At 71.9% G+C, this 55,233-nt stretch carries 54 protein-coding genes and 1 pseudogene (1 of these 55 only partly in view); 18 read left to right on the forward strand and 37 right to left on the reverse strand.

Annotated elements, in window-relative coordinates; genetic code table 11:
* The first annotated feature begins 344 nt into the window (after positions 1-344).
* The 3 genes from MNY62_RS03100 to MNY62_RS03110 all read left to right on the forward strand — a co-directional run bounded on the left by MNY62_RS03100 (position 345) and on the right by MNY62_RS03110 (position 3,429).
* Positions 345-905, forward strand: a complete 561-nt coding sequence (locus MNY62_RS03100; RefSeq protein WP_242342634.1) for an SAM-dependent methyltransferase — start codon at positions 345-347, stop codon at positions 903-905.
* Between the two features lie 61 nt (positions 906-966).
* Positions 967-1,788 carry an alpha/beta fold hydrolase gene (locus MNY62_RS03105; RefSeq protein ID WP_242342635.1) on the forward strand — a complete coding sequence of 274 codons (822 nt, stop codon included), beginning with the start codon at positions 967-969 and terminating at the stop codon, positions 1,786-1,788.
* Between the two features lie 45 nt (positions 1,789-1,833).
* Positions 1,834-3,429, forward strand: coding sequence for a Na+/H+ antiporter (locus MNY62_RS03110; RefSeq protein ID WP_242342636.1), 1,596 nt, complete (start codon positions 1,834-1,836; stop codon positions 3,427-3,429).
* A 9-nt stretch (positions 3,430-3,438) separates the two neighbouring features.
* Here MNY62_RS03110 and MNY62_RS03115 read toward each other — a convergent pair whose 3' ends face one another.
* Positions 3,439-3,948: a response regulator gene (locus tag MNY62_RS03115; RefSeq protein WP_242342637.1), complete on the reverse strand. Its 510-nt coding sequence runs from the start codon at positions 3,946-3,948 to the stop codon at positions 3,439-3,441.
* 200 nt (positions 3,949-4,148) lie between these two features.
* Here MNY62_RS03115 and MNY62_RS03120 point away from each other — a divergent pair, with 200 nt between their 5' ends.
* Positions 4,149-5,213 (forward strand): winged helix DNA-binding domain-containing protein, encoded by a 1,065-nt coding sequence (locus MNY62_RS03120; protein WP_242342638.1) that lies wholly within the window; start codon positions 4,149-4,151, stop codon positions 5,211-5,213.
* A gap of 61 nt (positions 5,214-5,274) precedes the next feature.
* Here the strand turns inward: MNY62_RS03120 and MNY62_RS03125 are convergent, their stop codons facing one another.
* On the reverse strand, positions 5,275-6,033 hold the full coding sequence (locus tag MNY62_RS03125; protein WP_242342639.1) for a DUF554 domain-containing protein: 759 nt from the start codon (positions 6,031-6,033) through the stop codon (positions 5,275-5,277).
* A 243-nt stretch (positions 6,034-6,276) separates the two neighbouring features.
* Between MNY62_RS03125 and MNY62_RS03130 the strand changes: the two genes are divergently transcribed.
* From MNY62_RS03130 to MNY62_RS03150, 5 genes are all read left to right on the forward strand, one after another.
* Positions 6,277-7,386, forward strand: coding sequence for a branched-chain amino acid ABC transporter substrate-binding protein (locus MNY62_RS03130; RefSeq protein WP_242342640.1), 1,110 nt, complete (start codon positions 6,277-6,279; stop codon positions 7,384-7,386).
* A gap of 67 nt (positions 7,387-7,453) precedes the next feature.
* The gene (locus MNY62_RS03135; protein ID WP_242342641.1) at positions 7,454-8,356 is read left to right on the forward strand and encodes a branched-chain amino acid ABC transporter permease; all 903 of its coding nucleotides are present in this window, start codon (positions 7,454-7,456) and stop codon (positions 8,354-8,356) included.
* The gene (locus MNY62_RS03140; protein ID WP_242342642.1) at positions 8,356-9,327 is read left to right on the forward strand and encodes a branched-chain amino acid ABC transporter permease; all 972 of its coding nucleotides are present in this window, start codon (positions 8,356-8,358) and stop codon (positions 9,325-9,327) included. The genes MNY62_RS03135 and MNY62_RS03140 overlap by 1 nt, the downstream gene beginning before the upstream one ends.
* The gene (locus tag MNY62_RS03145; RefSeq protein ID WP_242342643.1) at positions 9,324-10,091 is read left to right on the forward strand and encodes an ABC transporter ATP-binding protein; all 768 of its coding nucleotides are present in this window, start codon (positions 9,324-9,326) and stop codon (positions 10,089-10,091) included. The genes MNY62_RS03140 and MNY62_RS03145 overlap by 4 nt, the downstream gene beginning before the upstream one ends.
* Positions 10,091-10,822: an ABC transporter ATP-binding protein gene (locus MNY62_RS03150; protein ID WP_242342644.1), complete on the forward strand. Its 732-nt coding sequence runs from the start codon at positions 10,091-10,093 to the stop codon at positions 10,820-10,822. Before MNY62_RS03145 ends, MNY62_RS03150 begins: the two co-directional genes overlap by 1 nt.
* Before the next feature lie 91 nt (positions 10,823-10,913).
* Here the strand turns inward: MNY62_RS03150 and rarD are convergent, their stop codons facing one another.
* The 15 genes from rarD to MNY62_RS03225 form a co-directional block, all read right to left on the reverse strand.
* Positions 10,914-11,813, reverse strand: a complete 900-nt coding sequence (gene rarD, locus MNY62_RS03155; RefSeq protein ID WP_242342645.1) for an EamA family transporter RarD — start codon at positions 11,811-11,813, stop codon at positions 10,914-10,916.
* Positions 11,810-12,778 (reverse strand): DMT family transporter, encoded by a 969-nt coding sequence (locus MNY62_RS03160; protein ID WP_242342646.1) that lies wholly within the window; start codon positions 12,776-12,778, stop codon positions 11,810-11,812. Before MNY62_RS03160 ends, rarD begins: the two co-directional genes overlap by 4 nt.
* Positions 12,779-12,829: 51 nt before the next feature.
* Positions 12,830-13,462, reverse strand: coding sequence for a LysE family translocator (locus MNY62_RS03165; RefSeq protein ID WP_242342647.1), 633 nt, complete (start codon positions 13,460-13,462; stop codon positions 12,830-12,832).
* A 12-nt stretch (positions 13,463-13,474) separates the two neighbouring features.
* Complete coding sequence (locus MNY62_RS03170) at positions 13,475-13,795, reverse strand: AzlD domain-containing protein (protein WP_242342648.1); 321 nt, start codon at positions 13,793-13,795, stop codon at positions 13,475-13,477.
* Positions 13,792-14,508, reverse strand: coding sequence for an AzlC family ABC transporter permease (locus MNY62_RS03175; RefSeq protein ID WP_242342649.1), 717 nt, complete (start codon positions 14,506-14,508; stop codon positions 13,792-13,794). The genes MNY62_RS03170 and MNY62_RS03175 overlap by 4 nt, the downstream gene beginning before the upstream one ends.
* A 56-nt stretch (positions 14,509-14,564) precedes the next feature.
* On the reverse strand, positions 14,565-15,287 hold the full coding sequence (locus MNY62_RS03180) for an ABC transporter ATP-binding protein (RefSeq protein WP_242342650.1): 723 nt from the start codon (positions 15,285-15,287) through the stop codon (positions 14,565-14,567).
* Positions 15,284-16,093 carry an ABC transporter ATP-binding protein gene (locus MNY62_RS03185; RefSeq protein WP_242342651.1) on the reverse strand — a complete coding sequence of 270 codons (810 nt, stop codon included), beginning with the start codon at positions 16,091-16,093 and terminating at the stop codon, positions 15,284-15,286. Before MNY62_RS03185 ends, MNY62_RS03180 begins: the two co-directional genes overlap by 4 nt.
* Entirely contained in the window at positions 16,090-17,136 is a 1,047-nt protein-coding gene (locus MNY62_RS03190; RefSeq protein ID WP_242342652.1) for a branched-chain amino acid ABC transporter permease, read from the reverse strand. Before MNY62_RS03190 ends, MNY62_RS03185 begins: the two co-directional genes overlap by 4 nt.
* Positions 17,136-18,071, reverse strand: coding sequence for a branched-chain amino acid ABC transporter permease (locus MNY62_RS03195; protein ID WP_242342653.1), 936 nt, complete (start codon positions 18,069-18,071; stop codon positions 17,136-17,138). Before MNY62_RS03195 ends, MNY62_RS03190 begins: the two co-directional genes overlap by 1 nt.
* An 88-nt stretch (positions 18,072-18,159) precedes the next feature.
* Positions 18,160-19,341: an ABC transporter substrate-binding protein gene (locus MNY62_RS03200; protein ID WP_242342654.1), complete on the reverse strand. Its 1,182-nt coding sequence runs from the start codon at positions 19,339-19,341 to the stop codon at positions 18,160-18,162.
* A 224-nt stretch (positions 19,342-19,565) separates the two neighbouring features.
* Entirely contained in the window at positions 19,566-20,816 is a 1,251-nt protein-coding gene (locus tag MNY62_RS03205; RefSeq protein WP_242342655.1) for a DcaP family trimeric outer membrane transporter, read from the reverse strand.
* A 208-nt stretch (positions 20,817-21,024) separates the two neighbouring features.
* Complete coding sequence (locus tag MNY62_RS03210) at positions 21,025-21,948, reverse strand: DMT family transporter (RefSeq protein WP_242342656.1); 924 nt, start codon at positions 21,946-21,948, stop codon at positions 21,025-21,027.
* A gap of 129 nt (positions 21,949-22,077) precedes the next feature.
* Positions 22,078-22,815, reverse strand: coding sequence for an amino acid ABC transporter ATP-binding protein (locus tag MNY62_RS03215; RefSeq protein WP_242342657.1), 738 nt, complete (start codon positions 22,813-22,815; stop codon positions 22,078-22,080).
* The gene (locus tag MNY62_RS03220) at positions 22,812-23,528 is read right to left on the reverse strand and encodes an amino acid ABC transporter permease (RefSeq protein WP_242342658.1); all 717 of its coding nucleotides are present in this window, start codon (positions 23,526-23,528) and stop codon (positions 22,812-22,814) included. The genes MNY62_RS03215 and MNY62_RS03220 overlap by 4 nt, the downstream gene beginning before the upstream one ends.
* A 33-nt stretch (positions 23,529-23,561) precedes the next feature.
* Positions 23,562-24,341 (reverse strand): transporter substrate-binding domain-containing protein, encoded by a 780-nt coding sequence (locus MNY62_RS03225; protein ID WP_242342659.1) that lies wholly within the window; start codon positions 24,339-24,341, stop codon positions 23,562-23,564.
* Positions 24,342-24,504: 163 nt separating this feature from the next.
* Here MNY62_RS03225 and MNY62_RS03230 point away from each other — a divergent pair, with 163 nt between their 5' ends.
* Positions 24,505-25,560 (forward strand): methionine ABC transporter ATP-binding protein, encoded by a 1,056-nt coding sequence (locus tag MNY62_RS03230; RefSeq protein WP_242342660.1) that lies wholly within the window; start codon positions 24,505-24,507, stop codon positions 25,558-25,560.
* Complete coding sequence (locus MNY62_RS03235) at positions 25,529-26,206, forward strand: methionine ABC transporter permease (RefSeq protein WP_242342661.1); 678 nt, start codon at positions 25,529-25,531, stop codon at positions 26,204-26,206. Before MNY62_RS03230 ends, MNY62_RS03235 begins: the two co-directional genes overlap by 32 nt.
* 423 nt (positions 26,207-26,629) lie before the next feature.
* Here MNY62_RS03235 and MNY62_RS03240 read toward each other — a convergent pair whose 3' ends face one another.
* From MNY62_RS03240 to MNY62_RS03300, 13 genes are all read right to left on the reverse strand, one after another.
* Complete coding sequence (locus tag MNY62_RS03240; protein ID WP_242342662.1) at positions 26,630-27,424, reverse strand: MetQ/NlpA family ABC transporter substrate-binding protein; 795 nt, start codon at positions 27,422-27,424, stop codon at positions 26,630-26,632.
* 135 nt (positions 27,425-27,559) lie between these two features.
* Entirely contained in the window at positions 27,560-28,723 is a 1,164-nt protein-coding gene (locus tag MNY62_RS03245; RefSeq protein ID WP_242342663.1) for a benzoate/H(+) symporter BenE family transporter, read from the reverse strand.
* Between the two features lie 36 nt (positions 28,724-28,759).
* Positions 28,760-29,473: an ABC transporter ATP-binding protein gene (locus MNY62_RS03250; RefSeq protein ID WP_242342664.1), complete on the reverse strand. Its 714-nt coding sequence runs from the start codon at positions 29,471-29,473 to the stop codon at positions 28,760-28,762.
* Positions 29,473-30,234 (reverse strand): ABC transporter ATP-binding protein, encoded by a 762-nt coding sequence (locus MNY62_RS03255; protein WP_242342665.1) that lies wholly within the window; start codon positions 30,232-30,234, stop codon positions 29,473-29,475. The genes MNY62_RS03250 and MNY62_RS03255 overlap by 1 nt, the downstream gene beginning before the upstream one ends.
* Positions 30,221-31,300 (reverse strand): branched-chain amino acid ABC transporter permease, encoded by a 1,080-nt coding sequence (locus tag MNY62_RS03260; RefSeq protein ID WP_242342666.1) that lies wholly within the window; start codon positions 31,298-31,300, stop codon positions 30,221-30,223. Before MNY62_RS03260 ends, MNY62_RS03255 begins: the two co-directional genes overlap by 14 nt.
* 4 nt (positions 31,301-31,304) lie before the next feature.
* Complete coding sequence (locus MNY62_RS03265) at positions 31,305-32,198, reverse strand: branched-chain amino acid ABC transporter permease (RefSeq protein ID WP_242342667.1); 894 nt, start codon at positions 32,196-32,198, stop codon at positions 31,305-31,307.
* A 70-nt stretch (positions 32,199-32,268) separates the two neighbouring features.
* The gene (locus MNY62_RS03270) at positions 32,269-33,417 is read right to left on the reverse strand and encodes an ABC transporter substrate-binding protein (protein WP_242342668.1); all 1,149 of its coding nucleotides are present in this window, start codon (positions 33,415-33,417) and stop codon (positions 32,269-32,271) included.
* Between the two features lie 121 nt (positions 33,418-33,538).
* Positions 33,539-35,044 carry a DcaP family trimeric outer membrane transporter gene (locus MNY62_RS03275; protein WP_242342669.1) on the reverse strand — a complete coding sequence of 502 codons (1,506 nt, stop codon included), beginning with the start codon at positions 35,042-35,044 and terminating at the stop codon, positions 33,539-33,541.
* A gap of 70 nt (positions 35,045-35,114) precedes the next feature.
* Complete coding sequence (locus MNY62_RS03280; protein ID WP_332842100.1) at positions 35,115-35,909, reverse strand: amino acid ABC transporter ATP-binding protein; 795 nt, start codon at positions 35,907-35,909, stop codon at positions 35,115-35,117.
* Positions 35,906-36,691, reverse strand: coding sequence for an amino acid ABC transporter permease (locus tag MNY62_RS03285; RefSeq protein WP_242342670.1), 786 nt, complete (start codon positions 36,689-36,691; stop codon positions 35,906-35,908). The genes MNY62_RS03280 and MNY62_RS03285 overlap by 4 nt, the downstream gene beginning before the upstream one ends.
* Positions 36,692-36,728: 37 nt before the next feature.
* Complete coding sequence (locus tag MNY62_RS03290) at positions 36,729-37,490, reverse strand: ABC transporter substrate-binding protein (RefSeq protein ID WP_242342671.1); 762 nt, start codon at positions 37,488-37,490, stop codon at positions 36,729-36,731.
* 308 nt (positions 37,491-37,798) lie between these two features.
* Positions 37,799-38,446 (reverse strand): glutathione S-transferase family protein, encoded by a 648-nt coding sequence (locus tag MNY62_RS03295; RefSeq protein WP_279426199.1) that lies wholly within the window; start codon positions 38,444-38,446, stop codon positions 37,799-37,801.
* 5 nt (positions 38,447-38,451) lie between these two features.
* Positions 38,452-38,769 (reverse strand): DUF2917 domain-containing protein, encoded by a 318-nt coding sequence (locus MNY62_RS03300; RefSeq protein ID WP_242342672.1) that lies wholly within the window; start codon positions 38,767-38,769, stop codon positions 38,452-38,454.
* Positions 38,770-38,905: 136 nt separating this feature from the next.
* Between MNY62_RS03300 and MNY62_RS03305 the strand changes: the two genes are divergently transcribed.
* Positions 38,906-39,850 (forward strand): LysR family transcriptional regulator, encoded by a 945-nt coding sequence (locus MNY62_RS03305; protein WP_242342673.1) that lies wholly within the window; start codon positions 38,906-38,908, stop codon positions 39,848-39,850.
* Here MNY62_RS03305 and MNY62_RS03310 read toward each other — a convergent pair.
* Positions 39,810-40,433 carry a LysE family translocator gene (locus tag MNY62_RS03310; RefSeq protein WP_242342674.1) on the reverse strand — a complete coding sequence of 208 codons (624 nt, stop codon included), beginning with the start codon at positions 40,431-40,433 and terminating at the stop codon, positions 39,810-39,812. The two genes, MNY62_RS03305 and MNY62_RS03310, sit on opposite strands and share 41 nt — an antisense overlap.
* A 104-nt stretch (positions 40,434-40,537) precedes the next feature.
* On the opposite strand from MNY62_RS03310, the gene MNY62_RS03315 reads away from it, so the two are divergent.
* Positions 40,538-40,972 carry an OsmC family protein gene (locus tag MNY62_RS03315; RefSeq protein ID WP_242342675.1) on the forward strand — a complete coding sequence of 145 codons (435 nt, stop codon included), beginning with the start codon at positions 40,538-40,540 and terminating at the stop codon, positions 40,970-40,972.
* A 101-nt stretch (positions 40,973-41,073) separates the two neighbouring features.
* Here the strand turns inward: MNY62_RS03315 and MNY62_RS03320 are convergent, their stop codons facing one another.
* Both MNY62_RS03320 and MNY62_RS03325 read right to left on the reverse strand, forming a co-directional pair.
* Entirely contained in the window at positions 41,074-43,035 is a 1,962-nt protein-coding gene (locus MNY62_RS03320; protein ID WP_242342676.1) for a PKD domain-containing protein, read from the reverse strand.
* 140 nt (positions 43,036-43,175) lie between these two features.
* On the reverse strand, positions 43,176-44,390 hold the full coding sequence (locus tag MNY62_RS03325) for an acetate/propionate family kinase (RefSeq protein ID WP_242342677.1): 1,215 nt from the start codon (positions 44,388-44,390) through the stop codon (positions 43,176-43,178).
* A 240-nt stretch (positions 44,391-44,630) separates the two neighbouring features.
* Between MNY62_RS03325 and MNY62_RS03330 the strand changes: the two genes are divergently transcribed.
* Positions 44,631-45,122: an RsbRD N-terminal domain-containing protein gene (locus MNY62_RS03330; RefSeq protein ID WP_242342678.1), complete on the forward strand. Its 492-nt coding sequence runs from the start codon at positions 44,631-44,633 to the stop codon at positions 45,120-45,122.
* Between the two features lie 69 nt (positions 45,123-45,191).
* On the opposite strand, the gene MNY62_RS03335 is transcribed toward MNY62_RS03330, so the two are convergent.
* Complete coding sequence (locus MNY62_RS03335; RefSeq protein WP_242342679.1) at positions 45,192-46,202, reverse strand: NAD-dependent epimerase/dehydratase family protein; 1,011 nt, start codon at positions 46,200-46,202, stop codon at positions 45,192-45,194.
* Positions 46,203-46,294: 92 nt separating this feature from the next.
* Here MNY62_RS03335 and MNY62_RS03340 point away from each other — a divergent pair, with 92 nt between their 5' ends.
* Both MNY62_RS03340 and MNY62_RS03345 read left to right on the forward strand, forming a co-directional pair.
* Positions 46,295-47,221, forward strand: coding sequence for a LysR family transcriptional regulator (locus MNY62_RS03340; protein WP_242342680.1), 927 nt, complete (start codon positions 46,295-46,297; stop codon positions 47,219-47,221).
* Positions 47,222-47,300: 79 nt separating this feature from the next.
* Positions 47,301-48,218, forward strand: a complete 918-nt coding sequence (locus MNY62_RS03345; protein ID WP_242342681.1) for an NAD(P)-dependent oxidoreductase — start codon at positions 47,301-47,303, stop codon at positions 48,216-48,218.
* Positions 48,219-48,341: 123 nt separating this feature from the next.
* On the opposite strand, the gene mdh is transcribed toward MNY62_RS03345, so the two are convergent.
* From mdh to MNY62_RS03360, 3 genes are all read right to left on the reverse strand, one after another.
* Positions 48,342-49,292: a malate dehydrogenase gene (mdh, locus tag MNY62_RS03350; protein WP_242342682.1), complete on the reverse strand. Its 951-nt coding sequence runs from the start codon at positions 49,290-49,292 to the stop codon at positions 48,342-48,344.
* A gap of 39 nt (positions 49,293-49,331) precedes the next feature.
* Positions 49,332-51,563 carry an NADP-dependent isocitrate dehydrogenase gene (locus MNY62_RS03355; RefSeq protein WP_242342683.1) on the reverse strand — a complete coding sequence of 744 codons (2,232 nt, stop codon included), beginning with the start codon at positions 51,561-51,563 and terminating at the stop codon, positions 49,332-49,334.
* Between the two features lie 502 nt (positions 51,564-52,065).
* Positions 52,066-52,959, reverse strand: a complete 894-nt coding sequence (locus MNY62_RS03360; RefSeq protein ID WP_242342684.1) for a 5'-3' exonuclease — start codon at positions 52,957-52,959, stop codon at positions 52,066-52,068.
* Positions 52,960-53,178: 219 nt separating this feature from the next.
* Here MNY62_RS03360 and MNY62_RS03365 point away from each other — a divergent pair, with 219 nt between their 5' ends.
* Together MNY62_RS03365 and MNY62_RS25675 are read left to right on the forward strand one after the other, a co-directional pair.
* Positions 53,179-54,417 (forward strand): RNA polymerase sigma factor, encoded by a 1,239-nt coding sequence (locus tag MNY62_RS03365; RefSeq protein ID WP_242342780.1) that lies wholly within the window; start codon positions 53,179-53,181, stop codon positions 54,415-54,417.
* Between the two features lie 300 nt (positions 54,418-54,717).
* Positions 54,718-55,233 (forward strand): annotated as a pseudogene (locus MNY62_RS25675) (HNH endonuclease) (its annotated part continues 227 nt past the right edge of the window); the annotation flags it as partial.

The raw sequence follows: 55,233 nt of genomic DNA on the forward strand, positions 1-55,233 counted from the left end.
GATCAGCTCGAGAGCTACATCCGCGGCGGCCGCGCCGGTCAGCTCTCCCAGCCGATCATGACGCTGTTCAGCCACGGCCGAGCTGCCTGACGCGGAGCCCGGTTGATCTGGGCGCGGCACGAGGCGCGCGATGGCGTCGGCGAGCCGGGCACACGACGACCGAGCAGCGCAGGCGGGCCTGGAAGGCCCGTCGAGCAGCGCAGGGAGGAGTCTGCCCGGCGCAGCCAGCCAGCGTGCGCCGCAGTAGCGATCCAGATCAACCGGTCTCCGCCATAGGCGGCCTCGCACGACGGGCGACCCCGGCGGGCCCGCGATCGCGGGCCCGCCGTCGTTAGAAGCACCGCGTGACGCTCGTCGCGCTCGTCGCCGCGCTGGCGGCCGCCCAGCTCGCGGAGACGCCGCCCAGCGGCGGCCCCGAGGTGCCCTTCGTCACGACGCCGCTCGAGGTCGTGGACGAGATGCTGCGGCTCGCCGGAGTCGGCCCCGGCGACGTCGTCTACGACCTCGGCTGTGGCGACGGGCGGATCGTCATCCGCGCGGCCCGGGATCGCGGCGCGCACGGGGTCGGCGTCGACGTCGACGGCCGGCTCGTCGCGGAGGCACGCGAGGCAGCGGCGCGGGCGGGCGTCGCGGACCGCGTGGAGTTTCGCGAGCAGGACCTCTTCGGCGTCGACCTGCGCCACGCGACGGTGGTGACGCTGTACCTGTTCCGGCGGCTCAACCTGCAGCTGCGCCCGAAGCTCCTCGCCGAGCTCCGGCCTGGCGCGCGCGTCGTCTCGCACCAGTTCGACATGGGGGACTGGAAGCCGGACCGGATCATCGACGTGGGCGGACACCGCCTGTACCTCTGGACCGTGCCCGCCGATCCCGCGCGGCGCCGGGCGCTCGAGGCGGCGGGGCGGTGATCCCTCCCGCAGGCCGCGGCGCCGGCGTGCTTCCACGACCGGGCGGCGCTACCGTGGCGGCATGGGGATCGACGTGAACGGGGTCCGCCTGTTCCACACCACGCGCGGAGCGGGCGAGCCCGTCGTCCTCGTCCACGGCTCCTGGGGCGACCACCACGGCTGGGACGCCGTCGCTCCGCAGCTCGCCGAGCGGCGCGCGGTCGTCGCCTACGACCGGCGCGGCCACGGCCTCTCCGCCGCTGCGCGTCCCGCGACGGTCCACGATCACGTGGCCGACCTCGCCGCGCTCGTCGAGGCGCTCGGGCTCGGCCCCGTGCACCTGCTGGCGAGCTCGTACGGAGCGTCGATCGCGCTCCGCACCGCGGCGCTCCACCCCGAGCGGATCCGCTCGCTGTGCGCGCACGAGCCTCCGCTCATGCGGCTGCTCGACGACCACGCGCCCTCCGCCCCTGCCCTGCGCGCCTTCCGCGAGGCCTACCGGCGCATCGAGGCGCTCCTGCGAGCCGGGCGCCTCTCCGACGCGGCGCGCACGTTCGTGGACGAGATCGCGCTCGGGCCGGGGACCTGGGACCGGCTCGCCCCGGCGGGCCGCGAGACGTTCATCCGGAACGCGCCCACCTTCCTCGCCGAGATCGAGGATCCCGACGCGCTCGCCATCGACCTGCGCGCGCTCCGGGCGTTTCGCGGGCCGGTGCTGCTCACGCAGGGCGACCGGAGCCCACCGCTGTTCGGACCCATCCTGGACCGGCTCGCCACGGCGCTGCCGCAGGCGACGCGCCACACGATCGCGGGCGCCGGCCACGTCCCGCACGCGAGCCACCCGCGAGCCTACGTCGAGCGCGTCGAGGCGTTCCTGGCCGGCTCCGGCGCCGCCGGGACGTAAGTCGTTCGACTGGCCTCGGCGGTCCGCCGACGGCATCGCAGGGTGATGGAGATCCGCCACGTCGTCGAGGTGGTGGTCCTGATGGTGGCGGCCGTGGTGGCGCTCGCCACGCTCGCCAGACGCCTCGCCCTCCCCTACCCGATCCTCCTCACGCTCGGCGGCCTCCTGCTCGGGCTGGTCCCGGGGCTGCCCCAGGTGGTCCTCGCCCCCGACCTGGTGTTCCTCCTGGTCCTGCCGCCGCTGCTCTACGCCGCCGCGTGGGACACCTCGTGGCGCGACTTCTGGTCCGCCCGCCGCGCCATCGGCCTCCTCGCGCTCGGGCTCGTCGCCGCGACGGTGGCCTCCGTGGCGCTCGCCGCGCACCTGCTCGTCGGGCTCGCGTGGGCCCCGGCCCTCGCGCTCGGCGCGATCGTCTCGCCCACGGATGCCATCGCCGCGACGGCGATCGCCGAGCGGCTCCACGCCCCCCGTCGGCTCATCACGGTCCTCGAGGGAGAGAGCCTGGTGAACGACGCGAGCGGGCTCGTCGCCTACCGGTTCGCGATCGCCGCCACCCTCACCGGGAGCTTCTCGCTCGCCGCCGCGGCGGGTCAGTTCGTCCTCCTGAGCCTGGGCGGGATCGCGGTCGGCGTGGTCGTCGGCCGGCTGAGCCTGCGGCTCCTCGCGCGGCTCGACGACGGTCCCTCGGAGGTCCTCGCGGGGATGGTCACCGCGTACGCGGCCTACTTCCTCGCCGAGCGCGCCGGCGTGTCGGGCGTCCTGGCCTGCGTCGCGGGCGGGCTCTCCGGCTCGCGCATCGCGCCGAGGGTCGTGCGCCCCAGCACGCGGCTGCAGGCGTACGCGGTGTGGGACACGCTCGAGTTCCTGCTGAACGGCCTCGTGTTCATCCTCCTCGGCTTCCAGGTCCGCGAGGTCTGGTCCGAGATCTCGCGCGCGCCCCTCTCCACCCTGCTCCTCCACGGTGCCGCGATCTCCGCCACCGTGATCGCCACGCGGATGCTCTGGGTGTTCCCGACCACGTACCTGCCGCGGCTCGTGTCGGCGCGGCTCCGCGCGCGGGATCCGGCTCCGCCCTGGCCGCACGTGGTCGTCGCCGGCTGGGCGGGCATGCGCGGCGCCGTCTCGCTCGCGCTGGCGCTCGCGCTGCCGCGCGACGGCCGCACGTTCCCCGGCCGCGGCCTCATCGTCTACCTGACCTTCTGCGTGATCCTCGCGACGCTCGTCGGCCAGGGGCTCACGCTCGGACCGCTCATGCGCTGGCTGGGCGTGGTCTCGGAGGGCGGCGAGCCTCGCGAGGAGCTCGAGGCGCGGCGGGCCGCGACGCGCGCGGGGATGGCCCGGATCGAGGCGCTCCTCGGCGAGTCCTGGGTGCCGCGCGAGCGCGGCGAGCACCTGCGCGGTCATTACCAGGATCGGCTCAGCGCCCTCGACGGACGGGCCGCGCACGCCGACGGCGAGATCGCCGATGCCGACGGGCGGGATCCGGGCGCGGAGGAGGCGCGCGCGTTCCGCAGGCTGCGGCTCGAGGGGATCCGGGAGGAGCGGCGCGAGCTGATCCGGCTCCGGAACGAGGGCGCCCTCGACGACGACGCCTTCCAGCGGATCGAGCGGGACCTCGACCTCGCCGAGGAGCGCGCGTGATTGGCCAACCTACACCGCGGCGCTGCACAGGGGCGGGACGGGCGCGAACGCCGCACGCGCGAGCACGAGGGTGCCCCGCGCCGCCGGGTGCACCGGCGCCGCGGACCGGAGAGGCGCCGGCTCTGCACGCCGCGCTGCGACGTCCGCGATGGCCTGCGCCGCCGCCTCGGGCCCGAGCGCGCGGTCCACGACCGCGTCCGCGCCGAGGGCGACGAGCTGATCGCGAAGCCCGCGCGAGGCGCCGCCGGCGAGGACGACGATGCCGAGGTCGCGCTCGCCCCCCGCGTGGCGGACGAGGTGGACGAACGACACGGCATCACGGCCGGGCAGCTCCGAGTCGATGACGAGCACGTCGAGCTCGAGGAGCTCGTCGAGGAGCTGGTCGAGGCCGGTCGCCGCGTCCGTCGCGGCGCGCACCTCGAAGCCCCGCGCCTCGAGGGCGGTGCCGAGGAGCCGGAGCACGTTCGCGTCGTCGTCGAGGAGGAGCGCCCTGGGCCGCCGGTTCGTCGTCGCGTTCATGCCCTGCCGACGCGCCGCCGCGAAGGGCTATTCAGCGCGTGAAATCGCGCCGGAACCGCCGTGTCGACGGGCGCTTGCGACGCGTGAACGGCAGCCACAGCGTGAAGAGACGGCGCGACGCGCCTCCCGGGCGACCGGGACCTCTCTCGTCACCCGTGAGGCCGGAGCGCGCGCGATGGCGTTCCCCTACATTCGCGACGATGGCTCGACTCGACGTGGCGCGGAGGCGGATGCTCACCCAGCGCGTCATGGGGCCGCGGTTCGAGGCCCCGCTGGACGCGGTCCGCTGGCTCGGCGCCGTCCAGGCCCAGGACTACCTCGGGGCGCTGTGGGCGATCGGGCTGCGGACGCGGGGGGCGACCGAGGCCGCCGTGGAGCGCGCCATCGCCGATCGGCTGATCGTCCGCACCTGGCCGATGCGCGGCACGCTGCACTTCGTCGCCGCCGCCGACGCCCGCTGGATGCTCGCGCTCCTCACGCCGAAGGTCATCCGCGCCAGCGCCGCGCGCCTGCGCCAGCTCGACCTCGACGAGGCGGTGTTCGCCCGCAGCCGGGACCTGCTCGCGAGGGCCCTCGAGGGCGGCCGGCGGCTATCGCGAGACGCGATCTACGCGCTGCTGCGCGACGCCGGCATCTCCCCCGCCGGCCAGCGCGGCATCCACATCCTGTGGCGGCTCGCGCAGGAGCGGCTCGTCTGCTTCGCGTCGCGCGAGGGCAAGCAGCACACGTTCGCGCTCCTCGAGGAATGGCTGCCGCCGGCGAGGGCGCTCGAGCGCGACGAGGCGCTGGCGGAGCTCGCCACGCGCTATTTCACCGGCCACGGCCCGTCCACGCTCGAGGACTTCGGCTGGTGGTCCGGGCTTCCCGCCGCCCTGGCGCGGGAGGCGCTCGAGCTCGCGAAGCCAAGGCTCGCCCGCGAGGTCGTGGGCGATCGCGTCCTCTGGGCCTCCGGCGCGGAGCGCGCGCTGGGGAGCACCCGCTCCGAGGCGTACCTCTTGCCGGCCTTCGACGAGCTCCTCGTCGGGTACCGCGACCGGAGCGCGTCGCTCGACCCGGCGTACGCCCGGCGCGTGGGAAACCTCCTCTCCCCGACCCTCGTCCACGAAGGCCAGGTCGTCGGGACCTGGACGCGATCCTTCAGGAAGGACACGGTGGAGGTTCGCACCACCTTCTTCGAGCGCGCCGCGCCCTCGCGCGCCCGCGCCGTCGCGGAGGCCGCCGCGGGGTATGGAGCCTTCGTGGGCAGGCGCGTCGTGCTGCCGTGAGCCGCGAGCGCTCACCCCTGTTCTTCGTGCTGCACACCGTCGAGCTCGACGGGAGCGCCGCTCAGGGGACGACGTAGGCGAGGACGGCCGCGACGAACACGCCGGGCAGGAGATTGCCCACCGGCAGGCGCTTGATGCCGGTGAGATCGAGGCCGATGGCGGCGATGAGCAGCCCGCCGGCCGAGGTGAGCGTGGCAAGGACCGGGACGGTGAGGTAGCCGGCCACGCCGCTCGCGGCGGCCGTGATCCCCCCCTGGTACAGCGCGAGCGGCAGCACGGAGAGCCCCACCCCCGGGCCGAGCGTGGAGGCGAGCACGATGGAGGTGATGCCGTCGAGCAGCGCCTTCACGAAGAGCACGTCGGGCTGGCCGGCGGCGTCCTGGATGGAGCCGATCACGGCCATGGCGCCGACGCAGTACAGCAGGGACGCCGTCACGAACCCCTCGACGAGGTCGTGGCCCTGCGGCGCCGCGTGGCCCGCCGTGGGGGGCGCCCGCCGCGCGAGGGACTGCATCCAGACGCCGAACCGCTCCAGGCGGAGCTCGAGCTGGAGCAGCTCACCCACGATCCCCCCCACCACGAGCCCCCCGATCACGACGAGCGGGTTGGGGTGGAACGGCCCGGCGCCCGCGTGGGCGAGCTTCGTCGCGTCGACGCGCGGATCGAGGGCCATCTGCAGCCCGACCCCGAGCACCGACAGCCCGATGGCAGCCATGGCGGTGGTGCGGACGCGATCGGGGATGAGGCGGCCGAAGAGCAGCCCGACGCCGGTCCCGGCGACGATGGCGCCGACGTTCACGAGGGTTCCGATGCCTGGCATTCGTTCTCCGGGAGCGGCGGCCACCGTGCGCGGCCCGACGCAGTGCGCCGCAAACTACAAGAAAGGCTCCGGCCGGGCGACGCCAAACCCGGCCTCGGGCCGGGGGCAAGGGAAAGACGAGCCGGGGGCCCGGGGTCCGCCGGACGGAACGGGCCCCCCTGCGTATTTCCCCTACCGGAGGGCGCCCGAACGATGCTGAGATGTCGCCTCCCGGGGTTCAAAGGAGGACACATGACGAAGCCGATGAGACTCGCAGTCGCGATGTCCCTGCTCGCATTCGGATCCGCCCGCGCGGCGGACACGGTCAAGATCGGGCTGATGGCCCCGATGACCGGCTCCTGGGCCAGCGAGGGTCAGGAGATGAAGCGCAACGTCGACCTGCTCGCCGCGGAGCAGAACGCACGCGGCGGCCTGCTCGGCAAGCAGATCGAGGTGGTGCTGGAGGACGACGGCGGCGATCCGCGGACGGCAGCCCTCGCCGCGCAGCGGCTCACCACGAAGGGCGTCGTGGCCGTCATCGGCACGTACGGCTCGGCGGTGACCGAGGCCACCCAGAACATCATCGACGAGGCGGGTCTCGTCCAGGTGGCGAACGGCTCCACCGCCGTCCGGCTCACCGAGAAGGGGCTCAAGCACTTCTTCCGGACCTGCCCGCGCGACGACGAGCAGGGGCGCGTCGGGGCCGCGACCCTCGAGAAGCTGAAGGCGAAGAAGGTCGCGCTGCTCCACGACAACTCGGCCTACTCGAAGGGGCTCGCGGACGAGATCGCGGCGATCCTCAAGAAGCGCAACATCCCCATCGCCTTCTTCGACGCCCTCACGCCCAAGGAGCAGGACTACTCGGCGATCCTCACCCGGCTCAAGGCGGCCGGGCCGGACGTGGTCTTCTTCACCGGCTACTATCCCGAGGCCGGGCTGCTCCTGAAGCAGAAGAAGCAGATGGGCTGGAACGTGCCCTTCATCGGCGGCGACGCCATCAACAACCCCGATCTCGTCAAGATCGCCGGCAAGGACGCGGCGGCCGGGTTCCAGTTCCTCTCGCCGCCCGTCCCGAAGGACCTCGACACGCCCGAGGCCAAGGCCTACGTCGCGAGCTACCAGAAGAAGTACGGCGAGGCCCCCAACTCGATCTACGGCGTCCTCGCGGGCGACGGCTTCCGCGTCGTCGTGAAGGCCATCGAGGCCACCAAGTCGACCGACGCCGACAAGCTGCGCGGGTACCTGGTCGGCCAGCTCAAGGACTTCCCGGGCTTCACCGGAAAGATCGCGTTCAACGAGAAGGGCGACCGCGTGGGCGAGCTGTACCGCGTGTACAAGGTCGACCCCGCCGGCAACTTCGTCCTGCAGAAGTAGCGCGTGCCCAGCGGAGCGGGGCCCCGCGGTCCGGGGCCCCGCTCGACCTCCGGAGCCGACCGATCCCATGGAGCAATTCTTCCAGCAGCTGACGAACGGGCTCGCCGTCGGGAGCATCTACGCCCTGATCGCGCTCGGGTACACGATGGTGTACGGCGTGCTCCGGCTCATCAACTTCGCGCACGGGGACCTCTTCACCTACGGCGCGTACCTGGGGATGACGCTCCTCACGTCGTTCCTCCTCCACGACCACCTCGGCCTCGCGCTCGGGCTCGTCGTGCTGGCGGTGATGGTGATGGGGCTCGTCGCGGTCATCGGGGTGATCCTGGAGCGGGCGGCGTATCGGCCGCTGCGGGAGTCCCCTCGCCTGTCGGCGGTGGTCTCCGCGCTGGGTGCCTCGATCTTCCTCCAGAACGCCCTCATGCTCGTCTACGGGGCCCGCTACCAGGTCTACCCGGACATCCTCCCGCAGACGACGGTGTCGCTCCTCGGCCAGCAGGTGCCGGTGATGCGCATCGCCGTGGTGCTGGTGTCGGTCACCATCATGGCGGCCCTGTACCTGTTCGTGCAGAAGACCAAGGTCGGCACCGCCATCCGCGCCGCCGCGATCGACCAGGGTGCGGCGCGGCTCATGGGGATCGACGTGAACAAGGTGGTCACGATCGTCTTCGTGATCGGCCCCGCCCTCGGCGGCGGGGCGGGCCTCCTCGTCGGCCTCTACTACGGGCAGATCAGCTTCACCATGGGCTGGATCTACGGGATGAAGGCGTTCACGGCCGCCATCCTCGGCGGGATCGGCAACATCCCCGGCGCGATGGTGGGCGGGCTCCTGCTCGGCGTCGTGGAGGCGCTCGGCGCGGCCTACGTGTCGTTCGCCTGGAAGGACGCGTTCGCCTTCCTCGTGCTCATCCTCATCCTCATCGTGCGGCCCTCCGGCCTCCTCGGCGAGCGCGTGGCGGAGAAGATCTGATGGCGGCACGCACCACGACCCGCCTCGCGATCGGGTACGCCCTCGCGGTCGCCTTCATCGCGGCGGCGCCCCTCTTCCTCGACGCGTACTGGCTCGACGTGCTGAACAGCGTCGGGCTCTACGTCCTCCTGGCCCTGAGCCTCAACCTCATCCTGGGCGACGCCGGCCTCTTCAACATGGGGCACGCCGCCTTCTACGCGGTGGGGGCCTACACCACCGCGATCCTCAGCACCCGGTTCCAGATCCCCATCCTCTGGACGCTCCCGGCGAGCGCCGTGGTGGCGGCGCTCTTCGCGACGCTGGTGGCCCGCCCCGTCGTCCACCTGCGCGGCGACTACCTGCTCGTCGTGACCATCGGGCTCGGCGAGATCGTGCGGATCGCGCTCGTGAACGACGTCTTCGGGCTCACCGGCGGCGCGAACGGGATCTTCGGCATCGCTCGCCCGACGGTGTTCGGCCTCAAGATTCGCCGGCCCCACGAGTTCCTCTACCTGATCTGGGCCTTCGTGGCGGTTACGGTGCTCCTGTTCCACCGCCTCGAGCAGTCCCGCTTCGGCCGCGCCCTCAACTACCTCCGGGAGGATCCCGTCGCCGCGGAGGGCAGCGGCGTGAACACGGCCCGATACCGCCTGCTCGCCTTCGCGCTGGGTGCGGCCTGGGCGGGGATGACCGGCACCCTCTACGCCGCCAAGATGACGATCATCTCGCCCGAGTCGTTCGGCTTCTGGGAGTCGGTGGTCCTCTTCCTGATGGTGATCCTCGGCGGCTCCGGCTCCATCCCAGGCGTCATCCTCGGCGCGACCCTCGTCGTGGTGCTCCCGGAGGTGTTTCGCGGCTTCGCGAGCGCCCGCATGCTGGTCTTCGGCCTCGTGATGATGGTGATGATGGTCGTCCGGCCCCAGGGGCTCCTCGCGTTCCGCATCCTCCGCTTCAAGGAGTCCGACGTGCGCCGGGCAGGAGCGTCGCAGTGAGCGCGCTCCTCGAGGTCCGCGGCGTCACGAAGAGCTTCGGCGGGCTCACCGCGGTGAGCGACGTCTCGTTCGACGTCGAGGCGGGGTCCGTCGTCGGCCTCATCGGGCCGAACGGCGCAGGCAAGACCACCACCTTCAACCTCATCACCGGCAACTACCGCGCCGATCGCGGGACCATCCGCTTCGAGGACCGGGCGATCGACCGGATGCGGACGCACAAGATCGTGCAGGCGGGGATCGCCCGCACGTTCCAGAACGTCCGCCTCTTCCAGCAGCTCTCCGCCGTCGAGAACGTCCTCGCCGGCCGACACTGCCGCACGAAGAGCGGGGCCCTCGGCGCGCTCCTCCGCCCGCCCTGGCAGGTCCGCGAGGAGCGCGAGGCGGCGGCGCGCGCGGTGGAGGAGCTCGCCTTCGTCGGCCTGAGCGGCCACGCCATGGAGCTCGCGAAGAACCTCGCCTACGGCGACCAGCGGCGCCTGGAGATCGCGCGGGCGCTCGCGGCGGACCCGCGGCTCGTCATCCTGGACGAGCCGGCCGGCGGCATGAACGAGCAGGAGACCGAGGAGCTCATCGGGCTCATCGGCCGGATCCGAAAGCGCGGCATCACCATCCTGCTCATCGAGCATGACATGAGCCTCGTGATGCGAGCCTGCGAGCACATCGTGGTCCTGGAGTACGGGGAGAAGATCGCCGAGGGTCCCCCCGCCTCGATCCAGGCGAACCCGCGCGTGATCGAGGCGTACCTCGGCACGGAGGAGGTCTAGTGGACGCGCCGCTCCTCGAGACGCGCGGCCTGCGGGTCAAGTACGGCAACGTCGAGGCCCTGCACGGCATCGACATCGCCGCCCGGCAGGGCGAGATCGTCAGCATCCTGGGCGCGAACGGCGCCGGGAAGTCCACCACCCTCCGCGCCATCAGCGGCCTGCTTCGCCCGTCCGGCGGCGAGATCCGCTACGACGGCAAGCCGGCGGCGGGCATCCCGGCGCACGAGCGGGTGCGGCTCGGGATCGCGCAGGCGCCGGAGGGCCGGCGGATCTTCGGCACGCTCACCGTGAGGGAGAACCTCATCCTGGGCGCGTTCACCCGGACCGACAAGGAGGAGATCGCCGCCTCCGCCGCGTGGATCTACAAGCTCTTCCCGGTGCTCGAGGCGCGGCGCCTGCAGCTCGCCGGCACGCTCTCCGGCGGCGAGCAGCAGATGCTCGCCATCGGGCGGGCGCTCATGGCGAAGCCGCGCGTCCTCCTCCTCGACGAGCCCTCCCTCGGCCTCGCCCCGCTGCTCGTGAAGGCCATCTTCCGCACGCTGCGCGAGATCAACGAGCAGACGGGCGTGACGGTGGTGCTGGTGGAGCAGAACGCCCGCGCGGCGCTGAAGCTCGCCCACCGCGGGTACGTGATGGAGGTCGGCCGGATCGTGCTCGAGGGCCCGGCCGCGACCCTCGCGTCCGATCCGAAGGTGCAGGCGGCTTACCTGGGGGGGAAGACAGGAGCCTGAGCGACAGCCTCGCGGTCGGGGTCGGGGTCGGGGTCGGGGGGTCGGGGTCGGGGCGAGGGCGAGGCGGATCGCCCAGGGCAGCCCCGGCCGATCACCCCGCCTGCCGCCGCGCCAGCGCCAGCGCCTCGATCGAGTAGATCGCGAGCGAGAGCCAGATGCAGCCGAAGGTCAGGGCGTGCGCCGCGGAGAACGGCTCCCGGAAGACCAGCACGGCGATGGCGAACTGGACGGTCGGGTTCACGTACTGGAGGAGCCCGATCGTCGAGAGCCGGAGCCGCTGGACGCCCAGCGCGAACAGCATGAGCGGGATGGCGGTCACGACCCCGCTCGCGGCGAGGAAGGTCGTCACGCGCGCGCCGGCGCCGAAGTGGCCCGCGTGCGCCGCCCCGAGCGACGCGAGGTAGAGCGCCGCGATGGGCGTGAGGAGCGCCACCTCCCCGAGGAGCCCCGCGGTCGCGTCGACCCGCACCCGCTTGCGGATGAGCCCGTACAGGCCGAAGGTGAACGCGAGGGCGAGCGCGACCCACGGGAACGTGCCCGCCCGGACGACGAGCGCGACCACGCCGACCGCCGCGATGACCACCGCGATCCGCTGCGCGCGCGTGAGCGGCTCGCGCAGGAACACCACGCCGAGGAGCACCGAGACGAGCGGGTTGACGAAGTAGCCGAGGCTCGCCTCCAGGACCCGCCCGGCGTTCACCGCCCAGACGTAGACGAGCCAGTTCGCCGAGATGAAGACCGCGCTCACGGCGAGGCTCGGGAGCGTCCGAGGCGCGCGGAGCTGCCGGAGGACGTCCCCCCAGCGCCGCTGGAGCGTCACGAGCGCGGCCACGAACAGCGTCGAGCAGACGATCCGGTAGGCCAGGATCTCGGGGGCGGGCACGCCGGCGAGGGCATGGAAGTAGAGCGGGAACAGCCCCCACATGAGATACGCGGCGGCGGCGTAGCCGACCCCCGCCGCGCGGCGGGCCCCTTCCGCAGGCGACTTCACTGGCGCGCCGTCTCGACGCGGGAGAGGAGCAGCACGGCGCCGAGGATGAGCGCTCCGCCCGCGGCCCGGACCCAGGTCACCTGCTCGCCGAGCAGGGCGGCGGCGAGGACGAGCGTGGTCACGGGCTCGAGGGTGGAATAGACGGAGGCCCGCACAGGCCCGAGCCGCTCGAGACCTGCCAGGAAGAACGCGACCGCGAGCACCGTGCAGACGATCGCGATGGCGAGCACCGCGGCCCAGCCCACCGGCGTCCGGGGGAGCTGCGGGCCCCGCAGCAGGACCACGCCCGCGAAGACCACGGCCGCGGCCGAGCTGACCACGGTGGTCGAGGCCGTCGGCGTGATGCCGGCCGGGAGCCGGCCCCCGGTGAGGATGTAGACCGAGTAGATGAGCGCCGCGAGCACGCCGAAGAAGATGCCGAGCGGCGACCCGTCCACCGCCCTCCCGATGGTGAGCAGGCTCCCGAGGAGCGCCATGCCGATGGCGACGAGCTGCGCGCCGGACAGGGGGTGGCGGAACACGACGCGGGCCAGGATCGCGACGAGCGCGGGGTAGAGGTACAGGAGCAGCGCGGCGAGCCCGGCCGACGCGAGGCTCACCGCGGTGAAGTACGAGAACGCCTGCCCCGCGTACCCGATCGCCCCCATGCCGACCAGCATGGCGAGCCCCCTGCCCCGCGGGACCGCCGCGCCGCGGAGCGCGAGCACGAGCCACATGAGCGCGGCGGCGATGGTGAAGCGGAGGAGGAGGAGCGTGGAGGTGTCCACGCCCGACGCGTAGGCGAGGCGCGCGAAGATGGGCAGCGTGCCGAAGCACACCGCGGACGCCGCCACGTAGGCGACTCCGAGCGCCGTGCCGCGCCCGCGCGGATGGCGGCCGGCGCCGGCCGGCTCCAGTGCGCCGGGGCACGGCGGCACGGCTGCCTCGACGTCCACCTTCGTCGTCTGGGACTCGGTCGCGGGCACGGCGCGAGGACATATCAGCCCGCGCGCCGAGGGGCAAAGGGCGCGGGCACGTCAGCGCGCGAGCGCGCTCAGCGCGCCGAGGCCCATGTAGACCGCGCCGCTCACGTAGCGCTCACCGCGGGCGAAGGCCGGGTTCTTTCGCAGCCAGGCCCCGAGGCCGCCGGCGAGGAGCACGTACCCGCTGTCGGTGACGATGGCGAGCGTCACGAAGACGAAGCCCAGGAGCAGGATCTGCACCGTCACCGAGGCACGCGCCGGATCGGCGAACTGCGGCAGGAAGGCGAGGAAGAACAGCGCCGTCTTGGGGTTGAGCGCCGCCACCAGGAAGGCCTGACGGAGGACCGCGCGCGGCGGAGCGGCTGCAGGAGCGGCGTCCGCGGCCCCGAGCGACGCGCCGCGATCGAGCACCCGGCGGACGCCGAGGAGCACGAGGTAGGCGGCCCCGAGGTACCTCACGAAGGAGAAGGCCACGGGGGAAGACGCGAGCAGCGCCGCGAGGCCGAGGGCGGCCGCGGCGGCGTGGACCGTGTTCCCGAGCCCGACCCCCAGCACCGACATGAACCCGGCGCGCCGGCCGAGGCTCATGCTGCGCGCGACGATGAACAGCACCGCCGGGCCCGGCGTGAGCGTCAGGGCGAGCGTGGCGGCGACGAAGAGCGCGAGCTTCTGTGGCGGGATGGGCATGGCGGCGCCGGCTCAGGCCGGGACGAGCGCCTGCAACGTCCAGAGCGCCGCCATCCCGACGGCGATGGTGAGGACCACGTTCCGCGTCCGCCAGGCGACGAGGGCCGCGACGACGCCCGCCACGAGCCGCAGGTTCCCGGGGCGCAGGTCGAGCGCCCCCTCGCGCACGAGCAGCTCCGGGAAGACGATCGCGGAGAGCACGGCGGGCGGGACGAAGCGCAGCGCGTGGGTGACGATGGGCGGCAGCTCCACCTTCCCGAGGAGCGCGATGAAGGAGAGCCGGATGGCGAAGGTGACGAGCCCGGCGACGACGAGGACCGGAAACCAGCTCATGCCCGCCTCGCGTCCACGAGCAGCCCGACGAGGATCCCCACCAGCGCGGCGAGCACCAGGCCGAGCTTGTACGGGACCCCCACCACCATCACCGCGAGGAGCCCGGCGGCGATCGCGGCCGCGGCGGCCGCCACGTCCTTCAGCGCGGGGATGACGAGCGCGATGAAGGTGAGCGCGAGCGTGAAGTCGAGCGACCAGCGCTGCGGCACCGCGGCGCCGAGGAACACTCCCGCGGCGGTGCTGGCCTGCCAGGCGGCCCAGAGGGTCAGCCCGGCGCCGAGGAAGTACCAGTGGCGGTGCGGCGAGACGTCGGGCCGGTCGCCGTCGCGCGCGTAGCGTGAGGCCGCCACGGCGTAGGCCTCGTCGGTGAGGAGGTAGGCGAGGACGAGCTTCCAGCCCGTCCCCAGGTGCTGGAGGCGCGGCGCGACGGAGGCGCTGTACAGCGCGTGGCGCAGGTTGACGACGAACACGGTCACCACCAGGACCACCGCCGGCGCGCCCTCGCGGATGAGCTGCGTCGCGATGAACTGCGCCGACCCGGCGAACACCACCGAGGACATCGCCTGGGCGGTGAGCGCCGGGAGGCCCGCGCCGAGCGCGAGCAGGCCGTAGATCATCCCGAAGGGCGCGACGCCGAGCAGGATGGGGAGCTCGTCGCGGCAGCCGGCCAGGAACTCCCGGCCCTGCGCCGAGCGCGGTGAGGCGATGGACATCCCGGAAAGATAGCGTCCCGGCGCGCGCGTGGACACACTGCGCGCGCCCGCCCGCGTCACTCGCCGAGATACGCCTTGCGGACCTCCGGCGAGGCGAGCAGCTCCTTGCCGGTCCCCTGCATCACCACGTTGCCGGTCTCGAGCACGTAGGCGCGGTGCGCGAGCTGGAGCGCCTTGTGGGCGTTCTGCTCGACGAGGAGGAGCGAGACGCCCGACGCGTTCACCTCGCGCAGCACGCTGAAGATCCGCTCGACGACCTGCGGCGCGAGGCCCAGCGACGGCTCGTCGAGCAGCATCAGCTTCGGCCGGCTCATGAGCGCGCGGGCGACGGCCAGCATCTGCTGCTCGCCGCCGGAGAGCGTGCCCGCCACCTGGTTGCGGCGCTCGGCGAGGATCGGGAACAGCGAGAACTGCTTCTCGGCGTCCTCGGCGATCCCGGCCCGGTCCTTCCGGAGGTACGCGCCGAGGTCGAGGTTCTCGCGCACCGTGAGGTTGAGGAAGATCCCTCGCCCCTCGGGCGCGTGCGCCATGCCGCGGGCCACGAGCGCGTGCGAGGGGAGCTTCGTGACGTCCTCCCCCTGGAAGTGGATCGCGCCGGTGCTCGGCTTGAGCATCTTCGAGACGGCGCGCAGGGTGGTGGTCTTGCCCGCGCCGTTCGCGCCGATGAGCGCCACCACCTGGCCCTGCGAGACCTCGAGCGAGACCCCGCGGAGCGCCTCGATGGCGCCGTAGTGGACCCGCAGGTCCCTCACCTGGAGGATGAGGCCGTTGCCGGTCATCGCGCGCCCTCCGGGGTGATCGCGATGTGCTTCTCCTCGAGGTACGCGTCGCCCAGGTAGGCCTCGATGACCTTCGGGTTCTTCCGGATGGCCTCGGGCTTGCCCTGCGCGATGGTCACGCCGTGGTCGAGCACGAGCAGCCGCTCCGAGACGCCCATCACGAGCCGCATGTCGTGCTCGATGACGAGGATCGAGATGCCGAACCGATCGCGGATGTCGCGGATGAGCTGCATGAGCTCGACCTTCTCGGCGGCGTTCATGCCGGCCGCCGGCTCGTCGAGGCAGAGCACCTTGGGGCCGGTCGCGAGCGCCCGGGCGATCTCCAGCCGGCGCTGCTCGCCGTAGGGCAGGTTCCGCGAGACCTCGTCGCGCCGGTGCGAGAGCCCCATCACCTTCAGGTACTCCTCGGCGCGGGCGAGGATGCGGGACTCCTCGGTGCGGTGGCGCGCGGTGAGGAACAGCGCGTCGAAGAAGCCGCTCGTCGCCCGCGCGTGGCAGGCGACCCGCACGTTGTCGAGCGCGGTGAGCTGCTTGTAGAGGCGGATGTTCTGGAAGGTCCGGGCCACGCCCTTCGCGCAGATCTCGTGCGGGCGCTGGGCGTTCACGAGCTCGCCCGCCACCCGGACCTCGCCCTCGCTCGGCGTGTACACGCCGGTGATGGCGTTGAAGGCGGTGGTCTTCCCGGCGCCGTTCGGGCCGATGAGGCCGACGAGCTCGCCGGGCTGCATCACCAGGTTGAAGTCGGCGAGGGCCTTGAGGCCCCCGAACCGCATGGTGACGGACTTCGCCTCGAGGGGCGCGCTCATACGACCCCCTTGGTCGAGTCGTCGCGGACCTCGGTCGGCGAGGCGCCCGCGGGTCCCGTCGCGGCGAGCTGCCGGGTCCGGAACAGCCGGCGGACGATGGCGAGGTCCCAGATCTCGCGCGTGCCGAAGATCCCCTGCGGGCGGAGCAGCATCAGCGCGATGAGGAGGATCGCGTAGACGACCATGCGGTAGGCCTGGAACTCGCGGAGCAGCTCCAGCGCGATGGTGAGGGTGCAGGCGGCGACGATCGAGCCCGTGATGGAGCCGAGGCCGCCCAGCACCACCATCACCACCACCTCGATGGAGCGGACGAAGGTGAACATGCGCGGCGTGGCGAGCAGGATGGCGTGCGAGATGAGCGCTCCGGCCAGGCCCGCGTAGGCGGCGGAGATGACGAACGCCCGCACCTTGTAGCCGGTGGTGTCGACGCCCATCGCCTCGGCCGCCACCTCGTCCTCGCGGATCGCGAAGAGCGCCCGGCCCTGGGTCGAGACGGCGAGCCGGCGCGCCATCACCACCGTGGCGATGGCCGAGACCCCGACCCACACCAGGTTGGTGCGCGGGGGCAGGCCGGAGAGGCCCGTCGCCTGCCCGAGGGTCTTCATGTTCTCGATGATGGAGCGGATGATCTCGCCGAACCCCAGCGTCACGATGGCGAGGTAGTCGCCGCGCAGGCGCAGGGAGGGCATGCCCACCAGGAACCCCGCGATCGCCGCCGTGCCCATGCCGGCGGTGAGCGCCAGGGCGAAGATGGCCTGGTCGGAGAAGGACTGCGGGACGAAGGGCAGGTCCACGCCCACGAGCCCGGTGGTGATCTTCGCGGCGGTGTACGCGCCCACCGCCATGAACCCGGCGTGCCCGAGCGAGAACTGGCCGGTGAAGCCGTTCACCACGTTGAGCGAGACCGCCAGGACGACGTTCACCCCGACGCTCACCAGGATGAGCGCGTAGTCCGGGGGAGTGATCCCCTGGATCGCGAAGAGGATCGGCAGCCCGAGGAGGAAGGGCAGGACCGACCGGAACACTGCCTGCGCGCGCGCCACTACACCTTCTCCACGGTGACGCGGCCGAAGAGGCCCGCGGGTCGGACGAGCAGCACGAGGATGAGCACCGTGAACGCGATGGCGTCACGGTAGGACGAGTCGGTGTAGCCGGCCACGTACTCCTCGGTGAGCCCGAGCAGGAGCCCGCCCGCCATCGCGCCGGGGACGCTCCCGATGCCGCCGAGCACCGCCGCCACGAAGGCCTTGAGCCCGGAGATGAGCCCGAAGAGCGGCTCGATCTTGGGGCGCGAGGAGGCGTTGATGATGCCGGCCGCGGCGGCGAGCGCGCTGCCCAGCATGAAGGTCCAGGAGATGATCCGGTTCACGGGGATCCCCATGAGCCCGGCTACCTGCGGGTCGAAGGAGACGGCGCGCATCGCGGTACCGAAGCGCGTCCGGTACACGATGAACTGGAGCACGAGCATGAGCCCGAGCGCGACCCCGAGCCCGAGCAGATCGATCTTGGGCATCGTCGCGCCGAGGATCTCGATCGAGCGCTCGCCGCCGAAGTCGATGAGCGGCGGGAAGAAGCGCGGGCTCGGCCCGGGCGGGAACTGCACCGGGGTGCGGATCCAGGGGGACAGCTGGAACCCGTACTCGAGCAGGAACGAGACGCCGATCGCCGTGATGAGCGCCGTGAGCCGGGCCCGGTGGCGGAGCGGCCGGTAGGCGAAGCGCTCGATCACGAACCCGAGCAGCGCACACGCGATCATCGCGCCGAGGGTCACGTACGCCGCCCGGAAGAACGACGGCTCGCCTCCCCCGCCGACGATCCCCAGGTAGTAGCCCGAGAAAGCCCCCACCATGTAGACGTCGCCGTGGGCGAAGTTGATGAGCTTCAGGACGCCGTAGACCATCGTGTAGCCGAGCGCGATCAGGGCGTAGATCGTCCCGACGGAGAGGCCGTTCACGAAGTGCTGCAGGAACTCGGTCACGCGGGACACCCGGGGCGATGGGGTGCGACACGATAGAGAAGGGAAGGGGCCCGATCAACCCCTCCCCTTCTCTACGGAAGGCTGAACCTTACGGCTCGACGGTCGTGACGTACTTGGGGGTGTTCTTCTCGATGCCGATCACGACGGCCGACTTCACGGCGTTGTGGTTCTCGTCGAGGGTGATGTTGCCCGCCACGCCGTGGAAGTCCTTCGTCTTCTCGATGGCGTCGCGGATCGCCGGGCCGGTGAGGTCCGTGGCGCGCTTCATGGAGTCGATCGCGACGAGGGCCGCGTCGTAGCCGAGGGCGGCGAGCGCGTCCGGCACCGAGCCGTAGGTGTCCTTGTACTTCTTCACGAAGTTCTGGACGCGCGGGTCCGGGTTCTCGTGGGTGTAGTGGTTCGAGAAGTACGAGCCGTCGAGCGCGCCCTGGGCGATCTCGTAGAGCTTGGCCGAGTCCCAGCCGTCGCCGCCGGCGAGCGGGCCCTTGAATCCAAGCTCGCGAGCCTGGCGGCCGATGAGGGCGACGTCGGTGTAGTAGGCGGGGACGTAGATGAGCTGGGGGTTCTTGTTCTTGATGGCGGTGAGCTGGGCCTTGAAGTCCTGGTCACCGGCCTTGAAGCTCTGATCGCTCACGACCTCGCCGCCGAGCTCCTTGAACTTGGCGGAGAAGTAGTCGGCGAGGCCGACCGAGTAGTCGTTCCCGACGTCGCGGAGGATCGCGACCCGCTTCAGCTTCAGGTTCTCGTGGGCGAACTTCGCCATCACGGTGCCCTGGAACGGATCGATGAAGCAGACGCGGAAGACGTAGGGCCGGGTCTTGTCGCCGTCCTTCGTGACGCGCGGGTTCGTCGAGGTCGGGGAGATCTGCGGGACCTTGTTCGTGTCCGCGATCGGCGCGATCGCGAGCGAGCGGCTGGAGGCGACCTCGCCGAGGAGCACCGCGACCTTGTCCTGCACGATGAGGCGCGTCGCGGCGACGGCGGCCTCCTCCGGCTTGCCCTGGTCGTCATACGTCTTGAGGGCGAGCTTCTTGCCCTTCACGCCGCCGTTCGCGTTCGCCTCCGAGATGGCGAGCTTGATGGCGTTGTCGGTCGACTCCCCGAACGTCGCCTGCTCGCCGGTGAGCGAGGCGACGTGGCCGATCAGGATGGTGTCCGCCGCCGGTGCCGCCGCCTGCTGCTTCCCCGCGGCGGCGGGTTCCTGCTTCTTCTCGCAACCGGCTACGGCAAGAGCGAGTGCCGCAACCGTCAATGCTCGCGCGAAACGCATGGGCGCCTCCCAGTGGTGAAGAAACCGAAGCTTCCGTCATACAAAACGCAAATGTGATGGGCAATGAGCAACCCGGGCCTCGTCGATCGCCACCCGGAGCCGCCGTGCTCGTTTCGCAGGCACCGCTCACCGCCGGTGCATGGCGCACCGCGCCGAAGCGATGAAAACGAAAACGGGGGCGGCGGCCGCGCTCGGCCACCGCCCCCCGGAACTACCCGCGCCGCCTAGAAGAAGTTGTAGCGGGCGAGGGCGTTGACGCGGTGCTGCGTGCCCTCGTTGTTCGAGGTGGGCTCACCGGCGGCGATGAGGCCCGCGTCGAAGACGGTGCGGCGGCCGTAGGCGTACTCGAGGCCGACCTCGACGCCCTTCACCGGGCTGTAGAACGTGTTCACGAACCCGGCGTCGATGCGCTTGTTGGCGAGCGTCTCCAGCGTGCCGGCGAGCGCGTCGTCCTTCGAGATGAAGGTCTGGGTCCAGATGAGGTTCGAGCGGAGGGCCGGCGACCAGTTGTGGGTGAGGCCCACGTGGTAGGCGACGGCGCTCCAGAGCTCGATGTCGTTGCCGACGAACGCGGCGCCCTGGAACAGCGTCGTGAACATGTAGCGGCCGATGCCGTCGCCGCCCTGGACCGACCACACGAGGCTGTCGAGCCCGCCGAGCTTCACGCTACCGGACGCCCCGGCGCCCCAGGCCCAGCGGCTGTCGTGGACGCCGGCCGCGGTGCGGCCCTGGTACTCGAAGGTCACGGCGCGCAGGTTCAGGTGGCCGAGCGAGAACGGCACCGTGAGGTTCGCCGAGACGTCCGGGTACCGGTCGAACTCGCGCCCGACGGTGAGCGTGCCGGGAGCCTTCTCGGTGTTGATCACGATGCTCTGCGGGTTCTCGAGCGCCACCGCGAGGGTCGGCCCGCCGAAGTTGGCGGTGTACCGGACGCCGGGCGAGCGGGTCAGCGCGAACGCGCCGTGCGGGTTGAAGTCCACCGTGTCGGGCAGCGAGCCGAGGTCCATGAAGTTGGCCCAGGTCTGGCCGACGAGGAACCCGGCGTACTCGCCGTAGGCGTGGCGGATGCGGAAGTTCGTGCCGTTGGTGGTCGCCTCGGTGGAGTAGTTGAAGGCCGACGGCGAGTTGAAGTCGCCCTCGACCCGCGTCACGAGGTTCCCGTGGGCGGTCGGCGTGGTGGTGGTGAGGCCGACGCGCGAGGTGCGGGCCGTGACGTAGAGCCGGTTCTTGTCGCGCTCGCCCGCGTCGAGGGGCTGGAACTCGAGGAACGTCGCCCAGTCGTCTCCGCGGATGTCCTCGTCGGCGCCGCTGAAGTCGTAGATGGCGTCGAGCTCGACGAACCCGTTGAGCTTGAGCATCGTGTTGGTGCCAGGGATCTTGAACTCGCCGGGCTTCGCGTCCTGGGCGTGACCGGCGGCGGGCAGCGCCAGCGCGGCGCTCACCAGCGCGATCGCCCTGAGCTTCGAGAAGTTCATCGTGCCTCCATAACGGTGGGTGATGCCTCAGTGAACCGGGTGCAGTGCGCGGCATCAAAGCACACTCGGAGGCCCCGATTCACCCGCCTCGCGCATTTTTCTCATGGGCAAGCAACCGCGCGTCACGGCGACGACGCGTCGCGCAAGCGGAGGCCCCAGGTTGCGAGTGATCAAGCGGACTTCGGCGCGAGGGCGCCGCGGCCGGACGTCACGCCTGTTCGGCGGAGTCCGGCACCGCGGCGGGCCGTGCGGGGGCTGCGGCGGCGCGCACCGGCGCTCCGGTCGCGAGCCACGACCCGGCAAGGATCAGCAGGAACCCGATCACGGTCCCCACCGTCAGCGGCTCGCCGAGGACGGCGACGCCGGCCGCTACGGCAACCGCCGGATTGACGTACGCGACCACGGTGGCCCGCACCGGCCCGATCTCGGCGATGAGCCGGAAGAAGAGCACGAAGGCGAGCGCCGTGCAGAAGACGCCGAGCACGACCACCGCGAAGATCACCTCGGGCGCCGGCAGCGCGGCCGGGAGCTGGGCGACGCCGAACGGCGCGTAGCCGACGGCGCCGAGCAGGAGCGACACCGCGACCACGTCGAGGGTCGGCACGTCGGTGAGGCGCCGGGACACGACCATGGGGCCGACGGCGTAGCCGATCACCACGAGCACCATCTCGCCCACCGCGCGCAGGTCTCCCCCGCGCACGTCGAGGCCGAGCAGCGCGACCACGCCCGCGAGGCCGACCCAGAGCCCGGCGAGGCGGCGTCCTCCGAGCGGCTCCGGGACCCCGCTCAGCCGGGCGATCACCACCCCGACCAGCGGCACGGACGCCACGAGGAGGCCCGCGAGCGAGCTCGGCAGGCGTCGCTCGGCGTCCGAGAGCAGGAGCCACGGGATGGCGAGCTCGGCCACCGTGAACAGCACGATGGGGCGCCAGCGCGGCAGGAGGGCGCGCAGGTTGCCGCGGGAGAGGAGCACCACCGGCAGGAGCACGAGCGCGCCGATGGCGGTGCGCAGGAAGACGAGGCTCGCCGGCGTGATCTCCCGGACCGCCACCTTGATGAGCAGGTACGGGATCCCCCAGATCACGCACAGCGCGACGAACAGCAGCCAGCCTCGACGGGTCAAAGGTACCACCCTCCTCGCTCCGGGCGTCCGGACGCTCGACGAACCTGTACCGGAATCCGGGCCCAGGCGCTCGCGCGGAGATGCACGGGGGCCGTGCACGGATGCACGTCCGCGCGGGGGCGCCTCGAGGCTCCCGCGTCAGGTCCGCTTCACGCGCTGCAGGAACTGCCGGGTCCGCTCGTGGCGCGTGCGCTGGAAGACGTCCTCGGCCGCGCCCTCCTCGACGATGCGCCCCTCGTCCATGAAGATCACGCGCTGGGCCACCTCGCGCGCGAACCCCATCTCGTGGGTGACGACGAGCATCGTGACGCCGTCGCGGGCGAGGCCGCGCATCACGTCGAGGACCTCGCCCACGAGCTCCGGGTCGAGCGCGGAGGTCGGCTCGTCGAAGAGGATGACGTCGGGCTCGAGCGCCAGCGCCCGGGCGATGCCGACCCGCTGCTGCTGGCCGCCGGAGAGCTGGGACGGGAAGTACGAGAGCCGATTCGAGAGGCCGACGCGCGCGAGGACCTGCTCGCTGCGGGCGCGGGCGTCGGCGCGCGGGAGCTTCCTCACGACGAGGAGCCCCTCCATCACGTTCTCGAGCGCGGTCTTGTTGCGGAACAGGTGGTAGTGCTGGAACACCATCGCCGTCCGCCGGCGCAGCGCCGCCGCCTCGGCCTTCGTGGCCCGGTGCGCGTCCACGGTGAGGTCGCCGACGCGGATCGTCCCGCCGTCGGGGCGCTCCAGGAAGTTCACGCAGCGCAGGAGCGTGGACTTGCCGGAGCCGCTCGGACCGAGGATGACGACGGACTCCCCCTCGTGGACCTCGAGGCTCACGCCGCGCAGGGCCGGCACGCCGTTGAACGCCTTCGTGACGTCGCGGAGCTCGATCATGCCGGCGAGAGCCCCTCGAACCGCCTCACCCGGCGCTCCAGCACGGCCATGCCCCGCTCGATCCCGATGCAGATGACCCAGTAGACGAGCGCCGCCACCACGTACACCTCGAAGAACTGGAGCCCGCGCGCGGCCTGGATCTTGGCCTCCCCCATGAGCTCCACCACGGAGACGAGGAAGGCGAGCGAGGTGTCCTTGAGCAGGGCGATGACGGTGTTCCCCAGGCTCGGCAGCGCGATGGTGAGCGCCTGGGGCAGCACGACCCGGCGCATCCCCTGCCAGCGGGTCATCCCCACCGAGAGCGCGGCCTCCATCTGCCCGCGATCGATCGCCTCGATGGCCGCGCGGAGGGTCTCCGAGGCGTACGCGCCCACGTTCAGCGTGAAGGCGAGGTAGATGAAGGCGATGGCCGGGATGCTGCTCACGTCGAACGTCCAGCCGTAGCGGTCGCCGAGGTGGTTCAGCAGCTTCGGCAGGCCGTAGTAGGCGAGGTAGATCTGGACGAGGAGCGGCGTCCCGCGCATGAACGAGACGTAGAGCGCAGCCACGTGCCTGAGCACGGGGACGCGGGAGATCCGGACGAGCGCGGTGGCGAGCGCGAGCGGCAGCGCCAGGCTCATCGACACCACGGTCACGTTCAAGGTGACGGGCAGCGCCCGCAGGAGCGCGGGCACCACCGACACCATGAACGAGTAGTCGAGCAGCGGCTCCATGCCGGCACCGTCCACGCGCGCCCCTCCCGCCGTCTAGCGCGTGTAGTCGGCGCCGAACCACTTCACCGAGAGCTTCGCGAGCGTGCCGTCCCGCTTCGCCGCCGCGATGGCCTCGTTGAGGCGCTTCACGAGCGCCTCCCCCTCCGGCCCCTTGCGGACCACGAAGTGCGAGGGGACGAGGGCGAGCGGCGCGCCGACCAGCTTCACCGGGAGCGCGAGCTTCTTCACGTTGTACCCCACCGTCAGGCGGTCGTTCACGGTCGCGTCGAGCCGACCCGCGACGATGTCCTGCAGGACCGTGGTGAGGGTCCCGTCGTAGTACTTGATGTCGATGCCGGGGGTGTGGCTCGCGTTGTAGGCCTCGAGCAGCTTGCTGTAGTTGCTCCCCACGCCCGTGCCGACCTTGAGGCCCGCGAGGCTCTCGAGGCCGGAGAACGTCCCCGCGCGCCCGTCCTTCACGATGATCTGGGCGCCGGAGACGAGGTAGTCGTCGGTGAAGAGGTACTTCTTCTCGCGCTCGGGCGTCTTGCCGATCTGGTTCGCGACGAGGTCGAACTTCCGCGACTCGAGGCCGAGGAAGATGCTGTCCCAGGGGGTCGGGGCGAAGACCGGCTCGAGGCCCGCGCGCCGGGCGATCTCCCGGACGACCTCGACGTCGTAGCCGGTGAGCTTCCCGTCGGCGTCCTGGAAGGTGAACGGAGCGTAGACGCCCTCGGTGCCGACCTTGAGGGTCTGGGCGGGCGCCGCGCGGGCGACGCCAGCGAACGCGACGACGGCGGTGACGAGCAGCGGGAGGGTCCGGACGGCGCTCATGATGAAGTCTCCTTCCGTGATAACGGATGTTCATCCCATACGGGAGATCGGGGCGGGGAGCAACGCAGCGATCGCGCTCGGGAGCCTACTCCGCCAGCCCACCTCGCGCCGCGCGGGCTCCTCCAGTATAACGGACACCCCGCGTCCATCGCCGCGAAGCACGATGATCGAGATCCGAGACCTCACGAAGACCTTCCACGCCGAGGGCGGCCCCGTGCACGTCCTCAAGGGCGTCTCCCTCGCCATCCCCAAGGGCGAGGTGTTCGGCGTCATCGGTCGCAGCGGCGCCGGCAAGAGCACGCTCGTCCGCTGCATCAACCTGCTCGAGCGGCCCACCTCCGGCCAGGTGGTGGTCGAGGGCCGGGAGATCACCGCGCTCGGCGGCCGGGCCCTCCGCGAGGCCCGCCACGCGATCGGGATGATCTTCCAGCACTTCAACCTGCTCTCCTCGCGGACCGCGCTCGACAACGTCGCCCTCCCCCTCGAGCTCGCCGGCCGCTCGCGCGCCGACGCCCGCGCCGCCGCGGCCCCGCTCCTCGAGCTGGTCGGGCTCGCTGGCAAGCACGGGCGCTACCCCGCGGAGCTCTCCGGTGGCGAGAAGCAGCGGGTCGGCATCGCGCGGGCGCTCGCCTCCGAGCCGTCGGTGCTGCTCTGCGACGAGGCCACCTCCGCGCTCGACCCCGAGACGACGCAGGCGATCCTGGCCCTGCTCCGCGACATCAACCGGAAGCTGGGGCTCACCATCGTCCTCATCACGCACGAGATGCCGGTCATCAAGGAGATCTGCGACCGCGTGGCGGTCCTGGAGCACGGCGAGATCGTGGAGCTCGGCCCCGTCTTCGACGTCTTCACCGCGCCCACCGCCGAGGTGACCCGGCGCTTCGTCCGCGATCTCGTCGACCGGGCGCTCCCGGCGAACCTCGTCGCGCGCCTGGCCGCGCCGCCCCCCGACGGCGGGAACCCGGTCCTCCGGATCGTCTTCCGCGGCCCCTCCGCGAACACCCCGGTCGTGTCCGAGGTCGTCCGGCGCTTCGGGATCCTGCTCAACATCCTGCAGGCGCAGGTCGACTACATCCAGGGTGAGCCGTACGGGAACGTCATCGTCGAGGCGATCGGCCGCGCGGAGGACGTCGCGGCCTCCCTCGACTTCATCCGCAGCAAGGACCTGAAGGTGGAGGTGCTCGGCCATGTCGCCGGCGATGCTCGGACTGCTGCTTGACGCGTTCCTCGAGACCCTGCTCATGGTGGCCGTCTCGTCCACCCTGGCGGCGCTCGTCGGCGTGCCGCTCGGCGTCGTCCTCGTCGCCACGAGCCCCGGCCACATCCGCGAGCACCCCGTGCTGAACCGGGTGCTGGGCGCGGTCGTGAACGCCGGCCGCTCGACGCCGTTCATCATCCTGCTCGTGGCCATCATCCCGTTCACGCGGCTCCTCGTCGGCACGTCGATCGGCACGGCCGCGGCCATCGTGCCGCTGACCATCGCGGCCATCCCGTTCGTGGCGAGGCTCGCCGAGGCGGCGCTCCGCGAGGTGGACCCGGGCCTCATCGAGGCCGCGCAGGCCATGGGCGCCTCGCCCGTGCAGATCGTGACGAAGGTCCTCGTCCCCGAGGCGCTGCCCGGCCTCGTCGCGGCGCTCACCATCACGGTGGTGAACCTCATCAGCTACTCCGCCATGGCCGGCGCGGTCGGCGGCGGCGGGCTCGGGGACCTCGGGATCCGGTACGGCTACCAGCGCTTCCTTCCGGAGGTCATGCTCGCGGTGGTGGTCGTCCTCATCGTGCTCGTGCAGGGCGTCCAGTCGCTCGGCGATCGCGTGGCCCAGCGGCTCAACAAGCGGCTCGTGCGCTCGCGGCCGAACGCGTAGGAGCAGCTAGTCCACCCACCCCGCCCGCAGCGCGCCGCCCCACGTGGCGGGACCTCGCGCCCGCAGGCGGGCCACTGGACGCGGTAGGCACCGCCCCGACCCACGGACCGCAATGCAACGCGGTTGGCCACGGCGACGTCGCCCATGTGCAGTCAGCGCCCGCAGCCCCGCGTTGCCGGCGGCGTCTGGCGGACGGCACCGCCCCCCGTACCTTGTCCCCGTCCATCGTGGCCCGCCGAGGACGTGAGGTCCCGTCCCGGCGGCGCGCCAAGGTGACCTCGCCCGCGGCGATGCCGCTTCGAGCGACCCTCCGCGACGAGCGATAAGATCGTGCGGGCGCGGTCGAGGTCGCGATGTAGAAAGGCCCACCCCCACGCGGGGGACGGGCCTCGGTTCCGCCGGACGCCTCTCCGCTGGGCGCTGCTACCAGCCGGGGACTACGACCCCCGGCCACTTCGTGTCGATGAGCTTGCGCACCTCGGCCGAGTGGTAGGCGGCGACGAGCTTCTTCACCCAGGGCTTGTCCTTGTCCGCCTGCCGCACCACGAGGAGGTTCACGTACGGTGAGTCCTTCGACTCGCGGGCGATGGCGTCCTTGGCCGGGTCGAGCTTCCCCTGGATCGCGTAGTTCGTGTTGATGATGGCGGCGGACACGTCGGGGAGGAAGTTGGGGAGCTGGGCGGCGTCCGCCTCCACGATCTTCACGTTCTTCTTGTTCTCGACGATGTCGATCGGGGTCGGCGTGATGCCGCTCCCGGGCCGGAGCTTCAAGACCCCGTTCGCCTGCAGGAGGAGGAGCGCCCGGCCTCCGTTCGACGGGTCGTTGGGGATGGCGATCTTGCCGCCCTGGGGGAGCTCGGCGAGCGACTTGATCTTGCGGGAGTACACGCCCATCGGGAAGACCACGCTCTTCGCCACGCCGACGAGCTTGTAGCCGCGAGCCTTGACCTGCTCGTCGAGGTACGGCTGGTGCTGGAACGAGTTGGCGTCCAGATCGCCCTGGTCGAGCGCCGGGTTCTGCTGGGCGTAGTCGGAGAGCTCGATGACCTTCACGTCGATGCCGTCCTTCGCGACGAGGGTCTTCACGAGCTCGGCGATCTCGGCGTGGGGCCCGTTCTCGACGCCGAGCTTGATGACCTGCCCGGCCGCCGCCGGGCGGGCGACGAGCCCGCAGAGCGCGAGCGTGGCGGCGACGAGGATGCGGATGTTGCGCTTCATTCTGATGTCTCCTGCGCGCGCACTCGGAGGAGCGCGACGGGTGGCCCTGTTCCTAAATGACGGACGGCTGTCCAGTCAAGCGGATCCACCCAGGGGCGGGCGCGGCAGGGCTCAGACGCATGCCCGGGGCTCGCGCTACGCCCGGCGGAGCACGACGAGCGCGACCACGCCCGCCACGAGCCCCCAGAAGGCCGAGCCGATCCCGAACAGCGACACGCCGGACGCGGTGACGAGGAAGGTGAGGAGAGCCGGCTCCCGGCCGGACTCGTCGCGCACCGCCGCGGCCAGGCCGGCGCCGATGGTGTTCACGAGCGCGAGCCCGGCCACCGCCATCACGAGCTCCTTCGGGAACGCCGCGAACACCGCGCCCACGGTGGCGCCGAAGAGGCCGGTGAGCAGGTAGAACCCGCCGGCGGCCACCGCGGCCACGTAGCGTCGGTCCTTGTCCGGGTGGGCCTCGTGGCCCATGCAGAGCGCCGCGGTGATGGCCGCGAGGTTGAAGGTGTAGCCGCCGAACGGCGCGAGGAGGACGGTGGTCGCGCCCGTCCAGCCGATGAGCGGCGACACCGGCGTCTCGCCGTACCCCGACGCGCGCATCACGGCGACGCCCGTCACGTTCTGCGAGGCCATGGTGACGACGAAGAGCGGGACGGCCACGCCGACGAGCGCGCTCGCGCTGAAGGTCGGCGCCGTGAAGACCGGCCGCGTGAGCTCGAGGTGCACGCCCGAGAGCGCGAGCAGCCCCTCGATCCCGGCGACGGCGACGCCCACCGCGAGCACGCCGACCACCGCGTAGCGGGGCCACAGCCGGCGGCCGACGAGGTAGGCCACGACCATCGCCAGCGCGAGGGCGAGCTGCGTCCGCATCGCGACGAAGGTGTCCATCCCGAAGCGGAGCAGGACCCCGGCCAGCATCCCCGCGGCGATCGGCATCGGGATGCGCGACATGCCGCGCTCGAACCAGCCGGTGACGCCGAACAGGAGCAGGAGCGCGCCGCAGACGAGGAAGGCGCCGATCGCGGCCGACATGGGCAGCCCGGCCGCGCTGGTCGCGAGGAGCGCCGCGCCGGGGGTGGACCACGCCGTGACCACCGGCACGCGGTAGCGCAGCGACAGGCCGATGCACGTGATCCCCATGCCGAGCCCGAGCGCCCACATCCAGGAGGCGATCTCGGCGGGACCGGCGCCGCACGCCCGGGCCGCCTGGAAGACGATCACGGCCGAGCTCGTGTAGCCGACGAGGACCGTGACGAAGCCCGCCACGACGGCGGACGCCGAGAGATCGCGGAGGAGGCGCATGGGCCGGCAATGTAGCCCAGCGGGGCCCCGCTCAGCTCAGGCGTGCGCCTCGCCGAGGTAGGCGTGCCGCACGCGATCGTCCTTCAGGAGCTCCTTGCCGGGCCCGTGGAACGTGATGCGACCCGTCTCGAGGACGTAGCCGTAGTCGGCGATCTCCAGCGCCGCCTTCGCGTTCTGCTCGACGAGCAGGACCGTGACCCCCTCCGCGTTGATGGCCTTCACGATGTCGAAGATCATCTTCACGATCAGCGGAGCGAGGCCGAGCGACGGCTCGTCCATCATGAGGAGCCGGGGCCGGGTCATGAGCGCCCGCCCGACCGCGAGCATCTGCTGCTCGCCGCCCGAGAGCGTGCCCGCCTTCTGGCTCACGCGCTCCTTCAGGCGCGGGAACAGCCCGAAGACCTTCTCCCGATCGGCGGCGATGCCGGGCTTGTCGGAGCGGGAGTACGCGCCGAGGGTCAGGTTCTCGTCCACCGTCAGGTTGGGGAAGACGTGGCGACCCTCGGGGACGAGGCACACGCCGCGGGACACGATGTCCTTCGTCGGGAGGCCGGTGAGCACCTCGCCGTTCCAGGTGACGGTCCCGCGCGACGGCTTCACGAGGCCGACGATGGACTTGAGGGTGGTGCTCTTGCCCGCGCCGTTCGCGCCGATGAGGCTCACGATGGCGCCGTCGGGCACGTCGAGCTCGATGCCCTGGAGCGCGTGGATGCCGCCGTAGTGCGCGGAGAGCTGCTCGACCTTCAGCATCACTGGGCTCCCAGGTACGCTTCGATGACCTTGGGGTCGTTCTGGATCGCGGCCGGATCGCCCTGGGCGATGGTCTGGCCGTACTCGAGCACGTAGATCCGGTGGCAGACCCCCATCACCACCTGCATGTGGTGCTCGATGAGGAGGATGGTCAGGCCGAACTGGTCGCGGATCCGCCGGATGAAGTGCATGAGCTCGAGGGACTCGTGCGGGTTCATGCCCGCCGCCGGCTCGTCGAGGAGGAGCATCGACGGGCGCGTGGCCAGGGCGCGCACGATCTCGAGGCGCCGCTGCTTCCCGTAGGGGAGGCTCGTCGCGAGCTCGTCCGCGTTCGACTCGAGCCCCACCTCGCGCAGGAGGTCCATCGCGAACGCGCGGGCCTCGGCGTCCCGGCGACGATAGCCCGGCAGGTGGAGGGTCGCCTCGAAGAGGTTCGGGTGGAGCCGCAGGTGGCAGCCGACGAGCACGTTCTCGAGGACCGACATCTCCTTGAAGAGCCGGATGTTCTGGAACGTCCTCGCGATGCCGCGCCTCGCGATCTGGTGGCGCGCCATGCCGGTGATGTCCTCGCCGGCGAAGAGCACCCTCCCCTCCGTCGGCGTGTTCATCCCGGTGATCACGTTGAAGGCGGTGGTCTTCCCGGCGCCGTTCGGCCCGATGAGGCCGACGATCTCGTCCTTCTCGATGCGGACGTCGAGGCGGGACACGGCGGTCAGCCCGCCGAAGCGCATGGTGACGCGCTCGGTGCTAAGCAACGCCATGCGTCCCTCCGTCCGTGCCGGCCGGCCCGCCCTTCCGCCACGGCAGCCTCGCCCTGGACAGCATCTCCCACGAGAACTCGCGGCTGCCCATGAGCCCGCGCTGCCGGAAGAGCACGACGGCCATGAGCAGCGCCGAGAACACCACCATGCGCAGCCCGGGGCGTGCCTCGAGCTGGAAGACGCCCAGGTCGAGCGGGCCGTCCAGGAAGCGGAGCGCCTCCATGAGGATCGTCACGCCGATGGACGCGATCACCGAGCCCGTGATCGAGGCCATGCCGCCCAGCACGACCACGAGGAGGATGTTGAACGTCAGCATGAACGTGAACATCTTCGGGTCGATGGTCGTGAGCAGGTGGCCGAGCAGCGCGCCGCCGACCCCGGCCATGAAGCTCGAGACGGTGAAGCTCACCACCTTCGTGCGGAACACGTTCACGCCCATGGCGCCGGCGGCGATCTCGTCGTCGCGCACCGCCTTGAGCGCCCGCCCGTAGGCGGAGCGCGTGAGGAGGACCATGAACGCGACCGACAGCGCGGCGCACCCCCAGACCTCCCAGGTCCCGGCGAACTTGGGCAGCCCCTTGAGCCCCAGGGCGCCGTTGGTGATCGACTGCGCGTTCGTGAGGACGACGCGGATGATCTCGGCGAAGCCGAGCGTGGCGATGGCGAGGTAGTCGTCCCTGAGCCGCAGGGCGGGCGCCGCGATGACGAAGCCGAGCGCCGCCGCGACGAGCCCCGCGACCACCAGCGCGGGGATGAACGGGATGGTGACGTGCGCGAGCCAGGGCGCGATGGGCTCGAGGAAGAAGTTCATCTCCTTCTGCTCGGGCGTCATCGTGAGCAGCGCGCAGGTGTACGCGCCCACCGCCATGAACCCGGCGTGGCCCAGCGAGAAGAGGCCGGTGAACCCGTTCACGAGGTTCAAGGAGAGCGCCAGCACGATGTAGATGGCGCACAGGTCGAGGACGCGCAGCGAGAAGGCGTCGAGCGTCGCGTCGGCGACGCCCAGGAGCACGGCGAAGGCGACGGCCGCCGCGAGCGAGTAGAGGTGCGTGCGCTTCGGCTTCATGGCGTCACACCTTCTCGACGTGGCGCCCGCCGAGGAGGCCGGAGGGCTTCACGAGGAGGACGACGATGAGGAGCACGAACGCGAACGCGTCACGGTAGCCGGTGAGGGTCGGCAGGAACGCGAGGGTGAGGAGCTCGATCCCGCCCAGCAGGAAGCCGCCCAGGACCGCCCCCCAGATGCTGCCGATCCCGCCGATGACCGCGGCGATGAAGCACTTGAGGCCCGGCATCGTGCCCATGAGCGGGTTGAGCTGCGGGTACTTGTAGGACCACATGATGCCGCCGACCGCGGCGAGCAGCGAGCCGGCGCCGAAGGTGAAGGAGATGATGCGGTTCACGTCGATCGCCTGGAGGCGCGCGGCGTCGAGATCGGTCGAGACGGCGCGCATCGCCATCCCGGTCTTCGTCCGGTGCACCACCCAGAGGAGGATCGCGAGCACGGCGAAGGTGAGGACCGGGATGACGACGCTCACCGACATGACGGAGACGCCGCCCAGGCCGAGCCTGACGTTCATGACGTCGGGGACCTGGACGCCCTTCGGGCGGCCGCCGAACACCACGATGCCGACGTTCTCGATGAGGAACGAGGCGCCGATGGCGCTGATCATCACCGAGATGCGCGGCGAGTCGCGCAGCGGGCGGTAGGCGACGCGCTCGAGCACCACCCCGAACAGCGCCGTCACCAGGATGGCGAGGAGGAAGGCCGCCCACCACGGCAGGAGGAACGTCGCGACGGCGTAGAACGCCAGGTAGGCGCCCAGCATGAAGACGTCGCCGTGGGCGAAGTTGATGAGCCGGAGGATGCCGTACACCATCGTGTAGCCGATGGCGATGAGGGCGTAGAGGCTGCCCAGGGACAGGGCATTCGCCAGGTGCTGCAGGAAGAGCGCGAGTGTCATGACGCCTCTGGGCCTCGCCAGGCGGCGCGGGGGGCCCGCTGGCCCCCCGGCCGCACGGTGACTCCTGGCCCTACGGCTGAACCGTGGTCAGGTAGGTGAACTTCCCGCCCTTGACGACCTTGATGACCGCGCTCTTCGTGGCGTCGCGGTTCTGGTCGAACGTGATGTGGCCGGCCGCGCCGGGGAAGCGCTGCGTGGCGGCGAGCGCGTCGCGGACCTTCGGGCCGTCGAGGCTGCCCGCCTTCTCGATGGCCGCGCGCACCACGAGGTAGCCGTCGAAGCCGAGTGCGGTCACCGCGGCCGGCTCCTTGTTGTACTGCTTGCGGTACGCATCGAGGAAGGTCTTGCTCGTCTCGGTGATGGGCACCTCGGTCGCGAAGAAGGTCGAGAACACCGCGCCCTCCACCGCCTGCTTGCCCACGTCCATGAACTCGGGGGTCTCCCAGGTGTCGCCGCCGAGGAACGGAGCGGTGATGCCGAGCTCGCGCGCCTGCTTGATGAGGAGCGCGCTCTCCGTGTAGTTGCCCGGCGCGAAGATCACGTCGGGGTTCATGGACTTCGCGGTGGTGAGCTGGGCCGTGAAGTCCTGGTCGTTCGTGTTGTAGTTGAGCTCGGAGAGGATGGCGCCCTCGTCGCCGGTGAGCTTCTTGAAGCTGTCGGAGAAGAACCGGGCGAGGCCCACCGAGTAGTCGTTCGAGACCTCGCGGATGATGACCGCCTTCTTGGCCTTGAGCTCCTTGAAGGCGTAGTTCGCCATCACCGTGCCCTGGAACGGGTCGATGAAGCAGACGCGGAAGTAGTACTCGTTGCCCTTCGTCACGAGCGGGTTCGTCGCGGAGAGGGCGACGGCCGGGACCTTCTTGTCCTTCACGATCGGGCCGGCGGCCATGGACAGCGAGGATCCCCAGGAGCCGAGGACGGCGGCGACCTTGTCCTGATCGACCAGCCGCTGGGCGGCGTTGGCCGCCTCGACCTTGTCGGACTTGTTGTCCGAGATGACGAGCTCGATCTTGAGCTCCTTGTCGCCGACCTTCACCGTCGGGAACATCTCGTTGGCGAGCTTGATCCCCTCGACCTCCATCGCGCCGCCAGCGGCGTTCGCGCCGGTCATCGGCTCGAAGACGCCGATCTTCACGGTGGTCGGCGCGGAGGACTTCTTCTGGCAGGCGCCGAGCGAGACGAGCGCGACGGCGCCGAGGACGAGACCGAAGCTGCGCATGTGTAGCCTCCTGACGAGATCGAGACGCCGCTGCTCGGGTCTCGGTTGGGTACCAACGAGATGAGAGGGCCCCGCAGGGTTGCACGCCGGCTTTTGGCGGGCAAGCGCGCGAGGAGGCGCGTCAGTTGACGTAGTACTTCACCGACAAGTCGAGGCGCAGATCCTCGCCCCGCTCGCCGGCGAGCGTCCTCCGCTGAGCCCAGATGCCCTCCACGCCGAGGTCCACGCCCTTCACCGGCGTGAAGATCGGGCCGACGTGCGCCTGCTGCACGAAGCGGTTCACGCCGTAGCGGCCGGAGTCGAGGCCAGTCGCCCTCGCCACGTCCGCGTAGTCGCCGCCGAGGTTGCGCGTCGCCCCGTAGACGAAGTTCATGCGCACCCAGCCGGCGGGCTTGAGCTGGTAGCCGGCGACGACGCCCACGGCGCGCTCGGTCCGGATCTCGCCGGCCGCGCCGTCGTAGAGGGCGCCCTCGATGTAGTTCAGGTAGCGGCCGATGCCGTCGCCGCCCGTGACCTGCAGCGCGAGCCAGTCGGCGCCGCCGCGCAGCTTGAACGACGCGCTCGCCGCGGCGCCCCAGCCCCGCGCCGACGCCTTCGTGCCGTCCCCGTCGTCGAAGCGGAGCTCCTGCGTCATCGCGCGGGCGCCGAGCGCGCCCCACTGGAACCCCCTGTCCCAGCGGGCCACCACGTCGGGCACGCGCGAGAGGCTCGTGGGGATGGGGAGGCCGTAGTCGGGGTTCGGGGCGTCGGCCGGGCCGGCGCGGGAGTCGAGCACGTAGCTCGAGGAGTTCTCGAGCGCGACGGTGAAGCCCCCGGCCGACTGCGTCGCGTAGGTGTAGCGGATGACGGGCTGGCGGATGAACGTCGCGCCGGTCGGGCCGTTGAAGTCCACGGTCTCCGGGTAGTTGTCCACGTCCATGAAGGTGGACCACGTCTGGCCGACGAGGAGGCCGCCGAACACGCCGTACAGGTGGCGGACGCGGAAGCCGTAGCTGCTCGTGGACTGCTGGCTGAACACGTTGTCGGCCGTGCCGTACTGGGCGGTGTTGCCGGTGCGCGGCTCGTTGTTGAAGTCGCCCTCGATCTTGACGCCGAGGACGCCGTAGCGGGTCGGCGTGGCCGCGTCGATCCCGAGCCGCGAGGTGCGCGCGGTGAGGTAGTCGCGGTTGGTGCGCCGGCCTCCGGCCGTCCCGTCGAGCGGCAGGTAGGGCGCGAAGGTCGCATAGTCGATGTCGGAGTTGTCCGGGCCGAACGCGTGCACCCAGTTCAGCTCGGCGAACCCGTACAGCCGGAGCGAGAGCTCCGTGCCCGGGACCCGGAACGAGCCGGGCACGTCGCCGGCCACCACCGCGTCCTTCTGCTGGATCTCGACCACGTCCACGCGCTCCGCGAGCGCGGCCACCGCCTCCGCCGCCGGGGCCGGCGGCGGCGTGTAGGACGCCGGGATGGGCGCGGCCGCCTTCGCCTTCAGCGCCTCGAGCTCCTCCGCGAGCCGCTTCACCTCGGCCCGCAGGGCCTCGATCTCGCCCTTCTCCGGCGGGGCCTTCGCCGGCTCCTCGGCGCGGGCGCCCCCGCCGAGCAGCAGGGCCGCGAGGGAGAGGACGGCGATCGCCTTCTTCGTGCTCATCCGTGGACTCCGTGACTTCGTGGCTGGACTCCCGTCCTCGAGCGAGCGCTCCGGCGGGCGGGCGTGACTCTCAGTGCGTGATCTGACCCAGGAACGCCCGGATCCGGTCGTTGCGCTGGCGCTCGAAGAACTCGTCCACCGGCGCGTCCTGCAGCAGCTCGCCGTGGTCGAAGAAGAGGATGCGGTCCCCGACCTCGCGCGCGAACCGCATCTCGTGCGTGACGACGATCATCGTCATGCCCGAGCGCGCCAGGTCCTTCATCACGTCGAGGACCTCGTTGATCATCTCCGGGTCGAGCGCGCTCGTGGGCTCGTCGAAGAGCAGCACCTTCGGGTTCATCGCCAGCGCGCGGGCGATGGCGACGCGCTGCTGCTGGCCGCCGGAGAGCTGGAACGGGTGCTTGCGGACGTGGTCGGCGAGCCCGACGCGGGTGAGCAGCTCCAGCGCGGCGCGGATCGCCTCGCCGCGCGGCGCGCCGCGCACCCGGCGGGGCGCGAGCGCCACGTTCTCGAGCGCGGTGAGGTGCGGGAAGAGGTTGAACTGCTGGAACACCATGCCCACCTCGCGGCGGATGGCGTCGAGGTTCCGCACGCTGTCGTCGAGCTCGATCCCGTCCACCACGATGCGCCCGGAGTCGTGCTTCTCGAGGCGGTTCAGGGTGCGGAGGAACGTGGACTTGCCGGAGCCGGAGGCGCCGATGATGACGGCCACCTCGCCCTCGTAGAAGCGCGTCGTCACGTCGCGCAGCACGTGCGCCGCGCCGAAGTGCTTGTTCACGCCCTCGGCCACGATGAGCGGCGGCCGCTCGGCGGTGGGCGAGGGGGCGGGGTGGACGAGCGACATGGGGGGCGTCCTCTCGCTCATCGGCGCTGCTCGACGTCGAGGCGCTGCTCGATCGCCCCGGAGATGCGGGTGAGCACGGTGGTGAGGACGAGGTAGATCGTCGCGGTCGTGGCGAGCGTCGGCACGGGCTCGAACGTGGCGGCCTGGAGCCGGTTGCCGACGTTGGAGAGCTCCACCACCCCGATCACGTAGGCGAGCGACGAGTCCTTGAGGAGCGCCACCACGTTGTTGACGAGCGGCGGGAGCGCGATCTTGAACGCCTGCGGGAAGACGACGTCGCGGAAGGTCTGCACGGGCGACAGGCCGAGCGCGCGGGCGGCCTCGGTCTGGCCCTTCGGCACCGCGACGATGCCGGCGCGGATCGCCTCCGCGTTGTAGGCGCCGACGTTCACCGCGAGCGCCACCACCGCCGAGCTGAAGTCGGAGAGCTGGAGGCCCGGGACGATCGCCGGCAGCGCGAAGTACACGAACAGCACCTGCACGAGGAGCGGCGTGCCCCGCACGGCCCAGACGTACAGGTCGGCCGCCCAGCGGATCGGCGGGAACGGCGCGAGCTTCGCCACGGCGCTGAGGACGCCGATGGCGATCCCGCTGAGGCCGGAGGCGAGCGTCAGCCAGACCGTGACGCGCGTGCCGCTCGCGAACTCCTCGGCGACCGGCCCGATGGGATCGGGCAGCCACGAGAGCGGCTTCGCGACGCCCCACATGAAGAGCACGAGCAGCGCCGCCGAGGCGGCGATGGTCGCGGTGCTCCGCTGCTGGCGGGTCCAGCGCGCGGGCCAGACGCCGAGGGCGACGTTCATGGGACCAGCTCGAGGGCGGCGCCGCGGAGGCGTGGGCTCACCGGCAGCGGACGTCCTCGTTCAGGTACTTCTTGGAGATCTTCTCATACGTCCCGTCGGCCATGATCTCCGCGAGCGCCTTGTTCAGCGCCTGCTGGAGCGAGCTGTTGCCCTTCTTCACGGCCATGGCGATCCGCTCCACGAACACGAAGTCGCCGATCTTGAGCCCCGCGCCGCCGTTCGACTCGACGGCCGCCTTGGCCACGAAGCGATCGGTCACCCAGGCGTCCACCCGGCCCGCCGCCAGCGCCGAGCGGGCGTCGGTGTCCTTGGGGAAGTTCTTCACTTCCTTGATGCCCGGGATCTTCTGGACGTGCGCGAGGTACGTCGTCCCGGTCTGCACCGCGACGACCTTGCCGGCCAGGTCCTTCACGGTGCGGATGGCGGGGTCCTTCGCGACGATCACGCCGCCCGAGCAGTAGTGCGGATCGGTGAACGTCACGGCCTTCGAGCGCTCCTCGGAGACGCCGAAGGAGGCGATCACCATGTCCCAGCGATCCTGGCGGAGCCCGGCGAGCAGCGCGTCGAACGACAGGGCCCGCCACTCGATCCCGACGCCCATCTTCTTCGCGACGGCGTCCGCGACGTCGATCTCGAAGCCGGTGAGGGTCGGGCCGCGGAAGAAGTTGAAGGGAGGGAACGCGCCCTCCGAGGCCACGACCATGGTCCCCGACGCCTTGATCTCCTCGAAGGTGCGGGCCTGCGCCGGCAGCGCGGCGAGGGTCAGCGTGAGGGCCAGGAGCTTCGTGAGGGTCTTCATCGCGCGATTCCCAGGTGTCCGAGGAGCGCGGACCCGCCGCGCCGGATGCACACGAGGCCGCCGGGGGCAAGCGTGAACGGCCCCTGGTGCTCGGCGGGGGGTGGTAGCCCGCGCGGGGCGCGATTGTCAATCGGTCGCCGGAACGAGTCGTCGTGGCACGGCCCATCGAGCGGGCGAGGCCTCTCTCGCCGCCCGCGGCGCGCTACCGGAGCCCGCGGATCAGGCCACGCGCGCGGGCAGCAGCTCGTCCGCCGCCCGGGCCGAGTCGCCGGTCGTACTTCTCCGGGATGGAGTGGTGCCTGCCGGTCCTAGGCCCGGTCGTACTTCGAGATGGACTCCTGCTCCGCCGCGGCGCCCGCGACCCACTTCACGACGGCGGGGTGACGCCAGACCGCGTCGGCGTACGCGGCCTCCGGGCCGTCCAGCGCGACGCCGTAGGTGCGAAACCGGCCGACCACCGGGGCGAACATGGCGTCGGCGATGCCGAACCGGCCGAACAGGTACTCGCCGTCGCGCGGGACGGAGCGGAGCTCCCGCCAGATCTCGCGGATGCGGGTGACGTCGGCGAGCACCTCCGGCGCCAGCGGGCCGACCGTCCGGCGGAGCCGCACGTTCATCGGCAGGGTCGAGCGCAGGGCCTGGAAGCCCGAGTGCATCTCCGCCGACACGGCCCGGGCCACCGCCCGCGCGCCGCGGTCCGCGGGCCAGAGCCCCGCCGCAGGGAACCTCTCCGCGAGGTGCTCGCAGATGGCGAGCGAGTCCCAGACGACGAGCCCCTCGTCGCGGAGGACCGGCACGCGGCCGGCGGGCGAGAACTCGCGGATCCGCCGCGCGGTGTCCGGCCGGTCGAGCGGGACCCGGAGCTCCCGGTACGGCGCCCCCGTCAGCTCGAGCGCGAGCCAGGCCCGCATCGACCACGACGAGTAGTTCTTGTTTCCGATGACGATCTCGAGCACGCGCCTCACCCTCGCTGAACGGAGGCCGGGAGGATAGCCGCGGGGCGGGCAGCGGTCACCTCGCGCCGCGGCTCGGACACGAAGAGGCGCGAGGGCGCGAGCGCGAAGGCCACGACGCGCCCGCGGCCCGGCAGCCGCAGCTCCTCGCCGGCCGAGAGGACGTGGTCCTCGGGATCGCCCGACTGCGTGACGTGGAGGAGCCCGGCCTCCGCGCGGAGGACCACCCCGCGGCGGCCCGGCTGCACCCGCGTCGTCGCCTCCGCCGGGAGAACCCGGCTGCCCGTACCCCGATCGCTCCACCCGAACGGCCAAGCTCCGAACATGACGCCTTCCTCGCTTCCGGCGACGGCTTCCCCGCCGCCCTCGAGCCAGATCTTGCCCGCTCCGCCCGCCGGCGTATCTGCACGTTTGTGCACTCCGGGCGTGCACGGATGCACGGTCTCGGACAAGATGAGGCGCATGTTCGCCTGGGACGACCTCCGCATCTTCCTCGCCGTCCACCGTGCCCGCAGCCACGCCGGCGCCGCGCGCGCGCTGCACACCGCCTCCACCACCGTCGGCCGGCGCCTGGCCGCGCTGGAGGCCGCCGTCGGGGCGCGTCTCTTCACCCGCACGCCGGAGGGCCTCGCGCCGAGCGCGGCCGCGCAGCGGCTCCTGCCGCACGCGGAGCGCGTGGAGGCGGAGCTGCTCGAGGCCGAGCGCGCCCTCTCGGGCGCCGACTCGCGCCCGACGGGCTCCGTGCGCGTCACGACCGGCGACGGCTTCGCCTCCTTCGTCCTCGCGCCCGCCCTGCCCGCGTTCCTCGAGGCCCACCCCGGCCTCACGCTGGAGATCCGCGCCGACGTCCGCGCCCTGGATCTCACCCGCGGCGAGGCCGACGTCGCGGTCCGCCTCTTCCGCCCGCGGGAGCGATCGCTCGTGGCGCGCCGCCTCGGCCTCGAGCGCTACGCGTTCTTCGCCGCGCCCGCCTACCTCGCCCGCCGCGGCACGCCGCGCCACCCGCGCGACCTCGCGCGGCACGACCTCATCCTCTACGACCAGGACTTCGACCGGATGCGCACGCAGTCCTGGGTGCGCCAGACCGCGGCCGGAGCGCGCGTCGCCGTCCGCGCCAGCACGACCACGACGATGCACGCCGCGTGCGCCGCCGGCGCGGGCATCGCGCTCCTCACGGTGAGCACGGTGCGCGACGACCCGGCGTTCGCGGCGGTGCTGCCCTCCCTCCGGCCGCCGCCGAACGAGATCTGGGCGGTGACGCACCCCGAGCTGCGGGCGACCGCGCGCGTGGCCACGGTCCTGCGCTGGCTCGAGGCGCTCGTCCTGGCGAGCGAGGGGCCCGCGGGGGCGGCGGACGCGCCCGGCCTCAGCGCCGGGCCGTGGCCAGCCGCACGCCGAACCCGATGAGCAGGAGGCCGGTGGCGCTCTCCAGCGCGCGGTTCACCTTGGGGTCGGCGAGCACGCCACGGATCCGCGCGACGAACAGGGTGACGAGCGACAGCCAGATGACGCCTTCGGTGAAGTGGATGCCGGCGAGGAGGATCGACTTCGCCAGCACCGGGTCGCCGGGGCCGATGAACTGCGGCAGGAAGGCGAGGTAGAAGATCGCGACCTTGGGGTTCAGGACGTTGTTCAGCATCCCCTCCACGAAGGCGCGATGAGCGCCGATCGGCTCCGCGGCCTGCGCGATGACGGCGCCGCTGCGCGCCGCGCTCCAGATCGCCTGGAGGCCCAGGAAGACGAGGTAGGCGGCGCCGGCGAGCTTCACGATCTCGAAGGCCCTCGCCGAGCGCACGAGGATCACCGAGAGCCCGAGCGCGGACAGCGTGGCGTGGACGAAGAGGCCGGCGCAGACGCCGAGGACCGTGAGCATGCCGGCGCGGCGCCCGCGGACGAGCGCGCTGCGGACGACGAGCATGGTGTCGGCCCCCGGCGTGAGGGTGATGAGCGCGGCGATGCCGGTGAACGCGAGGACGCGGGCGTCGAGCATCCACCTGCCATACACCCGCGGCCTCGAACGGGGAAACACCTGGGGCGCGCGGGCCCTCCGCGCCGGCTACACTCTCCACGCGTCCCTTTCCGAGGAGGTCGCTCATGGCCGGCGTACCCGGCGTACGGATGTCCGCCCAGATCGAGGGCCTCACCTGCCTGCTCACCCACGGCCCCTCCGGCACCACCCTCACCACCGTGCCGCCCAGGGACAACGGCGGCACCGGGCAGAGCTTCTCGCCGACCGACCTCGTGGGAGCGGCGCTCGCCTCGTGCGCGCTCAGCACGATGGCGCTCGTGGCCCAGCGCGAGGGGCTGGCGTGGGGCGACGCCCGCGCTGAGGTGGAGAAGCGCATGACGCCGCCGCCGCGCCGCATCGGCGAGCTGGTGCTCGTCATCGACATGCCGCGCGAGGCGCGCCCCGAGGAGCGGGCGCGCCTCGAGGAGATCGCGCGCACGTGCCCGGTGGCGCGGAGCCTCCACCCGGACGTGAAGGTGCCGATGGAGTTCCGGTACCCGGCGCTCGATCCCGCGAGGTGAGGCGAGCCCGACCTCGCTCGCGAGCGCCGAGCGCGAAGGGCCGGCGCGCCGCGCGGAGGGCGCGACGAGCCGGCCCCGAGCGGCCGCGACGGCGAACGGTGTCAGTACCCGACGACCCCGTACGGCGTCAGCAGCCCCGAACTGGCGTCCACCTCGAAGAGGACGAAGCGCCTCGCGCCGTCGCTGGAGAAGAACGCGAACCGCCCGTGCGCCAGGAAGCCCTTGCCGCCCACGCCGACGCGCGGAAACGCGATCGTCTCCTGCCTGGCGAGGAAGTCGTCGCCGAACACCCGGAGCTCCGCGTCGGCGGCCGGCTGCGGAGGGTAGGTCGAGCCGTCGGCCGGGATCGCAAGCACCTGGCGCGCCGCGAGCGAGTGATCCACCCAGCGCACGCGCGAGGTCGCCTCCAGGGCGCCGGCGTAGGTCATGTCCGCGCCCGACGCCGAGCCGGCCGTGGTGTTCGAGTGGAAGGTGTTGCCGCAGGCGGTGAAGATCTGCAGCCCGTCCTCCGAGATCCAGAGGTCCCCGCACATGGCGTAGTCGCCGTGGTACGGCGAGTCGTACAGGTACTTCGCCGTGCCGGCCGTGATGTCGTACTTCTCGAGGTCCAAGGGTGAGCCGGTGGTGCCTTCGCCGTAGATGGCCGCGCCGCCGGGATGCAGCTTCGCCTTGGTCCGCTCGTAGATGGCCCAGCTCGAGCTCAGCGTCTCGACGCCGGTCGAGACGTTCAGGCAGTGGATCTCCACCCACTGATCGATGCGGGGGAACGCGTACGCGAAGCCGTTCCCCGCCAGCACCACGTCGAAGACGTCGGCGGTGGTCGCGATGACCCTCTCCACGGTGACCGGCGCGGGCGAGAGCCGCACGTACGACACGTAGCCGTTGTGGCCGACGGCGGCGTGGAGCCCGTCCGGCGAAACGCTCACGGCGGTCGGCGCGAGCGAGAGGACCACGGACTGCTCGGTCCCCGCGACGGGATCGGCGACGTAGAGGCGATTGGGCGAGGTCCCCACCGTCACCACGCGGTCGAGCGGCCGCGAGTACTCGGCGTCCACCACCGAGTGGCCCAGCAGCCAGACCTTCCTGTGCACCGTGACCTGGACGACGTCGGCGGCCACGCTCACGAGCGAGCCGTCGCTCACGAGGAGCGAGAAGGCGTAGACGCCCTCGGCGTCGAAGGTCACCGTCGGGCTGCACGCGGCCGCGTCGGAGAGCGCCGCGCCGCTGCCGGTCGGGCGGGCGGTTAGGGTCCAGGCGCAGGTGAGCGGGTCGCCGTCCGGGTCGGTCGAGGCGCTCGCCGAGAGGGCCAGCGTGGCGCCGTCGTTCGACTCCAGATCCGGGCCGGCGTTTGCCACCGGCGCGTGGTTGCGCACGGTGAGGGTCACGTCGTCCGCCGAGGAGAGCGCGCCGTCGCTCACCGTCAGCCGGACCACGTACGTGCCGAAGACGTCGGGGGTGATCGAGGCGGCGGCGGTGGCCACGCCGGACAGGGCCGCCGCGCTGCCGATGGGGCGCGACACCAGGGTCCATGCGTAGCTGATGGGATCGCCATCGGGATCGTGGCTCGCCGCGCCCGAGATCGAGAGCGCGACGCCGCGACTGCCCTCGCGGTCCGCGCCGGCGCTGGCGACCGGCGGCTGGTTCTCGCAGGTGATGGTCACCTCGTCGTTCACGGGCGGGTTCAGGCCGTCGGAGACCTGAAGGCGCACGACGTAGAGGCCCGGGACGTCCGCGGTGAACCGCGTGACCTCCGAGGTGGGGTCCTGCAGGATCGCGGTGCTCCCCGCCGGCCTCGAGACCATCGACCAGAGGTGCGTGAGGGGGAAGGCCTCGGGGTCCACGCTCGCCGAGCCGTCCAGCGTGACGACGGCGTTCTTGCCGACCGAGCGATCGAACCCGGCCTGCGCGATCGGCGGGCGATTGCCCGGGATCCCCGGGGCTGGCTTGTCGCTGCTGCTGCAGGCGACGAGAGCGCAGAGCGCGAGCGCGGCGGCGCCGCGGCAGGTGACGTTCATGTTCCCTCCCTGGAGCACCGCAGCTCGCGCGTCGGGCCTTCCGCGCACCGACGGTTGCTTTTCGACCGGGCGTGCATCGTAGCCGAGCCGGATCGGTCCCGGCGAGCAAGCGGCTCCGCGCCCACCGCGGCGCACGTCACCCCACCCCGCCTTCCGCCGGCCGCGTGGCCGCCGGCGACGCGGGTGCGTCAGCGCTCCCGGCGCGCCGCCGGAGCCTGCGTCCGCTCGATGACGGCGGCGGTGTCCATCGCGATCATGAGCTCCTCGTTCGTCTGGACCACCGCCGCCATCGGGCGCGTGGTCCGGGTCACCCGGCCGCACAGCGCCTTTCCGTGGGTGGCGTTCGCGTCCGGATCGAGCACGAGCCCGGTGAAGCCGAGCAGCTCCACGACCTTGGCGCGCACGTGGGCCGCGTTCTCGCCGATGCCGCCGGTGAAGACGAGCGCGTCGAGCCGCCCGAGCGCGACGGTCATGCCCGCCGCGGCCTTCGCGACGGAGTGGCAGAACTTGTCGATCGCGAGCGCGGCGCGCTCGTGCCCGCCCTCCGCGGCGCGCTGCAAGGTCAGCATGTCGGCGCTGAGCCCCGAGAGGCCGAGCAGGCCGGAGCTCTTGTTCAGCTCGTCCATCACGTGATCGGCGTCGCACCCGAGCGACGTCTTCATGTGCGCGATGATCGAGGGGTCGATGGAGCCGCTGCGCGTGTCCATGACCACGCCGTCGAGCGGCGTGAGGCCCATCGTCGTGTCCAGGCTCTTGCCGTTGCGGACCGCCGCGAGCGAGCAGCCGTTGCCGAGGTGCGCCGTGACGATCGCGTGGTCCTCCGGATCGAGACCGAGCTGCGTCACCGCCCGCAGCGACACGTAGTGGTGGCTCGTGCCGTGGAACCCGTAGCGTCGCACCTCGTGCTGCTCGAACCACTCGTACGGGACCGCGTACAGGTACGCTCGCGGCGGCATCGTCTGGTGGAACGCGGTGTCGAAGACCGCGACCTGGGGCACCTTCGGGAAGAGCTGCTGCGCGAGGCGGATGCCGAGCAGGTTGGGCGGATTGTGGAGCGGGCCGAGGTGGACGCACTCCTCGATCTTGGCGACGACCTCCGGGGTGATGAACATCGACCCCGAGAACCTCGCCCCGCCGTGGACGACGCGGTGCCCGATGCCCAGCATCCGATCGGCGAGCCCCACCTCGCGCAGGACCTCCACCACCGCGCGCAGGGCCGCCTCGTGGTCGCCGCCGCCGTCCAGGGGCCGCGACCGCTTGCGCCCCTCGTGCTGGAGCTCGAGCGTCGCCTGTGGGGTCCCCAGGTGCTGCGCGATCCCCGAGACGTGCTCGTGACCGTTCGACGAGTGGACGACGGCGAACCTCACCGACGAGCTGCCGCAGTTCAGGACGAGGACGTTCACCGGCTCTCCATGGGCGTGGCGGGACGCCACACTCGCACCCCGGGATGCCGCTCTGCAAGCCACGCCGGGCGCTCCGCCAGACCCGCCGGGTCGGGTTCGCGGGCGCTCGCGTTCGCCGGCGTGCGTGCCATGCCTGGCGGTTATCGTAGCCATTCCCAGAATGCCTTTTCCTCATCCAGCAAACCTCGCTAAGGTGCGCCCATCGTGGGCGGATCCTCGCCCCGGGGAGAACGGTCGGCCATGAACGTCGAGGACCTGCTGATCACGTACGAGCCGGCCATCGTGGAGGAGGCCGCGCACGCGACCGAGGAGATCGCGCGCTACGGCCGCGACGGAACTCTGGCGACGCGGCGCCGCATCGAGGAGCTCTATCATCGGCTGACGGATGCCATCCGCGCGCGCGACGTCAGCGAGCTGCTCGCGTACGTGCGTCAGATCGCGCGCGAGCGGTCCGAGGCGGGCTTCGAGCTCTCGGACGTCCAGGCCGCGTTCGACGCGCTCGAGGACGCCATCTGGCACGGCGCGGTGGCCGAGCTGCCCGCTTACGACCTCCCCTTCGGACACGGCCTGGTCTGCACCGCGCTCGCGCACGGCAAGGAGACGCTGCGGCACGCCTTCGACCCGGCCGCCCCGCACGTCCCGGCGCCCTTCCCCGATCTGACGCCGCTGTACCGGGGCACGCAGTCGGTCCTCGCGCCCTGCCCCTCCGAGGAGATGGTGTTCGCGGCCTGACGGCTCGGGGAGCCTCGAGGTCGCGCAGAAGCCGCGATCGCTCCGTTCGCCGGGCCGGCTCCCCTTTCCTCAGGCCGCCCGCGCCGGCGCGAGCGAGCGGATCCACTCGGCGGTCTCGGCCACCGCAACCTCGGGGGCGGTGGGCTCCACCCCGAAGGCCTCGCGGAAGCGCCGGTCGTCGATGACGTAGGGCACCTTCCACTGGTAGGTCATCTCGGCGGCGGCTCCGAGCACGGGGCTCAGGAGGCCTGCCGCGCGCATGAGCCAGTCGGGCATCGGGCGCACCCGCCCGCGCCGGCCCAGCGCCGCGCCGATCGCCTCGACGAGGCCGCGCGTGGTGCCGGTCCACGAGAGCGGGAGGTGCCACACCTTCCCATCGGCGGACGGGTTCGCGCCCAGCACCGCGAGGCCGCGGGCCACGTCGGGCCCGTAGCTGTACCCGTGGGGCTGGTCGGGGTCGCCGCCCATCTCGATGGGCTTCCCCGCGAGGATCCGCTCGGCGAAGCGGGCGCCGAGGAGCGCCGTCGGCACGTCGGGCCCGAAGTAGTCGGAGGCGCGGCCGGTCGTGGCCCGGACCTCGCCTCGCGCGTGCGCCTCGGAGAGCTCGCGCGCCAGCATCGCCCGCAGCTCGCCCTTGTGGCTGCAGGGGCGCATGGGCGTGTCCTCGTCGAACGGCGTGCGGTCCGGGCTCCCGTACATGTACAGGCAGTCGAGCACCACGAGCCGCGCGCCGGCGCGGGCGGCGGCCTCGCGCACGCCCCGCTTCAGCGGCGGGAGCAGCTCGTCCCAGCGGTGGTACTCCGCCGGGTTGGCGCAGTCGTAGACCACCGCCGCGCCGCGGGCGGCCTCGGCGGCGGCCTCGCGGTCTGCGACGTCGGCGCGGCGCCACTCCACGCCGGGGAGCGGGTGGGCCGGCTGACCGCGTCGGACCATCCGGACGCGGAGGCCGCGGGAGAGGAGCTCCGTCGCGAGGCGGGTACCGATCTGCCCGGCGCCGAAGACGACGTGGAGCTCCGGCGGGCCGGGATCGACGGGCCGATCGGGCTTGCTGCTCTGCGCTGCATTCTCCGGGAGGGTCATGGCGTGGGGTCCTTTCGTGTCCTGACGTTCCGGGATCTGGCCCCCGCACGGGCGCATGGCAATGCGCAGTCTTGCGGGCTAGCTCTGCATCCATGCAAAGGCTCCGCTGGGACGACGCGCAGGTGCTGCTGGCGCTCCTGCAGGCCCGCTCCTTCTCCGGCGCCGGCGCGCGGCTCGGCGTGAACGCCTCCACCGCCTCGCGCCGGCTCGACGCGCTCGAGAGAGCGCTCGGCGCCCACCTGTTCGATCGGACTCCGGACGGCGTCCTCCCCACGGCGCTCGCAGAGGAGCTCGGGCCGCACGCCGAGGCCATGGAGCGGGCCGCCGCCGGCCTCGCGCTCGCCGTTCAGGGGCGAGAGGCGCTGCCCGAGGGCGAGGTCCGGCTGACCGCGCCGCCCGGGGTGGCCGAGTTCCTCGTGGCGCCCGCGCTGCCGCGGCTCCTCCGCCGTCACCCGCGCCTCCGGCTCTCCATCGACGCGAGCGTTACCTACGCGGACCTGACCCGCCGCGAGGCCGACCTGGCGCTGCGGACGACGCGCCCCGCCTCGGGGGACCTGGTGGTGAAGAAGCTCGGAGAGACGCGCGGCGGGGTGTACGGCGCCCCGGCGTACGCGTCCGAGCTGGGCGTGCTGCGCCGCCTCGACGAGGCCCGCTGGATCACCTGGGGTGACGACCTCGGCCATCTGCCGCCCGCCCAGCTGGTGGCGCAGCGGGTGCCGCAGACGTCGGTCGTGCTCAAGACCAGCCACATGGGGGCGCAGTTCGCGGCCGCCTCCGCGGGCACGGGGGTCCTCCTGTCCGATCCGCACACCGCGAAGGTCTGCGGCCTCGTGGAGATCACGCTCGCGCCGGCGCTCCGCCGCTCGCTGCCGCCGCTGCGCGGGGGCGCGCTCTGGCTCGTCGCGCACCGCGCCTTGCGCGACGTTCCGCGCATCGCGGCGCTGTGGGCGTTCCTCGAGGAGGAGGCGCGCGGGGCCGGGCTCGTCCAGGATCGCCGCGACGAGGGCACCGGCGCGTGAGCGCCGGTCGAGCGGGGCGAGCGCCGCCGCGGCGGCAGCTGCCGGCGGCGGTGGTTACTGATGACGAACGGGGGCGATCATGGACGTGGGGTTCATCGGGCTGGGTTCGATGGGGCAGCACATGGCGCGCAGCCTCCTGCGCGCGGGTCACCGCGTGACCGTCTGGAACAGGACGCCCGCTCGCGCCCAGGCCCTCGCGACCGACGGGGCGACCGTCGCGAGCACGCCGGGAGAGGCGGCGCGCGCCGGCTTCGTGCTCACGATGGTCTCCGACGACCGCGCGCTCGAGGCCGTGGTCTCCGGCCCGGACGGGCTCCTCCCCGGCCTGCCGCGCGGCGGGGTGCACGTGTCGATGAGCACGATCGGCGCGGACACGGCGGAGCGGCTGGCGCGCCAGCACGAGGAGGCGGGGCGCCAGTTCGTATCGGCGCCCGTGTTCGGCCGACCCGACGCCGCCGCAGCGGCCCGGCTCTCGATCGTCGCCGCGGGGCGCGAGCCCGCCGTCACCCAGGCCATGCCGCTGCTCCAGGCGATGGGCCAGCGGGTGTTCGTCGTCGGCGAGCGCCCCGCCGAGGCGAACATCGTGAAGCTCGCGGGGAACTTCCTCATCACCGCCGCCATCGAGGGGCTGGCCGAGGCGACCGCCGTCGTCGCGAAGGCGGGGGTCGATCGGCGCCAGTTCCTGGACGTGCTGCTGGGCACGCTCTTCGACGCGCCGGTCTACCGCGGGTACGGCAGCCTCCTGCTCGAGGAGCGGTTCTCGCCCCCGGGGTTCGCGCTCCCGCTCGGCATCAAGGACAACCGGCTGCTGCTCGAGGCCGGAGAGCGGCTCGCGGTCCCGCTCCCCCTCGCGAGCCTGATCCGCGATCGCATGCTGGCGGCGCTCGCGCGCGGCTACGGCGGGCTCGACTGGTCCGTCTTCGCCCGGATCACCGCCGAGGAGGCAGGGCTCACCGGAGCCCTGCCCGCCGCGACCCCGGACGCCGGCGCGCGGTGAGCCGCCTCGCCGGCACGCCGTCCGACCGCAGGTGACGGCTGCGTCATCCCCTCACCGTCCAGAAACGGAAGCCCCGGTCACCTCTCGGCGACCGGGGCTTCGATCTTCGAGTCGCGGGAGGATCTACTTCATGCTGCCGACGAGATCCCGGACCGCCTTCACCGACTTGTCCATCATCGCCTGCTCCTCCGCGTTGAGCTTCAGCTGGAGGATCCGCTCCGCGCCGCCCGCGCCGATGACGACCGGCACGCCGACGTAGAGGCCGTCGACGCCGAACTCGCCCTTGAGGAAGGCGCAGGTCGGGAGGACCCGCTTCGAGTCCTTGAGGAACGCCTCGGCCATCGCGATGGCGCTGGAGGCGGGCGAGTAGAAGGCGCTGCCCGTCTTGAGCAGGGCGACGACCTCACCGCCCGCGCCGCGGGTGCGCTTCACCATGGCCGCCATGACCTCGGCGGCCTTGGCGGCGCCATACTTCTGCTCGAGGAGCTCCATCACCGGGATGCCGCAGACGCTGGTGTACCGGACGAGGGGCACCATGTCGTCGCCGTGGCCGCCCAGCGTGACCGCCGTGACGTCCTTCACGGAGACGCCCAGCTCCCACGCGATGAACGCGGCGAAGCGCGCCGAGTCGAGCACGCCGGCCTGGCCGACCACGCGGTTGTGCGGGAACCCGGTGATCCGCTGGCAGAGCGTCACCATCGCGTCGAGCGGGTTCGAGATCACGATGACGAAGGCGTTCGGGGCGTGCTGCTTGATGCCCTCGGCCACGGACGTCATGATCTTCGAGTTGACGGCGATGAGGTCGTCACGGCTCATCCCCGGCTTGCGCGGCAGGCCGGCGGTGACGATGACGACGTTCGCGCCCTTGATGTCCTCGTAGCTGTTCGTGCCCTTCAGGTTCACGTCGAAGCCGTCGACCGGCGCCGCCTCGGCGATGTCGAGCGTCTTCCCCTGGGGCAGCCCCTCGACGATGTCGAAGAGGACCACGTCGCCGAGCTCGCGCAGCGCGCAGAGCTGGGCGAGCACGCCGCCGATCTGACCGCCACCAATCAATGCAATCTTCGGTCTAGCCATTTCTATCTCCTCGAGAAGATCTGGTTCGATTCCCTGCCACTACACCATAGCGTCCACGATTGCATTCAACGTCGGGCTGGGGCGCATCGCCGCAGCCGTCTTCTTCGGGTCGGGCCGGTAGTAGCCGCCCGTGTCGACCGGCTTCCCCTGGGCCGCGATCAGCTCCGCGTCGATCTTCGCGGCGTTCTCCGCGAGCTGCTTCGCCACCTTGGCGAAGCGCGCCTGGAGGTCCTTGTCCTTCGTCTGCTCGGCCAGCGCCTCGGCCCAGTAGAGGGCCAGGTAGAAGTGGCTCCCGCGGTTGTCGATCTGACCGACCTTGCGCGCCGGCGACTTGTTGTTGTCGAGGAACTTGCCGATCGCCTTGTCGAGGGCCTCGCCGAGGACGGCGGCCTTCGCGTTCTTCGACGTGGCGGCGATGTGCTCCAGCGACGCGCCCAGCGCGGAGAACTCGCCGAGCGAGTCCCAGCGGAGGTAGCCCTCCTTCACGAACTGCTGGACGTGCTTGGGCGCCGAGCCGCCGGCCCCCGTCTCGAAGAGGCCGCCGCCGGCGAGGAGCGGGACGATCGACAGCATCTTCGCGCTGGTGCCGATCTCGAGGATCGGGAACAGGTCCGTGAGGTAGTCACGGAGCACGTTGCCGGTGACGGAGATCGTGTCCTGACCCTGGCGGATCCGCTTCACCGAGAACCGCATCGCCTCGACCGGCTCGAGGATGCGGATGTCGAGGCCGACCGTGTCGTGGTCCTTGAGGTACTTCTCGACCTTCGCGATGACCTGCGCGTCGTGCGCGCGGGCCTTGTCGAGCCAGAAGACCGCCGGCGCGCCCGAGGCGCGGGCGCGGGTGACCGCGAGCTTCACCCAGTCGCGGATCGGCGCGTCCTTCGCCTGGCACATGCGGAAGATGTCGCCCTGCTCGACCTTCTGCTCGAGCAGCGTCGCGCCCGTCCCGTCGTCGACGACCCGGATCGTCCCGTTCGCCGAGGCGATGAAGGTCTTGTCGTGCGAGCCGTACTCCTCGGCCTGCTGCGCCATGAGGCCGACGTTCGGGACCGTCCCCATGGTCGCGGGGTTGAACGCGCCGTTCTTCCGGCAGTCGTCCATGATCTCCCGGTACATCGTCGCGTAGCAGCGATCCGGGATCATCGCCTTCGTGTCCTTGAGCTTCCCGTCCGGCCCCCACATCTTGCCGGACTCGCGGACGACGACCGGCATCGACGCGTCGACGATGATGTCGTTCGGGACGTGCAGGTTCGTGATGCCCTTGTCCGAGTCGACCATCGCGAGCGCCGGGCGCTTCGCGTAGACGGCCTTGATGTCGCCCTCGATCTCCGCGCGCTTGTCGGCAGGCAGCGCCTGGATCTTCTTGTAGAGGTCGCCGAGGCCGAGGTTCGGGTTGACGCCGGCCTCCTTGAGCGCCGCCGCGTGCTTCTCGAAGACGTCCTTGAAGAAGACGGTGACGGCGTGGCCGAACATGACGGGGTCGGAGACCTTCATCATGGTGGCCTTGAGGTGGAGCGACAGCAGGACGTCGTTCTTCTTCGCGTCCTCGATCTGCTCCTCGTAGAACTTGCGCAGCGCGCGGGCGCTCATCACCGACGTGTCGATGATCTCGCCCTCCTTGAGCGGCGCCTTCTTCTTCAGGACCGTCGCCGCGCCCTCCGGCGAGACGAACTCGATCCGGTAGTCGGTCGCCTTCTGGATCGTCGTGGAGTTCTCGCTGCCGTAGAAGTCGCCGCCGCTCATGTGCGCGACGTGGGACTTCGAGTCCGGGCTCCAGGCGCCGAGCTTGTGCGGGTTCTTCTTGGAGAACGCCTTCACGGACAGCGGCGAGCGGCGGTCGGAGTTACCCTCGCGCAGCACCGGGTTCACGGCGCTGCCCAGGCACTTCGCGTACCGCGCCTGGAGCGCCTTCTCGGCGTCGTCCTTCGGGTTCTCCGGGTAGTCGGGGAGCTTGTAGCCCTTCCCCTGCAGCTCCTTGATCGCCTCCTTGAGCTGCGGGATCGAGGCGCTGATGTTCGGCAGCTTGATGATGTTGGCCGCGGGCGTCCGCGCGAGCTCGCCGAGCTGGCCGAGGTAGTCGGGGATCCGCTGGCTCTCGGTCAGCTGCTCCGGGAAGTTCGCGATGATCCGGCCGGCGAGCGAGATGTCCCGCGTCTCGACGGAGACGCCGGTGCCCTGGGTGAAGGCCTGGACGATGGGGAGCAGCGAGTACGTCGCCAGCGCAGGCGCTTCGTCAATGTCCGTCCAGATGATCGTGGTCTTCGTCGTCATGTCCTCTTCCTTGGTTCCCCTGCATCCTCACGAGCGGGGAGCCTTCACTGTTCGTGCTCGACTGCTTCCCACCTGCGCCCAAAGGCAGATCTTCGGCCCAGAGAGCTGACGCTCCGGCACCAGCCCTGGGCTGCTTCCCGTCTGCGCCGGACAGTTCCTGGAAGCCGTGGAAATTACACGAAGTGTCCGGTCACTGTCCTTCACGTCGCCCGGCGGATGTGGACCTCGCGCGTCCGCGAGCGTCAGGGCGCAGAGGATGCGCCGGGGACGAGGCTCGCCGAGCGGGAGAACCGCCTCCGCGACCGCCGGATGGGAGGCGATCCGAGTGCCGGGCACCGCGGCGTGCGCAGCTTCTGCGCGACGGCGATCCCCGTTCCGAGGCGGGGCCGATCCCCGACCTCGCATCGGCCAACGATCTGAAACCGACGGCCCGCGCGGAAAAATCCATCCTCTTGGGTGATGCGGCGTCCCGCCCGAGGGCCCGCGGCGGGCGCGGCGTGCATCACCCGTCGACCCAGCGCGCGCGGCGCGCCTCGAGCGCCGGGAGCAGCGAGCGCGCGCCGAGCTCGTCGCACCACGCCTCGAAGCGCGCCCGCGGGATGCCCCGCCAGCACAGGTCCTCGAGCGACTCCGCGAGCGGCACGTCGCTGACGAGCGTGGCGAGCCGCCGGTACAGGACGGCCGCCTCCCGTTTCGCGTGGAGCTCGCGGGCGAGCGTCGCTGCGCCGCGGATGCCCGCCGGCCAGCGCGCGGAGTCCCGGGGGATGTCCTCGAGGTGGACGTGCTGCGCGAGCAGCGCCGACGCGGTCCGCTCTCCGAAGCCGGCGAGCCCGGGGATCCCGTCGGCGTCGTCGCCGACCAGCGCCAGGTAGTCGGGCACGCTCTCCGGCCGGATGCCGCGGCGGGCGAGGAGCGCCCCCTCGTCGAGCTCGCGCTTGCGGATGCGGTCCACCTGCACGACCTGGCGCCCGGACAGGCACTGCCCGAGATCCTTGTCGGGCGAGAGGATGCGCACCTGGACCGCCGCGTCGCGGAAGCGGGCGGCGCCGGTGGCGAGCGCGTCATCGGCCTCGAACTCGCGCATCGACCAGACCGTCACGCCGAGCGCGCGGACCGCCGCCTCGGCGGCGTCGAACTGCGCGAGCAGCTCCGGCGGCACTCCGTCCTCGGTCTTGTAGCCGGGCCAGAGATCGTTCCGGAAGGAGCGGATGGGGTTGTCGAACGCCACCGCGACGTGGGTGACCGCCTCGGTCTCGTCGTGCAGGAGCGCGAGCAGCGAGCTCGCGAGCCCCACGGTGGCCTTCGCCTCCCACCCTGCGGGCGCGCGGTGACCGGGCCGCTTGGAGAAGTGCGCCCGGAACAGCTCGAAGGTCCCGTCGACGAGGTGCACCCGCATGGCAGCGGAATATAGGACCCCACCGGGAGCCGCGCGGCCCGACGTCCGAAGGCCTGACGGGTCGTGCCGGGTAAAAAGCGGTTCACGCGTCGAACTGGCGGAGCGCCGTCCGTGGCGACGGTAGAAAGGCGAGGAGTGGCGCGAGCACGAGCGGGAGTTCCGGGAGCGCGTGGAGAGCGCGAGGAGGCGGACGCGAACGCCTCCGCGACGCATCGCGCGATCGTCGCGGTGTGGAGGATCGAGTCGGCGAGGCTCATCGCCGGGCTCGCGCGGTTCGTGCGGGACGTCGGGGTCGCCGAGGAGCTCGCGCAGGACGCGCTCGTCGCCGCGCTCGAGCGGTGGCCGGAGTCGGGCGTTCCCGAGAACCCGGGCGCCTGGCTCATGGCCACCGCGAAGCACCGCGCGATCGACCTCCTGCGCCGGGGGAGGCGGCTCGAGGACAAGCACGAGGAGCTCGGTCACGAGCTCGAGGCGGAGCGGGAAGGGCCGGATCTCGACGCCGCGCTCGACGATCACGTCGGCGACGACCTCCTGCGCCTCGTGTTCATCTCCTGCCACCCGGTGCTCTCCACCGAGGCGCGCGTCGCGCTCACCCTGCGGCTGCTGGGAGGCCTGACGACCGAGGAGATCGCGCGGGCGTTCCTCGTCCCGGAGGCGACGGTCGCCCAGCGGATCGTCCGGGCCAAGCGGACCCTCGCCGAGGCGCGCGTTCCCTTCGAGGTCCCCCGCGGCGCCGAGTTCGCGGCCCGACTGTCCTCGGTGCTCCAGGTCGTCTACCTCGTCTTCAACGAGGGCTACACGGCGACCGCCGGTGACGACTGGATGCGACCCGCGCTCTGCGAGGACGCGCTCCGCCTCGGCCGCATCCTCGCCGAGCTCGTCCCCGCCGAACCGGAGGTGCACGGGCTCGTCGCGCTCATGGAGATCCAGGCGTCGCGCTCGGGGGCGCGGGTCGGCCCGTCGGGAGAGCCCGTCCTCCTGCTGGAGCAGAACCGGGCGGGCTGGGATCAGGTGCTCATCCGCCGTGGTCTCGCGGCGCTCGCGCGCGCCGAGGAGGTCGGCGCCGCCCTCGGGCCGTACGCGTTGCAGGCCGCGATCGCCGCCTGCCACGCGCGAGCTCGGACCGCCGCAGAGACGGACTGGGCGCGGATCGCGGCGCTCTACGACGCGCTCGCGGAGCTCGCGCCCTCCCCGGTCGTGGAGCTGAACCGCGCGGTCGCGATCGCGATGGCGTTCGGTCCCGCCGCGGGCCTCGAGCTCGTCGACGCGCTCACCGCGGAGCCGTCGCTCCGCGGCTACCACCTCCTGCCGAGCGTGCGAGGCGACCTCCTCGCGAAGCTGGGCCGCCTCGACGAGGCGCGAGCGGAGCTCGAGCGGGCGGCCGCGCTCACGCGCAACGCACGCGAGCGCGACCTGCTGCTCGAGCGCGCGGCGGCGTGCGCGAGCACATCGCGCTGACCCGGGGGCTGCTCCCTCAGGATTCATCACATCTCAGGGCCGTACGCCGATGGACCGGCGCATGGATGCGCACATCGGACTCGGGCATGGACGAGGTGGGATCGCGCTGTCCGGGCACGGTTCCGAGCAGCCCAGCCGGAGTGGCGGGTGCAGGCGAGCGTCTCCACCGAAAGCGCCTTGCCGTGTGCGCTCTGAGGCGAGCCCGGATGCGGCGCATGAGCTTGCGCTAATTCACTGCAAGTAACAACTATCGCCAGAGGTAGCGCCGGTCGTCTTAGCGCGCGTCATGGCGATGTGAATGTCGCCCGCGCCGCGTACCGGACCCGCGCCGAGGTCGAGCACCTCGTCGCCTCCATCCAGGCCCGCGCCGCGCCGCGCGCGGGGATCCGAAAGCTCCCGGAGCGCGAGCCCGCGAGCGCGGCGCTGCCGCTCACGGCGCCGGATGCTGGCGCGGAGCGCGCCGCGCCGTCGAGCGGAGCGCCCGCACCCGCAGCGCCGGTGCCCGATGCGCGCTCGACGTCGCCTGCCACGCGCGAGGTCGAGAGCGAGAGGCCGAGGCGCAGGCCGGAGACCGTGGCGGTCACCGAGAGCCACTGGTCGCTCCGCGTCACCCTCGACCGCGCCTGCAAGGAGGACCTCGAGACGCTCCGGTCCCTTCTCTCGCACAAGATCCCGGACGGCGACCTGGCGGCGGTGCTCCGCGAGGCGATCCGCTGCGCCATCGAGAAGCACGGCAAGCGCAAGGGCGCGGTCGCGCCGGAGCGAAAGACGCAGCGCCCGGAGCCGACGGCGGCGAGGTCCCCGGAGGCGACCTCC

This window comes from Anaeromyxobacter terrae, assembly GCF_022690685.1.
GTDB classification, from domain to species: domain Bacteria; phylum Myxococcota; class Myxococcia; order Myxococcales; family Anaeromyxobacteraceae; genus Anaeromyxobacter; species Anaeromyxobacter terrae.

Coding starts and splice junctions, on each gene's coding strand:
- MNY62_RS03105 (WP_242342635.1), top strand. CDS start 967: ATGGGGATCGACGTGAACGGGGTCCGCCTGTTCCACACCACGCGCGGA.
- MNY62_RS03110 (WP_242342636.1), top strand. CDS start 1,834: ATGGAGATCCGCCACGTCGTCGAGGTGGTGGTCCTGATGGTGGCGGCC.
- MNY62_RS03115 (WP_242342637.1), bottom strand. CDS start 3,948: ATGAACGCGACGACGAACCGGCGGCCCAGGGCGCTCCTCCTCGACGAC.
- MNY62_RS03120 (WP_242342638.1), top strand. CDS start 4,149: ATGGCTCGACTCGACGTGGCGCGGAGGCGGATGCTCACCCAGCGCGTC.
- MNY62_RS03125 (WP_242342639.1), bottom strand. CDS start 6,033: ATGCCAGGCATCGGAACCCTCGTGAACGTCGGCGCCATCGTCGCCGGG.
- MNY62_RS03130 (WP_242342640.1), top strand. CDS start 6,277: ATGAGACTCGCAGTCGCGATGTCCCTGCTCGCATTCGGATCCGCCCGC.
- MNY62_RS03135 (WP_242342641.1), top strand. CDS start 7,454: ATGGAGCAATTCTTCCAGCAGCTGACGAACGGGCTCGCCGTCGGGAGC.
- MNY62_RS03140 (WP_242342642.1), top strand. CDS start 8,356: ATGGCGGCACGCACCACGACCCGCCTCGCGATCGGGTACGCCCTCGCG.
- MNY62_RS03165 (WP_242342647.1), bottom strand. CDS start 13,462: ATGCCCATCCCGCCACAGAAGCTCGCGCTCTTCGTCGCCGCCACGCTC.
- MNY62_RS03170 (WP_242342648.1), bottom strand. CDS start 13,795: ATGAGCTGGTTTCCGGTCCTCGTCGTCGCCGGGCTCGTCACCTTCGCC.
- MNY62_RS03175 (WP_242342649.1), bottom strand. CDS start 14,508: ATGTCCATCGCCTCACCGCGCTCGGCGCAGGGCCGGGAGTTCCTGGCC.
- MNY62_RS03180 (WP_242342650.1), bottom strand. CDS start 15,287: ATGACCGGCAACGGCCTCATCCTCCAGGTGAGGGACCTGCGGGTCCAC.
- MNY62_RS03185 (WP_242342651.1), bottom strand. CDS start 16,093: ATGAGCGCGCCCCTCGAGGCGAAGTCCGTCACCATGCGGTTCGGGGGC.
- MNY62_RS03200 (WP_242342654.1), bottom strand. CDS start 19,341: ATGCGTTTCGCGCGAGCATTGACGGTTGCGGCACTCGCTCTTGCCGTA.
- MNY62_RS03205 (WP_242342655.1), bottom strand. CDS start 20,816: ATGAACTTCTCGAAGCTCAGGGCGATCGCGCTGGTGAGCGCCGCGCTG.
- MNY62_RS03215 (WP_242342657.1), bottom strand. CDS start 22,815: ATGATCGAGCTCCGCGACGTCACGAAGGCGTTCAACGGCGTGCCGGCC.
- MNY62_RS03220 (WP_242342658.1), bottom strand. CDS start 23,528: ATGGAGCCGCTGCTCGACTACTCGTTCATGGTGTCGGTGGTGCCCGCG.
- MNY62_RS03225 (WP_242342659.1), bottom strand. CDS start 24,341: ATGAGCGCCGTCCGGACCCTCCCGCTGCTCGTCACCGCCGTCGTCGCG.
- MNY62_RS03230 (WP_242342660.1), top strand. CDS start 24,505: ATGATCGAGATCCGAGACCTCACGAAGACCTTCCACGCCGAGGGCGGC.
- MNY62_RS03235 (WP_242342661.1), top strand. CDS start 25,529: ATGTCGCCGGCGATGCTCGGACTGCTGCTTGACGCGTTCCTCGAGACC.
- MNY62_RS03240 (WP_242342662.1), bottom strand. CDS start 27,424: ATGAAGCGCAACATCCGCATCCTCGTCGCCGCCACGCTCGCGCTCTGC.
- MNY62_RS03245 (WP_242342663.1), bottom strand. CDS start 28,723: ATGCGCCTCCTCCGCGATCTCTCGGCGTCCGCCGTCGTGGCGGGCTTC.
- MNY62_RS03250 (WP_242342664.1), bottom strand. CDS start 29,473: ATGCTGAAGGTCGAGCAGCTCTCCGCGCACTACGGCGGCATCCACGCG.
- MNY62_RS03255 (WP_242342665.1), bottom strand. CDS start 30,234: ATGGCGTTGCTTAGCACCGAGCGCGTCACCATGCGCTTCGGCGGGCTG.
- MNY62_RS03260 (WP_242342666.1), bottom strand. CDS start 31,300: ATGAAGCCGAAGCGCACGCACCTCTACTCGCTCGCGGCGGCCGTCGCC.
- MNY62_RS03265 (WP_242342667.1), bottom strand. CDS start 32,198: ATGACACTCGCGCTCTTCCTGCAGCACCTGGCGAATGCCCTGTCCCTG.
- MNY62_RS03270 (WP_242342668.1), bottom strand. CDS start 33,417: ATGCGCAGCTTCGGTCTCGTCCTCGGCGCCGTCGCGCTCGTCTCGCTC.
- MNY62_RS03275 (WP_242342669.1), bottom strand. CDS start 35,044: ATGAGCACGAAGAAGGCGATCGCCGTCCTCTCCCTCGCGGCCCTGCTG.
- MNY62_RS03280 (WP_332842100.1), bottom strand. CDS start 35,909: ATGAGCGAGAGGACGCCCCCCATGTCGCTCGTCCACCCCGCCCCCTCG.
- MNY62_RS03285 (WP_242342670.1), bottom strand. CDS start 36,691: ATGAACGTCGCCCTCGGCGTCTGGCCCGCGCGCTGGACCCGCCAGCAG.
- MNY62_RS03290 (WP_242342671.1), bottom strand. CDS start 37,490: ATGAAGACCCTCACGAAGCTCCTGGCCCTCACGCTGACCCTCGCCGCG.
- MNY62_RS03300 (WP_242342672.1), bottom strand. CDS start 38,769: ATGTTCGGAGCTTGGCCGTTCGGGTGGAGCGATCGGGGTACGGGCAGC.
- MNY62_RS03305 (WP_242342673.1), top strand. CDS start 38,906: ATGTTCGCCTGGGACGACCTCCGCATCTTCCTCGCCGTCCACCGTGCC.
- MNY62_RS03310 (WP_242342674.1), bottom strand. CDS start 40,433: ATGCTCGACGCCCGCGTCCTCGCGTTCACCGGCATCGCCGCGCTCATC.
- MNY62_RS03315 (WP_242342675.1), top strand. CDS start 40,538: ATGGCCGGCGTACCCGGCGTACGGATGTCCGCCCAGATCGAGGGCCTC.
- MNY62_RS03330 (WP_242342678.1), top strand. CDS start 44,631: ATGAACGTCGAGGACCTGCTGATCACGTACGAGCCGGCCATCGTGGAG.
- MNY62_RS03335 (WP_242342679.1), bottom strand. CDS start 46,202: ATGACCCTCCCGGAGAATGCAGCGCAGAGCAGCAAGCCCGATCGGCCC.
- MNY62_RS03340 (WP_242342680.1), top strand. CDS start 46,295: ATGCAAAGGCTCCGCTGGGACGACGCGCAGGTGCTGCTGGCGCTCCTG.
- MNY62_RS03345 (WP_242342681.1), top strand. CDS start 47,301: ATGGACGTGGGGTTCATCGGGCTGGGTTCGATGGGGCAGCACATGGCG.
- mdh (WP_242342682.1), bottom strand. CDS start 49,292: ATGGCTAGACCGAAGATTGCATTGATTGGTGGCGGTCAGATCGGCGGC.
- MNY62_RS03355 (WP_242342683.1), bottom strand. CDS start 51,563: ATGACGACGAAGACCACGATCATCTGGACGGACATTGACGAAGCGCCT.
- MNY62_RS03360 (WP_242342684.1), bottom strand. CDS start 52,959: ATGCGGGTGCACCTCGTCGACGGGACCTTCGAGCTGTTCCGGGCGCAC.